The 43,168-nt window shown below is 68.8% G+C and carries 27 protein-coding genes and 1 pseudogene; 14 read left to right on the top strand and 14 right to left on the bottom strand.

Annotated elements, in window-relative coordinates; translation table 11 throughout:
* From HUW62_RS15135 to HUW62_RS15125, 3 genes are all read right to left on the bottom strand, one after another.
* A partial coding sequence (locus HUW62_RS15135; RefSeq protein WP_176434867.1) for a UvrD-helicase domain-containing protein occupies positions 1-3,520 on the bottom strand: 3,520 nt, incomplete at its 3' end.
* Positions 3,517-6,753 carry a PD-(D/E)XK nuclease family protein gene (locus tag HUW62_RS15130; protein ID WP_163868361.1) on the bottom strand — a complete coding sequence of 1,079 codons (3,237 nt, stop codon included), beginning with the start codon at positions 6,751-6,753 and terminating at the stop codon, positions 3,517-3,519. The genes HUW62_RS15135 and HUW62_RS15130, both read right to left, overlap by 4 nt.
* 177 nt (positions 6,754-6,930) lie before the next feature.
* Entirely contained in the window at positions 6,931-7,689 is a 759-nt protein-coding gene (locus HUW62_RS15125) for a hypothetical protein (protein WP_163868360.1), read from the bottom strand.
* 225 nt (positions 7,690-7,914) lie between these two features.
* On the opposite strand from HUW62_RS15125, the gene HUW62_RS15120 reads away from it, so the two are divergent.
* The 5 genes from HUW62_RS15120 to HUW62_RS15100 all read left to right on the top strand — a co-directional run bounded on the left by HUW62_RS15120 (position 7,915) and on the right by HUW62_RS15100 (position 13,088).
* On the top strand, positions 7,915-8,385 hold the full coding sequence (locus HUW62_RS15120; protein WP_163868359.1) for a DUF4150 domain-containing protein: 471 nt from the start codon (positions 7,915-7,917) through the stop codon (positions 8,383-8,385).
* Between the two features lie 9 nt (positions 8,386-8,394).
* The gene (locus HUW62_RS15115; RefSeq protein ID WP_176434866.1) at positions 8,395-10,851 is read left to right on the top strand and encodes a TIGR02270 family protein; all 2,457 of its coding nucleotides are present in this window, start codon (positions 8,395-8,397) and stop codon (positions 10,849-10,851) included.
* Positions 10,852-10,870: 19 nt separating this feature from the next.
* On the top strand, positions 10,871-11,695 hold the full coding sequence (locus HUW62_RS15110; protein WP_176434865.1) for an AHH domain-containing protein: 825 nt from the start codon (positions 10,871-10,873) through the stop codon (positions 11,693-11,695).
* Positions 11,602-12,309, top strand: a complete 708-nt coding sequence (locus HUW62_RS15105; RefSeq protein ID WP_338041951.1) for a DUF1629 domain-containing protein — start codon at positions 11,602-11,604, stop codon at positions 12,307-12,309. The genes HUW62_RS15110 and HUW62_RS15105 overlap by 94 nt, the downstream gene beginning before the upstream one ends.
* Positions 12,310-12,404: 95 nt before the next feature.
* A complete protein-coding gene (locus tag HUW62_RS15100) occupies positions 12,405-13,088 on the top strand; it encodes an immunity 49 family protein (protein WP_217911333.1) in 684 nt (227 codons plus the stop codon).
* A gap of 7 nt (positions 13,089-13,095) precedes the next feature.
* On the opposite strand, the gene HUW62_RS15095 is transcribed toward HUW62_RS15100, so the two are convergent.
* From HUW62_RS15095 to HUW62_RS15085, 3 genes are all read right to left on the bottom strand, one after another.
* Complete coding sequence (locus HUW62_RS15095; RefSeq protein ID WP_176434863.1) at positions 13,096-13,914, bottom strand: GNAT family N-acetyltransferase; 819 nt, start codon at positions 13,912-13,914, stop codon at positions 13,096-13,098.
* 137 nt (positions 13,915-14,051) lie between these two features.
* Positions 14,052-15,365, bottom strand: a complete 1,314-nt coding sequence (locus HUW62_RS15090) for an FHA domain-containing protein (RefSeq protein ID WP_255203444.1) — start codon at positions 15,363-15,365, stop codon at positions 14,052-14,054.
* 3 nt (positions 15,366-15,368) lie between these two features.
* Positions 15,369-17,675: a thioredoxin domain-containing protein gene (locus HUW62_RS15085; protein ID WP_176434862.1), complete on the bottom strand. Its 2,307-nt coding sequence runs from the start codon at positions 17,673-17,675 to the stop codon at positions 15,369-15,371.
* Between the two features lie 122 nt (positions 17,676-17,797).
* Between HUW62_RS15085 and HUW62_RS15080 the strand changes: the two genes are divergently transcribed.
* On the top strand, positions 17,798-18,715 hold the full coding sequence (locus HUW62_RS15080; protein WP_176434861.1) for a phosphatase PAP2 family protein: 918 nt from the start codon (positions 17,798-17,800) through the stop codon (positions 18,713-18,715).
* Between the two features lie 44 nt (positions 18,716-18,759).
* The gene (locus HUW62_RS15075) at positions 18,760-19,992 is read left to right on the top strand and encodes a dienelactone hydrolase family protein (protein WP_176434860.1); all 1,233 of its coding nucleotides are present in this window, start codon (positions 18,760-18,762) and stop codon (positions 19,990-19,992) included.
* Between the two features lie 6 nt (positions 19,993-19,998).
* On the opposite strand, the gene HUW62_RS15070 is transcribed toward HUW62_RS15075, so the two are convergent.
* From HUW62_RS15070 to HUW62_RS15060, 3 genes are all read right to left on the bottom strand, one after another.
* A complete protein-coding gene (locus HUW62_RS15070; protein ID WP_163868499.1) occupies positions 19,999-20,916 on the bottom strand; it encodes a metallophosphoesterase in 918 nt (305 codons plus the stop codon).
* Between the two features lie 252 nt (positions 20,917-21,168).
* On the bottom strand, positions 21,169-24,114 hold the full coding sequence (locus HUW62_RS15065) for a choice-of-anchor D domain-containing protein (protein ID WP_176434859.1): 2,946 nt from the start codon (positions 24,112-24,114) through the stop codon (positions 21,169-21,171).
* A gap of 261 nt (positions 24,115-24,375) precedes the next feature.
* Entirely contained in the window at positions 24,376-25,020 is a 645-nt protein-coding gene (locus HUW62_RS15060; RefSeq protein WP_176434858.1) for a DMT family transporter, read from the bottom strand.
* Between the two features lie 178 nt (positions 25,021-25,198).
* Between HUW62_RS15060 and uvrA the strand changes: the two genes are divergently transcribed.
* On the top strand, positions 25,199-28,099 hold the full coding sequence (gene uvrA / locus HUW62_RS15055) for an excinuclease ABC subunit UvrA (protein ID WP_176434857.1): 2,901 nt from the start codon (positions 25,199-25,201) through the stop codon (positions 28,097-28,099).
* 470 nt (positions 28,100-28,569) lie between these two features.
* Positions 28,570-30,015, top strand: a complete 1,446-nt coding sequence (locus HUW62_RS15050; protein ID WP_176434856.1) for a POT family MFS transporter — start codon at positions 28,570-28,572, stop codon at positions 30,013-30,015.
* Between the two features lie 108 nt (positions 30,016-30,123).
* On the opposite strand, the gene HUW62_RS15045 is transcribed toward HUW62_RS15050, so the two are convergent.
* The 4 genes from HUW62_RS15045 to HUW62_RS15030 form a co-directional block, all read right to left on the bottom strand.
* Entirely contained in the window at positions 30,124-31,515 is a 1,392-nt protein-coding gene (locus HUW62_RS15045; protein ID WP_163868347.1) for a peptide MFS transporter, read from the bottom strand.
* Positions 31,516-31,683: 168 nt separating this feature from the next.
* On the bottom strand, positions 31,684-34,617 hold the full coding sequence (locus tag HUW62_RS15040) for an ATP-binding protein (protein WP_176434855.1): 2,934 nt from the start codon (positions 34,615-34,617) through the stop codon (positions 31,684-31,686).
* Entirely contained in the window at positions 34,614-35,402 is a 789-nt protein-coding gene (locus HUW62_RS15035) for a methyltransferase domain-containing protein (protein WP_368670416.1), read from the bottom strand. The genes HUW62_RS15040 and HUW62_RS15035 overlap by 4 nt, the downstream gene beginning before the upstream one ends.
* Positions 35,399-37,828, bottom strand: coding sequence for a PilZ domain-containing protein (locus HUW62_RS15030; protein WP_176434854.1), 2,430 nt, complete (start codon positions 37,826-37,828; stop codon positions 35,399-35,401). The genes HUW62_RS15035 and HUW62_RS15030 overlap by 4 nt, the downstream gene beginning before the upstream one ends.
* Positions 37,829-38,200: 372 nt before the next feature.
* On the opposite strand from HUW62_RS15030, the gene nadA reads away from it, so the two are divergent.
* The 3 genes from nadA to HUW62_RS15015 all read left to right on the top strand — a co-directional run bounded on the left by nadA (position 38,201) and on the right by HUW62_RS15015 (position 40,661).
* Positions 38,201-39,133 carry a quinolinate synthase NadA gene (nadA, locus tag HUW62_RS15025; RefSeq protein ID WP_163868345.1) on the top strand — a complete coding sequence of 311 codons (933 nt, stop codon included), beginning with the start codon at positions 38,201-38,203 and terminating at the stop codon, positions 39,131-39,133.
* 82 nt (positions 39,134-39,215) lie between these two features.
* Positions 39,216-39,818: a hypothetical protein gene (locus HUW62_RS15020; protein WP_176434853.1), complete on the top strand. Its 603-nt coding sequence runs from the start codon at positions 39,216-39,218 to the stop codon at positions 39,816-39,818.
* 30 nt (positions 39,819-39,848) lie between these two features.
* Positions 39,849-40,661, top strand: coding sequence for a class I SAM-dependent methyltransferase (locus tag HUW62_RS15015; RefSeq protein WP_176434852.1), 813 nt, complete (start codon positions 39,849-39,851; stop codon positions 40,659-40,661).
* Position 40,662: 1 nt separating this feature from the next.
* On the opposite strand, the gene HUW62_RS15010 is transcribed toward HUW62_RS15015, so the two are convergent.
* Positions 40,663-41,076, bottom strand: a complete 414-nt coding sequence (locus HUW62_RS15010; RefSeq protein WP_176434851.1) for a metallothionein — start codon at positions 41,074-41,076, stop codon at positions 40,663-40,665.
* 179 nt (positions 41,077-41,255) lie between these two features.
* Here HUW62_RS15010 and HUW62_RS15005 point away from each other — a divergent pair, with 179 nt between their 5' ends.
* Together HUW62_RS15005 and HUW62_RS15000 are read left to right on the top strand one after the other, a co-directional pair.
* Positions 41,256-42,821 carry a hypothetical protein gene (locus HUW62_RS15005; protein WP_176434850.1) on the top strand — a complete coding sequence of 522 codons (1,566 nt, stop codon included), beginning with the start codon at positions 41,256-41,258 and terminating at the stop codon, positions 42,819-42,821.
* 84 nt (positions 42,822-42,905) lie between these two features.
* Positions 42,906-43,168 (top strand): annotated as a pseudogene (locus HUW62_RS15000) (hypothetical protein); the annotation flags it as partial.

Here is a 43,168-nt window from a genome sequence, read left to right as displayed (position 1 = left end):
CCCCTGCCCCACCCATGCTCCACTCGGGCTCCGGACGGGCCTCGCCCAGGAAGACGACGCCCACACGGACGGGGACACCCCCCCGCACCATCCGTCGAGCCGCCAACGCCAGCGCCGCCAGCTCATGCGTGTACGCCGCGGCCCCCAGCGGATGTCGCCCACCTGACTTGTAGGCCAACACCACGGCCTCGCCCCGTGGCGACTCCCACAGGACATCCACCACGCCCTCCAGGCAGACGCCGTCCTCCAGCACCAACGAGAAGGCCAGGTTCCGGTGCACCGCGCGCGACGGCGACTCCGCGAGCAAGCGAGCGAAGTCCGTGACGAGGAAGCGCTCCACAGTGCCCAGGACGTCTTCCATGCCCTCCTCGTCCGGCAGCGCGCCCGCCTCGCGAAGCAGGGTCTCCAGATGGGCCCGGCGCTCGCTCGCATCCACGTCACGCGCCGACGCGAGCCGCAGGTCCACTCCGCGCAGCAACTCGCGCACCAACTCCGTGGGACTCTTCGCTGGCAGCCAACCTTCCGGGTCGACGAGGAGCGGCTCCTCTCGCACGGGCACCTCCCACGGCCAGGGCGCGCCGCGAAGACCCAGCCGGTGCAGGTAGTGGAAGCGGCGCGGACAGGCGAGGAAGTCCTGCACCGCGCTCACCGGAGCGGAGACTCCCGCGGGCGACTCACCCAGCTCAAGCAGTCCACCCCGCACGCGCAAGAGCGCGGCCTCCACGCGGGACTTCGCGAGCACGAGCGCCTCCGGCCCGGGAGGCGCCGGGTCGGGAGGAGGCGGCAGCTCATCCACGTCCACGTCGTCCACCAACTCGCGCGTGGCGACATCCTCCAGCCGGGCATCGACGAGATGCCACCACGATTCCTTGCTCGACCGAGGCTCAGCACCGCCGGAGAGGACCAGCAGGTCGCGCGCGCGTGTGAGGGCCACGTAGAGCAGGCGGCGATACTCGGCGTCCTCACGCGCCTTGATTTCCTGACGCACCGCCTCGAAGCGGTTGGAGGTGTATTCCTCCACCGAGTCGGGGACCCACGGCTTGAGGGCGATGCCGTGCGAGCGCTCGAAGTGCACGCGCGCCGAGGTGCCCCGACGCTTGCTGCCCATGGCCGGCACCACGACGATGGGCCACTCCAGCCCCTTGGCGCGATGGATGGTGAGCAACTGCACCGCGCGAGGGTCTCCCGCGTCCAGCAGGTCCGCCTGCGCCTCGTTGGGTTTGGACTCGGCCAGCATGCGCAGCTCGCGCGCGAAGGCCACGCAGCCGCCCGTGCCACGCTCGTCCCGCCGCGACGCCAGCGACAACAGCTTCTCCACGTTGGCGCTCGCCTGCTCCGCGTAGGGAGAGCCCGCCAGCGCCTCGCGATACCCCGTCATGTCCAGCGCCGCGAGCAGCAGCTCCCTCACGCCCAGCCGGTCCCGCTCGCGACGCAACACCGGCAACGCCGCCAGGAACCCCGCCAGGCGCACCCGCTCGCGCTCCGACAGCTCCGTCAGCACCGTCTCATCCGTCAAGCGCGCGGACGCGAGTGACAGCGGCTGCTCTCCGGCGAGATGGAACAGCGACGCGTCGGTCAATCCCACCAGTGGTGAGCGCAGCACGGCCGCGAAGGCGAGCGCGTCCTCCGAGTCCGCGAGCAGCGCCAACAGCGAGGCCAGGTCCAGCACCTCCTGCGCGCCGTAGAAGCCGCGCCCGCGCAGCACCCGGTGCGGCACGTGGTGCCGGATGAGCGCCTGGCGATAGATGTCCAGGTGCGTGAAGGTCCGGAACAGCATGGCCACGTCACCACCGCGCGCGGGCCGTGCTCCTTCGCCATCCTCGCGTTCCACGGTGGGCGCCGCGCCCGGCGCGAGCAGGATGCGCAGTCGTCGCGCCACGCAGTCCGCATCCAACCAGCGCAAGTCGCCCGCGGTCTCCTGCTCCTCCAGGTGGAGCCGCTCCACCGCGGGTGACTCGGAGAGCGAGTCACGCTTCGGAGACAGGTCGTCCTCCTCGGGGACGTAGATGACCTCGAACGGACGCGGCGCCTGGGAGTCCGCCGCCACCATCACCCCGGCGAAGGCGTGATTGAAGAAGGACAGGAGCCCCGGCACCGAGCGGTAGTTGTCCTGGAGGAAGCCTCGCGTGCCACCCTCGTCGACAATCTTCCGCGCGAGCACGGTGAACACGGAGACATCCGCGCCACGGAACTCGTAGATGGACTGCTTGCGGTCTCCCACCGCGCAGAGGAACGCGGGCTCCAGCGGCAGCGCGGACACCAGGTCCACGTCCGGCGCCAGCGCGCGCGGGCCTTCCTCGCGCCGCTCCGCGAGCAACAACACCAGCTCCAACTGGAGGCGGTTGGTGTCCTGGAACTCGTCCACCATCAGCGCGCCCACGCGCTCCTGCGCCTGTCGGCGGAACTCGGGATGATCTCGCAGCAGGTCTCTGGCCTTCACCAGGAGCGATGTGAAGTCGAAGACGTTGCGACGGGAGAACTCCGCGTCGTGCCGGGTCTCCACGCGGCCCAGCAGGTCGCGGAACGTGGCCTCGAAGGGTGCGGTATGCCACGCGGCCCAGGCATCCACCAGCATGCGCACCGGCTCGCTGCCCTTGCTCTTGCGCTTGTAGATGCGCCAGTAAAGCTCCCTCACGGGGGTGGCGGCGCCCTTGCTGAGCTTCGAGATGTTGCGGGTGTCCGTCGCGAAGCAGGCGCGCAGCCAGGGGTAACGGTCACCCTTCTGGAAGTTCTCCGCCGTCAGCCCATGGAGTGCCTTCTCCAGCGCGCCCACCAACTGTCCCCACTCGCCCTTCGCATCCAGCGCGCGTGCGTCCGCGCACAGCCGCAGGCACTCGTTCACCGCGTCATCGAACTCCGCGTGAGCCTCGGCCGCGTCGCCGACAGGCGCGAAGGCCGCCTTCAGCCCCTCCTCACGCAGCTTGCCGTAGACGGACACCAACGCGGCCACCAAACCATCGGAGAAGCCCGAGTCGGAGAAGCCCAGCTCCTGACACAGCTCGCGCACCTGCGCGTCACCCGCCTCCAGCGCGTCCAGCACCACGCGCTCGACCACGTCCCGCACGAGACTGGAAGCCTCCAACTCGTCCAGCACGTCGAAGCTCGGGTCGATGCCCACCGCCGGAGGGGCCCGCCGAAGCAGCTGGCCGCAGAGCGAGTGGAACGTGCCCACCGTGGCCGAGCCCAGCTCCTCGCGCAGCTGCCGCCACGCCTCGGGCAACGGGAAGGGCCGGCCCAGCCGTTCGAGCGACGCGCGCAGATCCTTTTCCTCGTCCGATGGGACGTCGCCCTGGGCCAGCCCATCCAGACGCTGACGCACACGGGAGCGCATCTCCGCCGCGGCCTTGTCCGTGAAGGTCAACATGCACAGCCGCGCGGGACGAATCGGAGCGCTCGCCTCGCGCGCACCGGCCAACAGGTGCAGCGTCATCGTCACCAGGCTGTACGTCTTGCCCGCGCCAGCACCCGCCATCAACGCGAGGTTGCGCTCCAACGCGAGCAGGGTGGGCTCCGCGCTCATCCACCCTCCTCCGCCATCTGGCGATCCGTGATGCGGCACACTGCGCGGAAACCACACGAGCCGCAGTCCTGGGGCCGCGCGGCGAACTGGCCCGCGCGCAGCGTCTTCACCAGCGACTCCACCGCGTTGGGCAGGTTGCGCCCCTCCTTCGCCGCGACCATCGCCCGCACCTCTGGGTCCGTCGAGAGCAACTCCTCCAATTCCTGCGCGGGGACGACATCCGACAAGAGGATGGTGTTGCCGGTGCGCAGCGAGAACCACGCGGCCTGGCTCGCCGTCGCATGCCCGCTCTCCCGGGCCGCGAAGAGATACAGCGGCAACTGGAAGTCCGACGTGAGCAGCTTCTTCTTCAAGTCGCTCTTGTCCAGGCTCCCGGACTTGTAGTCGATGACGCCCACCTCGGAGCCCGAGACGTCGAGCCGGTCGATGGTCCCCTCGAAGACGATGGCGTCCCCTTCAATGGGGAGGATGACGCTGCGCCAGCGGTCATCCTGGGCAGCGGGACCGAACTTGAGTTCGAAGCCCTCCGGCACCATCCGCTCGAACGGGAGTCCCCGGCTCTCGTCCACCAGGATGCGACGGGCCATCGCCCGCGCCTTCTCGTGCGCCAGCTTCCACAGCGCGGGGTGCCCCACGTGGTGGAACCTCTCGAAGTGCGCCACCGCAGACTGGAGCGCCGTGTCGAGCACCTCGTCCGGCACATCCTCCGGGGCCTTGCCCAGGAGCTGGTGCTCCTTGAGTGCCTGGAACACCTCCTCGACCACGCGGTGCCAGAAGGTGCCACGCCCTCGCGCGTCGAACTCCTCGCCCGGGCGGTCCGGCTCGGGCACCTTCAGTCCGTACGTGAGGAAGCCCTGGAAGCCACAGTTGCCGAAGCGCGCGAGCGCGGACGCGGACAACGGCCGCGTGAGGTCGAAACGGAAGGCCTCGCGCAACGACGCGCGCAGCGTGTTCCTGTCCACCGAGCCCGTGTAGTTTCCCGGCTGCTTGTTCAGGTCGCCGAAGAAGTACAGCCGCTCCACCTCCACCAGCGACAACTCGCGGGCGCCCGAGTACCAGGCCTCCTTGTCGAAGTGATTCTTGAGCAGCGACGCCGCGGCGTCCGGCTCGGTGATGCGCAGCTTGGGAGGCGACAGGGCCTCCAGCGCGACACAGCGACGCAGCTCGGACTCGGACAACACCTCGTCGAGCGAAGGGATGGGCGGCAACGAGCGCGGCTGCCACGTCAGCGCGGTGAGCCGACGCACCTCCTCCAGGAACGAGGACGGCACCTGCTCCTGCCCCCCCGAGCCCTCCATCGAGAACGACAGGCTCAGCGTCTCCTCCGCCGCCGCGAGCGCGCTGGCGAACAGCAGCCGGTCCTCGGTGAGCCGCCACTGCGCGCGCTCCTCGAACTCGCCGCCCGTGAGCCGGAACACATCCCGCCCCAGGTGCTGGTTGAGCGCGGACCGCTCCGCGTCCCCGAGCAGCGGAGAGGGCGCGTTGCGTCCGGGGAAGCGTCCCTCGGTGAGCCCCGCGATGAAGAGGTGCCGGAACGAGCGCCCCGGGACTCCGGCGGCCTCCAGCACCTCCACCGCGGCGCCGCGAGGTCCCCGCGCGGGCAGGTGCGCGTCCGCCATCGCATCGCGCAGCCAGCGGCCGAAGGTGCGACGGCGCAGCACCGGACCGCCTCCCACCGCCTTCATCGTCCGCAGCAGCCCCTGGACGCGCTGCCGGAGCGCCTCGCGCGCGGCCTCGTCGCGGGCACGTGCATCCAGCGCGCGCGCCGCGAGCCCGCCTTCCTCACGAGCCTCCAGCACACCCTCGGAGTCCATCAACCCCAGCCGCTCCACTACGTACCACCACGTGGCCAGCAGCTCCGCGACGGTGCCCTTCTCGGGGATGCGTCGGCAGTAATCCACCAACAACTGGCAGCGCTCGCGCAGCAGGCGCACGGCGTGGATGCGCGCGGTTGCGTCCTTCTTCTGCGCGCTCTGCAACGCCTGGAGTCGACGCGCGAGTCCATCCAGGCGAACGTCGTAGGCACCGCGTCCGCGCAAGGCACCCAACCGGTCATCGCGCACGGCCGCGAGCGCGAAGAGGCTCGCGGGAGCCTCCGGGCCTCCGCGCGACAACGTCGGGGCGTAGCGACTGCCGACGAGCTCCGCGACGCGCTCGGCCGGGAAGCCATCCTCCACCAGGAGCGGCAGATCCAGCGCCAGTCGCACCGGCCCCGCCAGCGCGAGCGGCTCGCCCCAGGGCAGGCGCACCGGCACGCCCAGCTCTCCGAGCGACTCCGCGAGCCACCCGGCCTCCGGACCCAGCTCGCGGTAGGCGATGGCGATGTCCGCGGGTGACGCGCCATCGGCGATGAGCCTGCGCACGTCCCGCGCCACCAGCCGCGCCTCGTCCCGTGCCGTGGCCGCGCTCCACACGCGCGGATGGAGCTTCGCGTCCTTCAACACGTCACGCGGCGCGCGCGGCGAGAAGGCGAAGCGCCCCAGGTCGATGAAGGGCCGGGCCTCGAAGGTGACGTCCGCCTTGAAGAGGTCCACATGCGGCATCGTCTCGCCACGGTTCTCGAACGCCCGGAACAGCGAGGCCAGCGCCGCGTCCGCCACCGGCGAGCCACCCACCGGCGTCTCCACCCGCAGCGTCACGCGCCGCGACTCACACGCGGCGGCCAGCGCCAGCAACAGCTCCAGGCCCGAGGGCCGCACGTCGTAGACGCCGTGCAGGACGAGCGTGCCCACGCCATCCCAGCTCGCGGGCCACTCGCCGCGCCCCAGTGCCTCGCGTGAGCCTCGGAGCACGTCCTCGCGGTCCGCGAGCCCCAGCTCGGCGAGCTTCTGCTCATACAGGTGGTACAGCCGGGCGAGCACCCGCACGTGCTTCTGCCGTTCGGGCGGGAGGACCTCCACCGCGTCCTGCAGCTCGCGCGGAGACAGGCGCCCCGCCTTGAGGTCCAGCACCACCTCCAGCCCCGCGCGAGCGAAGGCCGGCTCCCGGACGTACTCCCCGAAGTGCGTGGGCCCCAGCAACGGGCCCAGCGAGGCCAGCACCGCACGCGCGCCCACCGCCGGGCAGGGACGGCGATTCAGCTCGCGAGCGCCGCCGAGGGCCCCCAGCAGCTCATCCCAGGTGAGCAGGTCCGTCCCCAACGCCAGGCCCCGAGCGTTCCGCTCCGCCCGCAAGGCGGCCTGACGCCGACCGGCATCGGGGAACACGTGGAGGGTGCGAACAGGGCGGGCCATGGATGCGCGGAGTGTAGAACGACCAGAGGGGTCGCTTTCATGCTCCATTCCGCGCTCGCCGCCCAGTGTGTTCGCGAGCCCGCCTGCCTGCCCACCTGATTCACCCGATTCGCGAGTGAATCGCACCTCCGTGCCGGGTTTATCCCGAAGCCCCGGAGCATCCGGGCGCAGTGCGCGTCACTCGGGACGTACCCGGAAGACGTCCTGACCCGAGGCCAGGGCCTCCATCGCGGGGGCCAGGCGCGGCCGACTCTCCGCCAGGAACTCGGGGAGGATGGCTTCCTCAAGCTTCCGGCGCTGCTCCTTGGGGAGGTCGCCCAGGGACGCATGCGACTGGGCCACGACGCTCCCCGCCCAGCAGCAGGCGTGGTCCGCTTCGTGGATGACCCGTGCGCTCACGTCGCCCAGCACGATGAGCATGTTGTCGTTGCCCTGCCCCTCGATGAGGGGAATGTCCACGTCGCCCAGCAACTGCATGTCGCCCGAGGTGACGAGTCCCGGAGCGGTGACGCGTCCGACGATGGTGACAGACGAGTCGGGACCACAATCGTAGAGGGGCCGCGTGGACTGGACGCTCCCCAGGAACACGAGCGGTGCACGCCACCGCACCGGGCCCGTGAGGACGACGTTCGCGGCGATGACCCGGGGTTCGTTCCAGGCCTGTTCCTCGTCGAGCGTCAGCGTGGGCAGCTCCGCCGGATGGAGCTCTCTCAGGGCGAGCGCCCACACCGCCTGCAGGGTGGGATTGCCCCCTTCGGCCTTCCACTGCGCGGGGCCCTCGCCGGCGACGTTCGCGAACTCCGCGGGAGTGGGGAGCAGCGAAGTCGCCGCGAGCATCTCCCGCTGGGACTCGTTGAGCCGGGAGAGCGCTGTCGTCCAAGCGCGCTCCCAGTCCCGCGGTGTGAAATCAGGCTGATGATCGAGCGACTGCTGCATGACGTGGGGCTTCCTTGCGGTTGAAGGCGCACGGGGACCTACCAGGACTCCCTCGCATCGTCACCCCGACTCGAACGACGTTCGAAACAGCGCGTGGGGAGCGAGGGTCGTTCGGTAGCCGACGAAGACCCGCCTCGCCCCGCGCTGGACCTCCCCGCACCGACCTACCCTGACGCCTCCAATGCGCCGCGCGCCTCACGGGGGGACGCCGCAAGGGAGGATGCAATGACCACCACCGTGGGCGTCAACAAGATGTCTGTCGTGACCAAGGACAGCGACGGCGTCAGCGTCGCCATGCCAGACCTCTGCAAGACGCCGAGTCCCGGCGGGCCGATTCCCATTCCCTATCCCAATGTCGCGGAGTCCCGAGACACCGGGAAGGGAAGCAAGCAAGTCATTGTCGAAGGCAACCCCATGTGCTTGAAGGACTCGCACTTCAGCACGAGCACCGGCGACGAGGCGGGCACGGCTGGCGGGGGCGTGGCGTCCGGCAAGACGAAGGGGAAGGCCGAGTTCATCAACTTCTCCTTCGACGTGAAGGTGGAGGGCCAGAATGTCGCGCGCGCCTTCGACCTGATGCTGCACAACGACAAGAACACGCCACCCGTGCCGCTCATCCAGCCACCCGTCGTTGCCCGGGGAGGCACCGAGGAAGAGCCCAGGTGTCTGTGCTGCCAGAATCCCGTCGACGAGTGATGGCCTCCCATGCCTTCCAGGCTCCAATGGGAAGTATTCGAGGACCATCTCCACGAGGCGGGCTTCCTGTTCACCCAGTGGGAGCGGACGCTTCACTCGCCCAGGTTCACCCTGGAGGAAGTGGCGGAAGGAATCGAGCGTCGCCTGCTCGCGCACCTCGACGCCCTCGTGCTGGGTGGACCCGAAGTCGCAAGAAGGCTGCTCCACCCCGCACTCGAACAAGAGGACGCGGAGACGCGCACCGCCTCCGCCCTGGTGCTGTTGGCCACGGGCGCCGAGAGCGACAGGCACTGCGTCCTGGAGCACTTCGAACACGCGGAGAATGAAGAGCGGGCGTGCTTCCAACGGGCGCTCGAGCTGCGTCCCCTTCCAATCTGCGTTCCTCGCCTTCACGCCTTGCTCGAGTCGCGCGAACCGCGACTCCAGGCCGCCGCGATGGAGGTCCTCGTAGCCTGGCAAGCCGAGCCTGGGCCGCTGTTGAAGTCACTCCTGGTCCATTCCTCGCCCGAGGTGCGTTGCGCCGCCCTGAAAGCCGCGCGCTTCACGAAGGGGCCCATTGAATCCAGGGCCGTGAATGAGGCCCTGGCTGGGGACAATGGCCTCCTGCGGGACAACGCCCTTGTCACCGCGCTCATACTTGGCGTCGACGCTGCCTGGGCACACTGTCGGAGGCTCGCCGCCTCTACCCAGGGGCAAGGTGCGTTGCCGCGACTCCTGATGGGACTCGGAGGTGACGATTCGGACCTGCGCTTCCTGCTGGAGCGCGCCACGTCCCCGGACATTGGACCGTCGTGCTTGTGGGCGCTGGGTTTCAGCGGTCGCATGGAAGCGGCCGAGAAATGCCTGGAGCTGCTCCCGCACGAGACACTCGGGAGTCGGGCGGCGGAGTCCTTCTGCGCCATCACCGGACTCCGGCTCGAGCAGCATTTCCTGTCCCCAACTCCCGGGCGGGAACTCGACGACAGCGAAGTCGAGGTGAGCAGTCCTGAAGACGAGCTTCCTTTCGCAGTCCCCGAGGCTGTTCGTCATTGGTGGGAGACCCACCGCTCGCGATTCCAGAAGAACACTCGCTACCTCCTGGGGTTTCCGCTGACTCCCGCCGGGATCTTCGAGTCCTATCCCTTGGTGCCCATGCGGAGATGTCCTGTCCTCGCCCAGGAAATTCACTTGCGAAGCCGAGGCCGGATTCAGGTCCCCTCTCGGGCCTTCTCCGACAGACAGCGCTCGGCGCTTCGGGATGCGCAAGCACTCGACAAAAGGCTGAACCTGAATCGCCCGATCAAGGAGCTCAGCGACACCGCACGCCCCGCGCTCGAGATGCCCACGCCGCGACGCGTCCCGGAGGCCCACACGCCGACTCGACGGCTCACCGGAAAGCTCGGTATCACCGCGCTGGGAATGGTGTCGCCGATTGGGGATGGCGTCGTCGCCAGTTGCGCGGCCAGTCGGGCGGGCGTCGTCCGCATCAGCGCCCTGGAGGACGTCCAGCTCTGGGACTCGGAGCACCATGAACTCGAGCCCGCCAGAGGGCATGCCATCCCCTGGGTCACCGAGGGGTTCTCCGGCCTCGCGCGCCTGACCGCACTGGCCTCGCAAGCCTTGCTCGATCTTCTTCCGCACACGGGACTTCACGCGAAGTCTCGCTGCGCGCTGTTTCTCGCGGCGCCCAGTGACTTCTACTGGCAGCGGTTCGAGGAACGGGAAGAGCTTCCCTCACGACACACCTCACGCCGAGAACAACTCCAGCACGGTCTGCTTCAGAGAATCTTCGCGACCACTCCTCTTCCGGTTCCTCTTCGGGAACAGGCGCTCTTCTTCGGGGAGGCTGGATTCGTACAAGGGCTCCAGCTTGCCGCACGCCAGCTCGAGTCGGGAGCGGTGGACAGCTGCATCGTCGGAGGGGTCGACAGTCTGGTGGAAGCACGGCACGCAGAGGCGCTCGATGCGCTCGGGCTGCTGAAGGGACCGGACAATCCGGTGGGCTTCCTTCCAGGAGAAGCCGCGGGCTTCATCCTCCTGGAACGAGCAGAGGTCGCTCTTCGTCGCGGAGCCAGGATTCTGGCCATCCTCGACTCTCTCCAAGGGCATGCCGAACCCTTTCACCGCCTGTCACGAACTCCCAGCCTGGGACGGAGTCTGGCGAAGTGCATCCGCGATACGCTGGAGCCATTGCCGGACCATGGTGAAGCTCCTCGGCTCGTCATCGCGACGCTCAATGGCGATGCCTACCGCGCCAACGATTGGGGACACGCGCTCGTACAACTCCGTGCCAACAAGGTCCTGAATCACTCCCGCGAGTGGTACCCCGCAGCCACATTCGGGGAGCTCGGCGCGGCGAGCGGCGCGGCGGGAATCTGCATGGGCGTACGCGGCCTGGAGCGCGGCTATGTCCCCGAGGAAAAAGTCCTGCTCTGGGTCAGCGGCGACGATGGCAGCAGAGGTGCGCTCCATCTCAGTCGTCCGTGAATCGAATCGAGGTGTACCAATGACGTCCAGCAAGCACTGGCGGGAACTCGACCCCGCGGAGAAGCACCCCAAGAAGGACTCTTCCACGGGCTGTCTCTACAAGCACAAGAATGACCACAAACCCAGCAAGCAATACCCGGCCTGCGCCTTCAAGGCCAATGGCTATGACGAAACCAAGGGACTCAGCGTCAAGAGAAACCTCTACGAACTGGATACCAGCGACCCCAGGAAGGGCGCCTGGAAGGTGGGGCCTGGGACCTTCCGAACCGCCGCGGAGCGCTTGAAGGGGCTCACATTCGAACTCCAGGTGGCGGAGGGGCGAATGCCCAAGAGCGGAAAGCGGGATGAGCACCAGCCCGTGAACCCCACGGACAAAAAGGGCGCATGGGACTTCGAGGGTCAGAACTACAAACAGGCCATCCGTCCGTTCTTCAACGAGTACCACCACATCCTTCCCGCCGAGACCGTCTTCGAATGCCTGGACCACGATGAGCTCGTCATTCTCCAGGACGAGATCAAATACAATCTGAACTCCAGAAAGAACATCATCATCCTGCCCTGCATCAAAGCCATCGCCGAAGTGCTTGGGTTGCCGGTGCATCAAGGCCGCCACGGGAAGGATACCCAGTACGCCAAGCGGTGCACAGCCAAGCTCAATGACTTCAAGGACCTGTTTGCCGCCATCAAGAGCCAGGGCTGTCGAGCCACCAAGGCGAAAATAGCCACCGAGACGAAGGCCGAACTCGAGAAATGGCAACAAAAGGAATACTGGCTCATTGTCAGATATGGCCGGACACATCTCGGAGCGCACATCAACGATCTGCCTGCTGCTTTCAAACGGTGACATCTTCCACGAGCGAGACCGACATGAAGTGGTTCATCCTCCAAGACGAAAGTACGAATGAGGCCTTCTGCCAGATCTGGAAGTATCCCAAAGCACTGCTCCAGTTTCATCGACCACGCAGAGGCATCGCCATGGGTTCGGAGTATCCGGCCGGCTTGCGATTCCAGATGGCCCCCGAGGTGAAAGGGAATCTCATCGCCGATGTGGTGCCCAACGCCCTGGGCTACTTCATGGTGTCGAAGCGGATGAAGGAGTTGCTCTCCCAGCACGCCACCGCGGACATCGAGTACCTCCCCTTCTCCCTGCTCAACACCAAGGGCCGCGTCGTGGCCGACGACCTCCATATCGTCAACGTCCTGGGGGCTCGGGATTGGGCGGATATCGACCGGAGCTTCGGCGCCCGGAGGACCAGCCTCGAGGGAGAACGCGAGTTCGGGCGCATCCGGCGCCTCTATCTTCGGGATGATGCGGTGGACCCTTCCACCAACCTCTTCCGACTCGGGGCCATGCCCAAGCTCATCCTCATGCGCGAGGACTTGCGAGAGCATTTCGAGCGCGCCGGGATGACGGGCGCCGTGTTCCACGGCATGGGCGTCAAGGTCGACATCCAATGAGGCACGACCCGCTCGAGCTGGCGCAGACCAACGCCCTGTTTCAGCTCCGACGTGCCCTCGCCACGACAACACAGGGCAAGGAAACCGGAGCCACGTTGGCGTCCATCTCCGTGGCCTATCGCGTCCTCGCCCTCTGCGCGTTGTTGCGCGAGGCCGATTCGAATCGATTCGGGGAGCTGTTGTGCAAGGCAGGGCAGGCCCGACTGCATCTCCTGGAGCGCGCGACCACCGGATTGCAGGTCAGCCCCAGGGCCATGGCCGCCAGCAACGATGTGGGATTCCTCGCCTCGCTCGCGGCGGGCGACCTGCCAACAGCCCGGCGCATCGCCGCGCTGTCCCCAAACACCCCTACCCCTGGCTGGGAGGACGAAGAGGACTTCATCTTTTTTCACTGCCTTCACAGGATGGTCCACCCCACATCCGAAGAAGCAGGACTCCGCCCGATTCTGACGCGCTGGCGGCAGCTCGAAGCAGACAACCCTTCGCCCTTCTTCCAGGTGTGCGCGTCGCTGATGGAGAACGAGTCCTCCCGATTTCAGGCCGCGTTCACGCAGATGCTCGATGCACGCCAGACCCTCATGCGCGAGTACCGGAAGCAACTCAACTTCGACCGCGAGCTGTACGCCACGGAGGGCAAGGTCTACATCAACGGACTCGCGCTCCTTCGGCTCGCGGAATCGCGGGGATTGCCAGGCCGGGAGCACGACGTCCTCATCCCGCGACTCGCGCTCCTGTCGAGCTTCAAGCCGCTCCCAGAGCACGCCTGGCGCGAACCCTGAGGCGCACTCACCTCGCGTCTGTGGAGACGTCGAGCACCAGCTCCAACTGCGACAGCGCGGGATGCGTGAAGCCCGCCCCGAGGAAGAAGCGCTCGCACAGCCCCTCTGGAACGATGGCACCCACCGACACCGTCTTCCCCGGATGCGCGGCGGCCAGGGCTCGCAGCAACCTCCGTCCCGCCCCCTGACCTCGTGACTCGGGCTCCACCACGAGCGACCGCAGTCCCAGCGCCGGTGCGGACACATCCGCCACCACCGCGCAGGCCGGCCCCAACCTGAACGCCTTCACCGGAGACGACAACCCCTGCACCGTCGCCGCATCGAGCTGCCACGGCAACCCGTCCGGCAGCAGCCTGGCGCACTCACCCAAGGCCACCTCTTCCAGTGCCCCCGCCTCCGGTGTCGGCCGCCCCACGAACCCGACGAGCCTCCTCACGCGACGGAAGCCCAGCTTCTCGTAGAGCTTCACCGCGGGCGCATTCTGCTCGATGACCTCCAGCACCATCCGCGAATCCCCTCGCGCCCGCGCCGCCTCCATCAACGGCCTCAACATCGCCCCGCCCAGGCCCTGCCCGCGTCGGCTGGGAATGATGCCCATGCCCGCGACGCGACTGACCTGCCCTCGCCTCGCCATCAACACCAGTCCCGCGAGTTCGCCATCCACTCGGGCAACCCGACTCTCCATGAGCGAGATGTGCTCACTCCGCACCCGCGCATCGAACGCCAGCGGTGCGTCGGGAATCGGGACGAAGTAGCCCTCGAACGAACGAGCGAACAACGTGGACAAGGCCAGGAACGAAAACTCCGCGGCGGGAATGAGGTCCATGCAATGTCGCTCGAACTCCAGGAGGCGCGGTCCATTCCGCGCCACGGCGATGACGCCTGATGTCACTGCCTCGCTGAAGCCCACGACCGCCTCCACCGTCCCGAAGGACCGTGGAGGCGGAGGGCCCTGCTCGCCGCTCAGGTGGTCAGCGAGAAGGTGATGCGGATGCCACCCAACAGATACTCCTCACCATCCGCCACCTGCCGACGGCTGATGCGGGTGTTGTCGAACCACGTGCCGTTCGAGGACTTGAGGTCCTCGATGAAGACGTCGTCACCGTCACGCAGAATCGCCGCGTGCTCTCGGGACACCCTCGCGGACTTCACCATCAGGTCCGCGCTCGGCCCACGGCCGATGATGAACCGCTCTCGCGCGACGAGCACGGGCTCTCCCTCGTCCAGTTTGACGGTCACCTTCAGCTCGGGCGGCGCCTGGACGATGATGGTCTTGTCCGGCCTGACGCCGGAACCTGACTTCCGCTCGTCCTTCGCCTGGGTCACCAACTCGGAGGAATCCTCGTCCGCCAACGCAGGAGGAGCAGGGGCCACCGCGGCGACCTCGCCGGTGTCCTCGTCCTCCTCGTCGTCGCCCGACGCATCTCCATCGGAGTCGGCCGACGACGCATCCTCGTCCTCGTCATCGGAGTCCGCGCCCGAAGCCTCCGCGTCCTTCTCATCCGAGTCGGCGGAGTCCTCGCCCGAATCATCCTCGTCCGCGTCGTCGGAGTCTCCGTCCGAATCCTCCGCGTCGCCCGAGTTCTCGTCGTCGGAGTCAGCGTCATCCGAGTCGTCGGAATCCGAGTCCTCGTCCTCATCACCCGAGTCCTCGTCCGAATCCTCCTCGTCCGAGTCGGCCTCCGGCTTCGCGTCCACGGGTTCGACCCACTGGTCCGCGTCACGCACGAGGTCCCGGACACGCTCGGCGACAGCCGCTCTCAGCGCCTCCACATCGACCGGGGCCTCCGCGACGACAGCGGCCTTCGACTCCTCGGGCGCCGCGTCACTGGCAGAGGCCTCATCCACCACCGGGGCGCCTTCATGCTCGCCGGTCTTGGACTCATCCTCCTCCGCATCAGCCATCTGGACGGCCGCGGGCGCCGGCTTCGGCTCCACGTTCTGCTCGACGTCGCGGACAATCTCCCGGACGCGTTCGACGACCTCGACGCTTGGAGGAGTGCCCTCGCTGGAGGCGGGCTTCGTCTCGACCGGTACTGGCACCGCCTGCACGGGGGCGACGACGGGCGCCGGCCGAGCCACTGGCGCGGGCGCGGCGACAGCCACCGCATCCGTGAGGCTGATCTGCGTCGGCTGGATGAACCCGAACTGACGCGCGAGCGAGAAGACAGCCTGGTTGACGAGGACGTCGCGGTCCACGCCCATCTCCCGGCTCATCGTCTCCAGCGCGGTCCAGAGCGGATCCGCGATTTCGACCTTTCGAGGAGTCCTGTTCATGACTCAGCTCCCCCTCAGGTTGTCCTGCCAGGGAGACACATTGTCGCTGTCAGCCATCCAGTAGAACATCGCCTGCACCTCGCCGTATTGCTGCTCGACGATACCCACCAGATTGGGGTGGACCTCGTCGATGTCGATGCCCTCGAACTTGAAGCTGGCGGCACCCGAAGCCTGCGCGCCCCGGCCGCCCGTCACGCGGCGATCCCTCGCGCGCCACAGTCGCTGACTGGCCATGCCCGCCGCATGTCCGAAGTCCTTCGGCGGCGACAACTTCCGGGGCATCGCGAGCTGCGTCTCACCGCACGCCCACAACAGCCACGTCAGCGCGGCCCAGTCCGCGCGAGCCGTGCGCACCAGGTCCGGCAGGCCCAGCGTCGCCACGGCGAGCGTCTCGTCCACGGAGACCGAGTCCTCGCCAATCTCCACTTCATCCTCCGCCAGCTCCACGGGCCCATCCGGCAGCAGCGCGGACACGTCCGGCGGCATCCAGGGCATGGACGCGCCCGGCTTGAACCGCTTGAGCAGCTCCGCGCGGACCTGCTGCAGCCGCGTCGCGTACTTCTGGACGACGCGCTGGATGGCCTTGAGCTGCTGCGCGGGCTTCTCCGGCAGGTCGTTGTAAGTCGAGTGCGGCGTCTCGTTCGCCGGCCAGAAGTCGAACCGGGGGAAGAGGCAGCGCGCATAGGCCCGCAGGAAGTCCGCCGTGCGAGGCTCCGCCTTCGCCAGCCCGTCGGCGTCCAGCAGCGCATGCTCGTCCATCCCCATGTTCAGCAGGATGAGGCCGCGCGTGAACAGGAACGCCGTCTGCGTCGGGTCGAACAGCAGCGCCGCGTTGACGAAGTCCAGCGCCGCCCGAGGCCGGTCCGTCTGGTCCAACAGCACCGCGTACCCACGCAGCAACATGCCCACGTCGCCACCGTGGATCAGCGTCTCCGACATGGGCGCCCACGAGTCCGCGGCCTTCTCCAGCACCTGACCCGCCGTCGCCTGAGCGTTCTCCGGCGTGCGCGGCAGCGCCACGCGCGCCACCCACTCCTTCAGCGGCCCCACCTGCTGGTCGCTCGAGGCCGCGCGGGCCAGCGCCAGGAGGGCCTCACGGTACTTGCGCGCCGCGATGCACGTGCCCGCGTACTCGTGCCACGCCTCGGCCGACCGGGGCAGATTCGAGAAGACCGGCGACGCCTTCATCTCCTCTTCGCCCTGGGCGACGCCCAGGTCGCGCGTCAGCACCACCTGACGGTCCTTGTCGAACAGCGTCCAGGTGCCGCAGGCGTCGTCGCCCTCGAACCGCCCTTCGTCGAACATCACCCGAGCGTCCAGGTACTCGTCCTTCGCCAGCGAGCGGTAGACGCCATGGCGATTGCCATCGACGAACTCGCCCTCCCAGAGCAGCTCACCGTCAGGCGTCCAGAACCGCGCCAGCCCGTGGCGCTCGCCCGCGGCGTTCAGGTGCACGTGGGACCACTGATTCAGGTCCTCGCGCAGCTCCGCCTCCACCGGAACTCCGGCGGGACGGTCCGGGTACAACTCCCCCGTCGAAGGCACCACGCGGCGGTCCTCGCCGTCGAAGTGCTTCACTCCGACCACGCGGCCGTGGTCATACGTCATGACCGTCTTGCGAACCCTCTCCGAGACGCCGTTCTCATGCATGCGCTCGGTGGTGAACTTGTCCGAGGCGAACCACGTGCGAGGGCCGTGCAGCTCCCCCTTCACGAACTCGCCGTCCTGGGACACCTCGCCGCTCTCGTGGAAGCGCTTGAAGGGACCGTGCGGCTTGCCGTGTTCGAGCGTGCACTCGTTGCAGAGCGTGCCGTCCGCGCGCCAGTACCGATAGGGCCCGTGGTTGCGACCCTTGGCGTCCTTGCCTCCGTGGACCCACTCGCTGTCGCCGTCATCCCATTCCGCGTCGGGATGGACGCCGGGAGGGACGATGCCCTGCTCGGTGAGCTTCTTGTTCTCCTCGGCCTGACGGGCCACGGCGGCGTCCAGCGTCTTCAGCGACTTGACCAGCATGTCCAGCCGCGCCGGCGACATCGCGCCACTGGAGCGGTGGACCACGGCGCCGTCCTTGAACGCCATGAGCGTGGGAATCGACTGAATCTCGAACCGGCCCGACAGCTCCTGCTCCGCTTCGGTGTCGACCTTGCCGAACACGACGTCCGGATGCTTCGCCGAGGTGGCCGCGTAGGTGGGGGCGAAGGCGCGGCAGGGACCGCACCACTCCGCCCAGAAGTCCACCAGGACCAGACCCGGCTTGCCAGTCGTCTGCTCGAAGGTCTCGGCCGTCAAATCGACGGGGTGCTCACTCACGATGGTGCCTCGGATTGCGAATGGAAGTCGGCTGCTTGTAGTCAAACCCATCGCCTTGCGCCAGCAGCGGCTGCCCCTCCCACGCACTCATCCGGTTCTTCGAAAACGAGACGAAGCCCCTTATGCTGCGAACCGTGCACCCGTCCTTTTCCAGTCTCGCGCTGGCGGTCCTCCTCGCGCTCGCCCCCTCGACGCACGCCCTGGCCCAGGCCGCCGAGGATGCGCCCCGTCTGAATGAGCTGCGGTTCGACTGGGCTCGAGATGGCGTCATCACCGGCTCGGCCGCGGTGCTCTGGATTTCGAGCGAGGCCTTCTTCAAGAGCGACCTGGCGCCGGCGACGTGCCGCTGGTGCGACCGGGCACCGGATGGGACGGACACCCTCAACCGCGTGGACCGTTGGGGCCGGGGGCTCGCTGGGAACACGGAGGCCTCGCGACACCGGGCGGGGACGTGGAGCAACATCCTGGGCTTCGGTGTCCTGCCTGTCGGAGTGATGGGCCTCCAGTTCGCGATGGGACGCGCCTCGGACAGCCCGGACCGGTTCTTCGCCCAGGACGCGACCATCATCCTGGAGAGCGCCATGCTGGCGACGCTGGCCAACCAGACGGTGAAGTTCCTCGTCGGGCGCGAGCGCCCCTTCGTCCACGTGCTGCCGGAAGACCAGAAGGGCCTCACCGAACAGCCGAGCGACAACAACCTGTCGTTCTATAGCGGACACACCAACCTCGCCTTCGCACTCGTGGTGTCCGCCGGCACGGTGGCCGCGCTGCGCGGCTACGAGAATCAGGCGTGGATCTGGGCAGTAGGGCTGCCGCTGGCGACCTCCGTGGGCCTGCTGCGCATGGGCGCGGACAAGCACTATCTCACCGACGTGGCCACCGGGGCCGTGCTGGGCGCGGCCTTCGGCGTGGCGGTCCCCCTCCTGCTGCACGGGCGCACTGGCACCGTGGAAGCCGGCGCCTCTCGCAAGCCTTCGTCCGCCGCCCGGTTGATGCCCGTCGCCGGCGCGCGCATGGCTGGCATCTCGGGCATCTTCTGAGCCCCGTCGCCCAGGGGGGAAGGCCCCTCGCGGCGTCGCCTCTCATGCGCGCCGCAAGTCCCCTCGCGCGAGCAGCTCGCCTCGCGTGGCTCGGAGGAATCGCCGCGCTGCTGCTCGTGACGGGCTGTCAGTCCGCGCGACAGTTCGCGCCCACCTATCTGCTGGTCCCTCCAGAGCCGGTGGCGGTGACGCCGCCCCTGTGGGGCACGCTCGAAGTGGGACCGTGGAACGTGGGGCTGCGCGTGCGACCCATCCCTCCGGACACGGCGGACGCGTCCGCGCTCCAGCTCACCCTCTGGTATCCCGCGCGCGGCGGAGACCCGACGCTCCGCGTGCATTACAGGGACTATGTGGGGCTCAGCAGCACCGAGGAACATCCCGAGGCCACGGGCGACGCGCGGCTCGCGAACGACGCGGTGACGCAGTACGAGCAACGCCTCATCGACCATGGAGTCCCCGAGGAGAGCACCAGCGCCTGGCTCGACTCACCCATGGCCGCCGTGCCCGATGCGCCACCCGCGCCGGGCCGATTCCCACTGGTGCTGATGGCCCAGGGGCGCGACCAGTCCGCCCATCATCAGGCCGTGCTGGCCGAGTACCTGGCGAGCCATGGCTACGTCGTGGCGACCATCCCGTCGACGACACGTCGCGAGCCTCCGGGGTCGGACCTGGACGTGCTCGCCACCGCGCGGACCCAGGCGCACTCGCTCGAGCGCGTGCTGCGCTTCCTCCAGTCGGACAGCCGCATCGATGCGTCGCGCGTGGCGGTGGTGGGACACAGCCTGGGGGCTCGCGCCGCGTTCCTCTTCGTGCTCGCGCATCCCGAGTCCGCCGCCCTGGTGAGCCTGGACGGAGGCCTCGCGAATCAGGCGGGCAAGGACTGGCTGACGGGCCTGCCGGACTTCCGCGCGGACAGCTACCGCGTCCCGCTGCTCCACGTGTACCAGGAAGGAGATGCGGCGATGGTGCCCGACTTCGGGTTGCTGGAGTCACTGCGTGGCGCGGAGCGGTGGCGGCTTCGAATCACGGGGATGCGTCACCTGGACTTCACGAGCGTGGGCGCGGCCTCGCTGCTGGCCCCCGGCCTCGCACCCGTGGGGTCCTCCGAGGACATCGCCCGGGGCTGGGCCACGATGGCGAGCGCCACCCGTGGGTTCCTCGATGCGAACGTGCGACGCAGGCCCATCATCCCCGGAGCGCCGCCACCTCCGCCGAGCGCGCTCGCGACGCCGGACGCGCAGTGGTCGCTCACACACTGGGCCGTGGGACAGCCCTGAGCGGCGCTACATCACTCCGGCCGGAGCGTCATCGCCGTTGGACTCGCTCTCCACGGGGAGGGGCGGCAGTGCCGACATGTCCCAGCGCTGGCCTGCCTCCCACGCGACGTGGCCGGAGGTGCCCCACCCCACGCGCTGGACGGTGGTGCCCTCGTACTCCAGCCAGAAGACCGACTCTTCCGAGCGGGTGGCCTGGTCCAGACAAGCGATGCGCGTCGCCGGCCGCCCGACGCCCTCCAGCGTCACCGCGAAGGACTTGTGCGAGTGGCCACACAGCAGCCACTTCGGCTGCACCGTGTCCACCAGGCGCCGCGTCACCGCGTTCCCAATCCAGTACGAAGGCAGGGGCCTGGGCGGCGAGGGGTTCTCCTCCCGGGCGCGCTGGACGATGCCTCGGGGCCACTCGTGGACGAGCATCAGGTCCACGTCCCGCAGCGACATCACCCGGTCCACCTCCGCCGTGCGGAAGTACCCCGCCTGCTTCATGAGGTCCTGGGTGATGGGGCGCTTCAGGGGCTGGTCGATGAAGCGCGGCGCGTGGATGCCGGAGAGGTACGCCACGCGGAGCCCGCACAGCTCCCGCACGCCGGCGCGGCCCAGATAGGAGACGCCCGGCGCCAGCTCGCCTCCGTCCAGGAAGTCGTGCAGCGCCTCGAAGTCCTCGTTGTTGCCGCCGATGAAGTACAGCGGTCGCTTCACGCGGCGGAGGCCGTCGGCGTACTCGGCGAACTCCGCGGGCATGGTCCGCTTGGCGGCCTTGCGGCGATGGTCATCCGCGCGGCGGAACGCCTCCACGTCCCCCACCGCCAGCACCATTCCCACGCGCCGCCCACGCGACTCCTCCAGCGCGTCCATCCACGTCTCCACGCGGTGGAAGCGACCGTGGACGTCACCCAGGGCAGCAACCAAGAGGGTCTCCGGCATCGCGCCCGAAAGGGTGCACCCGCGCATCCACCCTGTCGAGTCATCCGTGCCCCAGGGGACCTACCGCTGACTGAAAACCCACACTTCGGAGGGCGGGGCCCGGCCTCCGGCCTCGGGCTTAATCACAGACATCATCGACCCGGTCCGCACCTCCCTCGCCGCGCGATGAGTCGGACAGGCCCCCGGGAACGCGAAACGCCGCGCCCCACCCGAAGGTGAAGCGCGGCGCCGTCACCGCCTCGCGAGCAATCGTTAGTTGCAGCCCAGCGGGTACGTCACCTCCACCAGCGAGCCCGGCGCGGGTGCCGCGTCACGGTCGAAGATGATGGTGTTGGTGCGAGCGTCGTAGTGCCAGCCGGACGTCACCTGCACGCCGTCCACCTCGACGACGATGCGCGTGGAGTCGGCGGGAATCTCCGACAGCGGGAAGTTGCGGTTGGGACCGAAGGCGCTGTTCGACAGCTTCTCCAGCGACGAGGCCCAGTTCGGCGTGCAGATGCTCTCCACCACGCCGCCCGTCGCGTTCGCCAGTTGGATGTAGCGGCTGCCGGAGCTGCTCGACGTCGGGCAGGTGGCCAGGTCCATGGGGCCGACAATCGCGTTGATGCTGAGCTTGGACTTGTCGTTGCCCTTCAGCGCCAGGAAGTACGTCTCGTAGAAGGACACCGGCTGCGAGCTGAAGTCCTCCTCGTCCGAGAGGAAGATGATGGCCAGCTTCGCCTCCTCGCGAAGGAAGCCACCGTTGCCGTCGTTGGGCAGCGGGGTGCGGCCGTCGTCCTGGTTGTAGAGCAGCGGGTCAGACAGGGCGCGGTGCGCCGCGTCCAGGCCCTGCTCGTTCCAGTGACACACGCCCACCTGCGTGTTGGCGGCGAAGACCCCCGCCGCGTCCGGCGTGTCCGGGGTGATGATGCGAGCCCGCGAGCCGTCCACCGGGAACAGGCGCCCGTTCTCTCCGCCCTGCGCGCCACCCGGGCACTCGGACCAGCCGCCCGGGGACGAGTCCAGGCCCGTCGTGGTGACGCCGATGCGGTAGTCCACCGCCGCCGCGCTCGCCGCGCTCAGGAAGGCCGCGAAGTTCTGACCCAGGCTCTGCTGCTCCTCCATCATCGAGCCGGAGTTATCCACCACGAAGAGCACGTCCACCTTCGCCTTCGACTCCTGGAAGAAGCGGTCCGTCTGCTCCGCCTTCGTCACGCCCCGGCCCACCAGGCCCGCCGTGTACTCACCGCCATCCTCCAGCCGGAAGCGCACCGCCGCCGCGTCATCCCCGTCGTCAATCGGCGTGTAGCGCGCCGTCAGCTTCACCCGAGCGCCCGGCGCAATCGTCGCCGGGAAGGAGTTGGCCGGCGTCACCCCGAACTCGCTGCCCGTCTGCTCCAGCTCCATGCCCGCGACCTTCACGGGACCGATGCACTCGTTGATGGCCACGAGCTCCCGCGAGCGCGGGCCGCACGACAGCTTGGTGATGCCGAAGTCCACCGTGGTGGGCTGCACCGCGAAGCAGCCCTTCACTCCTTCACCCACGAGCGTCACCAGCGGGTGTCCCAGCGACGGGTGGTTCACCCACGCCTCCGCGAGGCCCTCGAAGGCGCCCTCCGCCTCCGGCTTGAAGCGCACCACGAGCGTGGCCTTCTGGTTGGGCAGCAGCACCCCGTTGGGCACCGCCGTGGCCACGAAGGACGGGTCCGAACCCGCCACCAGTTGCATCGACGCCAGGTAGCACGCCTCCGTGCCGGTGTTGCGCAGCGACACGCCGAGCGACACCTCCGCGCCCACCGGCACCTTGCCGAAGCGAAGCTGCGTCGGCAGCGCGTACTGGCACGGCTTGAAGGCGCGCCCCTCGCCCTTCAGCGACACCGCCTCCGTGGACGTCATGCTCCCCGCCCGCACCGTGACGGCGAGCTGGCCTTCACTGACTCCCGCCGAGCCCACGCGAGGGCTGAACGTCACGCCCACGAAGGCCGACTGGCCGGACGGCACCGTCACGCTGGCCGGCGCCTGCGCCAGGGTGAAGTAGCCGCCCTGCGCCGTGTCCAGCCGCAGGTTGTTGACGAGCACGCTGTCACGGCAGCGGTTGATGACCTCCACCGAGCGCGTCGCCGTCATCCCTTCCGCCACCACGCCGAAGTCCACCTTGCGCGGCAGCACCGCCACGCACGACGTGCCACCCTCGCCCGTCAGCGACACCTTGGGGCCCGGCGCGGTGGAGCCCTGCTCCCGAACACCCACCTCCACCCGGCCCTCACCCGCGCGCCCCAGCACCACGGGCGTGAAGGCCACTCGAATCTCCACGCTGGCGCTCGGCGCCAGCATGCCGCCGCTCAGCACCGGCTCACTCACCACGCGGTAGACACCACCGGGGTTCGCCTGAAGCTCGACGCCGGACCAGCGCAGCGGCTCCGTGCCCTGGTTGCGCACGGTGATGGACTGCTCCGCGCTGGCACCCAGCGCCACGCGCCCGAAGTCCAGCCGCAGCGGCGTCACCTCCAGTTTGGAGGCCACGCCCGTGCCCTTGAGCGGCACCACCGCCGGCTCGCACCCGTCGCACACGACAACGCGCAGCTCCGCCGTCGCCGAGCCCAGCCGCCGCGGCGCGAAGGCCACCGACAGCACGCGCTGCTCACCCGGGGCCAGCATCTCCGGCTCGCCGCGCTCCGCGGTGAACTGGTCCGCGTCCGCGCCCTGGACGGACACCCCCAGCGGCGTGTCCACGTCCGACGTGTTGCGCACCGTCACCTGCCGCATCTCCACGAAGCCCATGGACACGTTGCCGAAGTCCAGCTCCGTTTCGGGCACCTCCAGGAAGGCCTTCACGCCCCGCCCGGACACCGGCACCTCGCCCCGCGAGTCCGCGTCGGTGATGAGCTCCAGCGAGCCCTGCACCGTGCCCTCGACGTCGGGCTTGAAGTGCACCTCGATTTCGCGCTCCGCGCCCGCGCCCAGGGTGAAGGCCTCGAACGGCGGCACCGACACATTGGGAATGCTGGAGAGGGCGCCTTCCACGCGGTACGCCGCGCGGCCACCGTTGGTCAGCTTCAGCTTGAAGCTCTTCGTCCGCCCCAACGCCGAGGCGCCGAAGTCGATGGTCTCGGGACGCACCAGGAAGGCGCTCTTCGCGCGCTGCGACGACGGACGATCACAGCCCATCCCCAGGACCAACGCCGCCGCCACCCACGCCACCCAAAACACACGTCGCATACCAGCCTCCCCACGACTTCCCCGAGCCCGGCCCCGCGCGATCTCGTACCGCGCGATTCCGGCGGAGGGGGCGCTCTGCAACCCGAGTGCCCGGTTGCGGAGGGGCGACGAAGTCCACCGGCCAACGTGGCAAGCCTTGGGCCTGCCTGGGAAACGCGTTTCTCCACCGTGGGAACGACATTTCCCACGTGCGGGGTGGGACTGGAATTCCTTCAGGAACGGCGGGTAGCAACCAGGAGAAACCGGTGCCCTGCCCGCGGCTCACGGCGCGGTGCGGGCCGGCGTCGCGCGCCAGCGCTCCAGCATTCCCGTGCCCCAGAGCACACCCACCATGCACACCAGGGCACCCGTCACGGCCAGCGGCGAGACGGCCTCGCCCAACAGCACCGCGCCCAGCACCCACGAGAAGACGGGCGTGAGCTGCGTGGCGACCCCGCCGGCTACCGCGGTGACGTAGCCGAACGCATACGTGAAGGTCATCTGCGCCACCACGGAGGTCAAACCCACGCCCAGCAGAGGAAGCGCGACATCCCAGCCGAGCGGCCTCCAGTCGTGCAGCGCGAAGGGAAGGCTGAACAAGAGGCCGAAGAGACAGAAGGAGAGGAAGACGGTGGCCGCATCCGTCTCGTGGCGAAGCGCGCGCACCACGACGACGGCCGCGCCGCCGAAGACGCCCCGGAGCACCCAGAGCGGCAGGCGACCGAAGCGCGGCCTGCGCCCCATCGCCGGATAGTAGGCGGCGAGGAAGAGCAGGCCGATGAGGAAGCGGCCGGACGCCACCTGCCCTGGCGACAGACGGCCGGAGAGCAGGCGGGTGCACAGCGCCATCACCGCGAACAGCACGCTCGAGAAGACGAGCAGCGGCGCGCCGCGATAACGCACGGGGAGGACCCAGCGGGGTGTCATGGAGGGCGCCCCCTCTATCGGATTCCCCGCCCTTCCTCCAGTGCGCCACAGCCGGCCGTCCGGTGTCCTGCCCAGGGGGGAGTGTGGGCGCAACGCCGCGCGTTGAGGACCATCCACCCACCGTGACGAGTTTTCCCACTACCGGAACACCCATTCAGTGGTAGATCGCCCGCCCATCATGTCCGAGCCCGACGTCATTTCCCTGAGAGGCGCCAAGGAGCACAACCTCAAGAACGTCTCCCTGGATATCCCAAAGAAGAAGCTGGTCGTCTTCACGGGAGTCTCGGGGTCCGGCAAGAGCTCGCTCGCCTTCGACACGCTCTACGCGGAAGGTCAGCGGCGCTATGTCGAGAGCCTCTCCGCCTATGCCCGCCAGTTCCTCGGGCAGATGGAGAAGCCCAAGTACGACACCATCCGGGGCCTGTCGCCCACCATCTCCATCGAGCAGAAGGCGGCGAGCAACAACCCGCGCTCGACGGTGGGCACCGTCACCGAGGTGCACGACTACCTGCGCGTGCTCTATGCCTCCATCGGCGTGCAGCACTGCCCCAACTGCGGGCGCAAGGTGGGCAAGCAGAGCGCCCAGCAGATCGTCGACGAAATCCTGAAGATGCCCGCGGGCAGCAAGGTGCAGGTGCTGGCGCCGCTCGTGACGAACCGCAAGGGCGAGCACAAGGATTTGCTCACCGAGGCGCAGAAGCGCGGCTTCTCCCGCGCGCGCATCGACGGGAAGCTCAAGAGCCTGGAGGAGCGCGTCGAGTTGGACAAGAAGTCCAAGCACGACATCGAGCTGGTCATCGACCGGCTGGTGCTCAAGGCGGACATCAAGACGCGCCTCACCGACTCGGTGGAGACGGCGCTGCGCGAGGGCAAGGGCACCCTCATCATCACCGACGAGACGGGCGCGTCCACGTCGGACCGGGTGATGAGCGAGCTCAATGCGTGCCCCGCCTGCGGCATCTCCTTCGGCGATTTGACGCCCGCGTCGTTCTCCTTCAACAACCCGCTGGGCATGTGCACGGACTGCAACGGCCTGGGCACGCGGCCGGAGATGGACCCGGACCTCATCGTCCCGGACCCGTCTCGCAGCGTCCGTGACGGCGCGATTGAGCCCTGGGCCAGCGGCATGAATCGCGGCGAGGGCTGGACGGCGGACTTCGTGGAGAGCCTGGCCAAGGCGTTCAAGATTGACCTCGACGTGCCCTACGGGAAGCTGTCCAAGCGCGAGCGCGACACGCTGATGAACGGCGGCAAGGGCAAGAGCTTCACCGTCGAGTGGGGCGAGGGCGGCCAGTACAAGATGGAGTGGGAGGGCCTGGTCGAGCGCTTGATGCGCAACTTCAAGACCACGACGTCCGAGGCCCGGCGCACCGAGCTGCAGAAGTACTTCAGCAACAAGCCCTGCCCCACCTGCGCGGGCGAGCGCCTCAAGCCGGAGAGCCGCGCGGTGAAGGTGCACGGGCACTCGATTGTCGCCCTGAGCCGGCTGACCATCTCCGACGCGCTCGGGTTCCTGGGCGAGCTGGGGTTGACGGCGCAGGAGCGGAAGATCGCCACGGAGCTCTTGAAGGAGATTCGCAGCCGCCTGTCCTTCCTGGTCGACGTGGGCCTGGGCTACCTCATGCTGGACCGCACCGCGTCCACGCTGTCGGGTGGTGAGAGCCAGCGCATCCGGCTGGCGTCGCAGATGGGCAGCGAGCTGACGGGCGTCATCTACATCCTGGACGAGCCCTCCATCGGCCTGCACCAGCGCGACAACGGCAAGCTGTTGACGACGCTCAAGCGCCTGCGCGATTTGGGCAACTCCGTCATCGTCGTGGAGCACGACGAGGAGACGATGGAGGAGGCGGACTGGCTGGTGGACTTCGGCCCGGGCGCCGGCGAGCTGGGGGGCGAAGTGGTGTCCCAGGGCACGCCGAAGCAGGTGATGGCGGACGAGAACAGCACCACGGGCGGCTACCTGTCCGGACGGCTGGAGATTGAAATCCCCGAGCAGCGCCGCGCACTCAATCCCAAACACCAGCTGGTGATTCAGGGGGCGAAGGAGAACAATCTGCGCGACGTGGACGCGGTGATTCCGCTGGGCGTCTTCACCGCCGTCACCGGCGTGTCGGGCGCCGGCAAGTCCACGCTCATCAACGAGATTCTCTACCCCGCGCTGGCCAAGCATCTCTACGACAGCCGCGAGTCCCCCGGGAAGCACAAGGCCGTGCTGGGCTTCGAGCACCTGGACAAGGTCATCGACATCGACCAGCGGCCCATCGGCCGCACCCCGCGAAGCAACCCCGCCACGTACACCAAGCTGTTCGACGCCATCCGCGACGTGTTCGCGATGACGCCGGAGGCGCGCACGTTCGGCTACGGCCCGGGCCGCTTCAGCTTCAACGTCAAGGGCGGCCGCTGCGAGTCGTGCGAGGGCGACGGCGTCAAGCTGGTGGAGATGCACTTCCTGGCGGACGTGTACGTGCCCTGCGAGGTCTGCGCCGGCAAGCGCTTCAACGAGGCGACGCTGCGCGTGCGCTACAAGGGGAAGAACATCGCGGAGACGCTCGACATGAGCGTGCGCGAGGCCATGGAGCACTTCTCCGCGCACAAGGACATCAAGCGCGTGCTCCAGACGCTGGGTGACGTGGGCCTGGGCTACATCCGCCTGGGACAGCCCTCCCCCACCCTGTCAGGCGGCGAGGCCCAGCGAATCAAGCTGGCCCGGGAGCTGGCGCGCGTGGCCACCGGCCGCACGCTCTACATCCTCGACGAGCCCACCACGGGCCTGCACTTCGAGGACATCCGCAAGCTGCTCTCCGTGCTCAACCGACTGGTGGAGGCAGGCAACAGCGTGCTCGTCATCGAGCACAACCTGGATGTCATCAAGAGCGCGGACTGGCTCATCGACATGGGCCCCGAGGGCGGCGCGGGCGGCGGACAGGTGCTCGCCGTAGGGACGCCGGAGAGCGTCGCCAAAGTCCAGGGAAGCCACACCGGCCGCTACCTGGCGCACGTGCTGGGCAAGTCACGGCGCGCGCGCGTCGGCAAGCGCGTGGACGGCTCCACGCCCTTGAAACACGGCGCACTGGGCTGACCACTCCGGCCGCTCTTCCGAAACATGGAGCGGGGGGCTGGGGTGCCTTCATTCACCCCAACCCCCCGTCCACCTTGGAGGAAGCCTTCACAGGAGGGGTCTGAGACGCGAAATCAGTTTCAACCGTGTGTCTCATTCTAGGCCCCCATCAATTCCTGTCAAACCAGCGCAGGCCGCTTAAGGTGTATCAATAAACACGCACCGCCACCGGAACGCGGCGTTGGGCAGACAAGAGATTTCCGGTGCGGTTGCGCGGTGGCGAGCAGGCTGGGAGCCCGCACCGGGTGAAGGCAGGCGGACCGCGAGGCCGTCCGGAGGCCGCCCCTGTCGCGGGGGAGCGGGCCGCCGGCCGTCGACGTGAGGGTGCGTCATGAGGGGCTTCGGTGGAGTCCGGGCTCCGCGTTGGGTAGGGTTGGGCCCCTTGTCATCTTGGAGCCCCCACCTTTCTCCACCAGGGAGCACCCCGTCTCATGGCTGAGAGTCCCGCCACGCAGAACAACAAGTTCCCGCCGCAGATACCGTTCATCATCGGCAACGAGGCGTGTGAGCGCTTCAGCTTCTACGGGATGCGGAACATCCTCACGGTGTTCCTCATCGACTACCTGCTGAAGAACGCGGTGCCCGACTCAGGGCTGCGCGAGGCGCAGGGCAAGAGCCTGATGCACACCTTCATGGCGGGGGTGTACTTCTTCCCGCTCATCGGTGGCTATCTCGCGGACCGCTTCTTCGGGAAGTACCGCACCATCCTCTGGCTGAGCATCGTGTACTGCGTGGGCCACGCGTTCCTGGCCTTCTTCGAGAACAACGCCACGGGCTTCTTCGCGGGCCTGACGCTCATTGCGGTGGGCAGCGGCGGAATCAAGCCGTGTGTCGCGGCCATGGCCGGAGACCAGTTCAACGAGTCCAACAGCCACCTGGTGAAGAAGCTCTTCGCCATCTTCTACTGGACCATCAACTTCGGCTCGTTCTTCGCGTCGTTGTTCATCCCGCTGTTGCTCAAGAACTTCGGGCCGGCCGTCGCGTTCGGCATCCCCGGCGTGTTGATGTTCATCGCGACCATCATCTTCTGGTTGGGCCGGCGCCACTACGTCATCGTCCCGCCGACGGGGGCCAACCCGCACTCGTTCTTCAAGGTGGTGGGCAGCGCGCTGAAGAACCGGGGCCAGGGCGGCCACTGGCTGGACGGCGCCAAGACGGCGCACCCCTCGGAGTCGGTGGAGGGCGTCAAGGCGGTGTTCCGGGTGAGCGGGCTGATGCTGCCCTTCGTCCCCTTCTTCTGGATGCTGTTCGACCAGAAGGCGTCCACGTGGGTGGTGCAGGCGCGCTCCATGGACCTGAACATCCTGGGGTTTGCCTTCCAGCCGAGCCAGATGCAGTTCGTCAACCCGCTGCTGGTGATGCTGCTCATCCCCCTGCTGACGGCGGTGGTCTACCCGCTGTTCCAGCGCTCCGGGTGGGAGCTGACGCCGCTCAGGCGCATGCCGCTGGGCCTCGTCTTCGGCGCGGTGTCGTTCATCATCGCCGGCTTCTTCCAGGTGGCGATGGAGAGCGGCACGGTGCTGAACATCTCCTGGCAGATCCTCCCGTACATCGTGCTGACGCTGGGCGAAATCCTGATGTCCACCACGGGCCTGGAGTTCGCGTACACGCAGGCGCCCCGGGAGATGAAGGGCACCATCCAGAGCGTGTGGCTGGTGACGAACACGCTGGCCAACGTGGCGGTGGCCATCTCCGCGGCGCTCAACATCTTCTCCGGCTCCGGGCAGTTCTTCTTCTACGCCGGCATGGCGCTCATCGCCGCCGTGGGGATGATGCTGGTCGCCCGCCGCTACGTGGTGCGCGACTACTTCCAGACGTCCGCGCCCCTCCCCACCGAGGAGCGCAACGCCGCGGGAATCACCGCCCGGTCGGCCTGAGAAACGAGCAACGCCGGAGCCCTCGAATCCTGGAGGAGCTCCGGCGTCAGGTGCTTCATCCGAAGAGGCGCGCTGCCCGTGGAGGAGCGCGCCTCTCGTCGTTTCGACTCAGGCCGCGGCCACCGACGAGCCGCCCGAGGTCTGCTCACCTGGAGGCGCGGCGGGCTTCACCTCGTCGGTGCCGTGCATCATCCGCTTCAGGATGGGCGCGACGACGAGGAGGATGGCGCCGGAGATGCCGGTGCCGATGGTGATGTAGAGGAACACGTCGAACTCGCCCAGCTTCTCCGAGTAGCCACCGATGACGCCGGAGAGCTTGTTGGCCGCCGCGTTCGCCAGGAACCACACGCCCATCATCGCGGAGACGATGCGCTGGGGCGCCACCTTCGTCACCATGGACAGGCCCACCGGCGACAAGCACAGCTCGCCCATGGTGTGGAACAGGTACGCCAGGATGACCCAGTACGCCGCCGCCTTGCCCGCCGCCGCGCTCTCGTTGGACGCGCCCAGCATGAAGAGGAAGCCGGTGGACAGGAAGACGAGCCCCATGCCCATCTTCACCGGGATGCTCGGGTCCTTGCCGCGCGCGGACAGCCAGCCCCACAGCCCCGCGAACACCGGCGCCAGCAGCACGATGAACGCCGAGTTGAAGTTCTGGAACCACGTCGTGGGCACCTCGAAGCCCAGCATGTTCCGGTCGACCTTCTCGTTCGTGTAGAGGTTCATCAGGCCGCCGGCCTGCTCGAAGCCCGTCCAGAACGCGACGACGAAGATGGCGATGATGAAGATGACGACGATGCGGTCGATTTCGTCGCGGCTGAAGCCCTTCTTCTCCGCCGTGCCACTGGCGCGCTCCTCCAACGACGGCTTCACCGGCGCCAGGCCCACCGGGCCCAGGAGCTTCTTCTGGAAGAAGAGGAACGCGAGGAGGCCCAGGAACATGCCCACGCCCGCGGAGCCGAAGCCCCAGTGCCAGCCAATCTTCTCGCCCAGGGTGCCGCAGATGAAGTTGCCCAGCACGGCGCCCAGGTTGATGCCCATGTAGAAGATGGTGAAGGCACCATCCCGGCGACCGTCACCCGGCGCGTACAGCCCACCCACCATGGTGGAGATGTTCGGCTTGAAGAAGCCGTTGCCGACAATCAGGAAGCCCAGGCCCACGTAGAACATCGTCACGTTGGGTAGCGCGAGGACGAGGTGGCCGATCATCATCAGCGTGCCGCCGAGCACCACCGCCTTTCGCTGGCCGATGAACTTGTCCGCGATGAAGCCGCCGACGATGGGCGTCAGGTACACCAGGCCGGTGTACGTGCCGTAGAGGCTGAGCGCCTCGCCCGTGGTCCACCCGAAACCACCGTTGACCTTGCTCGTGAGGAAGAGGACGAGCAGGCCTCGCATGCCGTAATACGACATGCGCTCCCACATCTCGGTGAAGAACAGGAGATACAACCCTCGCGGGTGCCCCTGGCGGGCAGCGCCCGCGGCTACGGTTCCTTGCATGCCGTGGTTTCCTTCGCTTCTGTGGTCGGGTGTGACGGAAAGAGCACTTGACTGTAGCAGACAGCGCTAGAGCCGTGCGCAAGTGGACAACAGAGGCGGCCGAGAATTCCCCAGCCCCCTGGGTTGCCCTGCTCACGTCAGGGCGCGTCGTGAGGTGAAGCCCGCACTTCAGCCGAGCCGGCCCACGCGCGACTCGCCCTGCCCGTCCGCGCCGTTGCCGGACGAGGAGCGGCCCGGGGGCCGAAGAGGCAGGTGCACCTCCACCTGAGTGCCCTTGCCCGGCGTGCTGTGGACCTGAATCCGTCCGCCGTGACGCAGGATGATGCGGCGGCTCAAGGCCAGCCCCAGCCCCGTGCCCTCGCCGGCGGCGCGGGTGGAGAAGAAGGGCTGGAACAGCCGCTCCATGTCCTCCGAGCGGATGCCCACGCCGTCGTCGCTGATGGTGACGACGGCCTCATCGCCCTGGCAGGCCGTGGCGACGCGCACGCGGCCATGCTCGCCCACCGCGCGCAAGGCGTTGTCCAAGAGGTTGAGCCACACCTGGTTGAGCGAGCCCGGGTCTCCCTGCACCGGCACGGTGCACTCGTAGGCCCGCTCGACGACGACGCCCGAGGGCACCTTCCACGTCAGCACTCCGAGCGTGGAGTCCAGGAGCGAGTCCAGCGACAGCATCATCGGCGTGTCGGAGGTGCGGGTGAAGGACAGGAGCGACTCGGCGAGGTGGCGGATGCGCTGGCCACACTCCTCCATCACCTCCACCATGGCGCGGCTCATCTCCGCGTCCGGCGTGTTCGCGTTGTCCACGAGCACCTCCTTCAGCGGCGCCAGCGCGTTCATCAGCCCGTTGAGCGGGTTGCGCACCTCGTGCGCGAAGCCCGACGTCAACAGGCCGATGGCCGCCAGCCGCTCGTTCTCCGCGGAGCGCACCGCCGCCTCGCGCAGGCGCAGCTGCGTCTCGATTCGCGCCAGCAGCTCGCGCGGGCTGAAGGGCTTGCCCAGGTAGTCGTTGGCGCCCGTGCCAAGCGCCTCCACCTTCGCGGAGACCTCCTGCCGCGCGGTGAGCAGGATGACGGGGATGTCCACCGTCGCCGTCTGCTCCCGCAGGGCCACCAGCATCTGGAGGCCGGACAGCACCGGCATCATCACGTCGGAGACGATGAGGTCCGGGCGCTCGGCAATCGCGCGCTGGCGGCCCTCCTCGCCGTTGACGGCCTCCAGCACCCGGTAGTGCTGCTTGAGCAGGCCGGCGATGAAGCCGCGAATCTCCACGTCGTCCTCCACCACGAGGATGCGGGGCGCTTCCGGACCCGGCCCCGCGTGGTCCCTGGCCGGCGCCACCACGGAGGCTCGGCCGTTGTCCGGCACGCCCGTGTCCAGCGAAGGGAACGAGCCGGAGATGCGGCGATCCCGGCGCACCGGCATCTCCGCGCGGCGCCGCTCGCGCAGGTCCTCGCGGATGTGCGCGCGGCCCTTGGGCAGCCGCACCCGGAAGATGGAGCCCTTGCCCAGCTCGCTCGTCACGGCGATGCCGCCCGAGTGCAGCTCCAGCGTCTCCTTCACCAGCGCCAGACCGATGCCCGTGCCGCCGAAGCGCCGCGTGCCGCTGTTGTCCGCCTGCGCGAAGCGGTCGAAGATGACCTGCGTGTCCTGCTGGGAGATGCCCTGGCCGGTGTCCTCCACGTCCACCAGCACGTCCTTCTCGTCCTCGAGCACGCGCACTGTCACCCCGCCCGTCTGGGTGAACTTCAACGCGTTGGACAGCAGGTTCTGGAAGACGATGTCCATGCGCTCGTGGTCCACCTCCACGGGCGTCACCTCGCGCCCCTCCAGGCGCAGGAACACGCCCTGCCTGTCGGCCATGGCGTGGAACGGCGGCAGCACGGTGCTCAGGAAGCCGTTGAGCTCCAGCGGCTGGTAGCGCAGGCGCGCCTTGCCCGACTCGAGCTGCGCCAGGTCCAGCAGGTTGTTGATGAGGCGCAAGAGGCGCTGGGCGCTGCGCTCCATGGTGGTCACATGCTGCATGACCACCTCCGGGTTGTTCTCCTCGCCCCGGCGCTCCAGCGACTCCAGCGTCAGCAGGATGAGGGTGAGCGGCGTGCGCAGCTCGTGGCTGACGTTGTCGAAGAACTCGCTCTTGAGGCGGTCCAACTCCTGCTGGCGCACCAGCGCGTCCCCCAGCTTGCCGTTGGCCTCCTTGAGGGCCTGGGTGCGCTCCGTGACGCGGTCCTCGAGGGCCACGTTGGCGCGGAAGATTTCATCGTAGCGCTGCTGCAGCTCCACCAGCGAGCCCATGATGGCCTGGTTCTGCGAGCGCAGCGCCTCGTCCTTGCGCTTCAGCTCGCGCCGGCCATCCAGCCAGCCGCCCATGGAGAAGCCCGCGGCGGCCAGGGAGGCCACGCTGAAGAGCGGGTGCGCCCAGCCCAGCGCGCCCACGACAAGCCCGCTCACCGTGCCCAGCAAGAGGCCCAGGTGGTGTCCCCACTGCGACATCGGGTCCGCCCACGCCAGGTGATAGCGGCAGGTGGGCGCGCCCAGCACCTGGCACTCCGACTCACGCACCTCCGCGGGCAAGAGGCCCCAGATGGTGGGGATGGAGGCGAACTGCCCCATGCGCAGCTCGCAGATGTTCCGGCTCGTCTCCGGAGTCTTGCTGGAGTACGTGAGGACGAGCTGCTTCTGCTCCAGGAACTCCACGTGGAAGCTGCCCACGCGGTTGTAGCTGGGCGCCAGCTCGATGGTCTTCAGGTAGCACATGCGCGGCGAGCCGAATGCCCGCAGCAGGTAGTACGCGAAGCCCATCGCCTCCGGAGTGGCCAGGAAGAGCCCGGCGTTGCGCATGAAGTGCGCGTCACCGGACTCCTTCATCAGCAGCGTGGAGAACCGCTCCAGGAAGCGCAGCGAGATGTAGTTGGCGTGGGTGCGCAGGTACTCGAGCGACAGTGGGATGTCGTTCCGGGCCCAGAGCGCCTGCAGGCGCTCCACGCCATAGGTGCGCTCGAAGTACAGCAGCAACGTGGACGTCGTGCGCACGCTGACTTCGGGGGCATTGTCGGGCGCCTCCTGCCCCCCGCCCGCCACGACTTCCCCTATCCCTTCGCTCAAGCACGCACTCCCTCGGTGACGACGAGCACCGAATACTTGAGCGTATCCGGATCCCGCAGCATCCGCAGGTACGCCTGGCAGAACTCACCATAGGCGGCCTCGGAGCCGAAGGCCGGCGTCACCACGGGCGCCAGCGCCGCGAAGCGCGTCTCCCAGTCCGCCAGGAAGCGGTCGTCCGCCGTGCCGGCGATGACATACTGCGGCGTCACGTGCACCCGCACGTCGCGCAGTCCGGCCTGACGGAACGACTGGAACAGCTTGCGCCCGACGAACAGGTCGAAGCCCTGGGAGGCGAGGCCCCGCTCGAAGCACCGCGCGCCTTCCTCCAGCCCCTCGGGGAGCGGCCAGTTGTTGAGCCCCTGCCCGTCGATTTCGGACACCACGACGCGGCCTCCCGGCCGGGTGACGCGGATGAGCTCGGCGAGCGCCGCGTCCCGGTCCGACAGGTACTCCAGCACGTACTGACTCCAGCAGTAATCGAACGAGGCGTCGGGCAGCCCCGTGCGGCGGATGTCGCCCTTCATGAAGCGGGCCTGGGGCAGCCCGGCGCAGCGCTGGACGGCCTCGGCCAGCCGCACCTCGCTCATGTCCACGCCGACGACGCTGCCCGACGCGCCGACGATGCGGGCCATGGTCCGCGAGATTCCGCCCGGTCCACAGCCCGCGTCCAGCGCCCGCGCCCCCGGCGTCAGCCCGGTGGCCAGAAGCAACGCGCGGGCGTCGTCGACCTCCTCCTGGAGGAGCAGCCGACGTGTCTCCCCCTCCGACTCCATGATGTAGCTCACGCCTTCACCCGCGCCGCGCGACCCCGCGCTCGCGCCTCTCCCCCGGTGCGCTGGACGCGCTCGAAGATGGAGCGGAACAGCTCCACCCACCGGCGCACCATGGAGCGGTGGAAGAACCACTCGGAGAAACGGCCGTGGGACTTGAAGCCCGCCGCCTCCAACGCCACCAGGTCTTCATCGGTCGCGAGCGCCACCACGGCTGCGCGCCCGTGCTCGCGGGCGTGGTCCACACAACGCTGGATGAGCGAGCGCACCGCGGCGCCCTCTCCCGGATTTCCCGGCTCCAGGACGACGAACCAGAAGGAGTTGGTCTTCTCGATGAGGTTGATGCCGGGGCTGCCCTCCTCCTGGAGGGCCATGGCCAGCGGGCCGTTCTCCCCGTCCACGACGAAGACGCGGCGCAGCCGGTGCAGTCCGTGGGCCGCGTAGCGCGACGACAGCGCCTCCAGCCGCATCTGGTCCGCCTGCAAGTCCTCCGCGAGCACGCGAACGACTTCGCCCTTCTCCCGCAGGAAGAACTCCAGGCGCGCGCAGTCCACGTCCGAGGCCTCGCGCACCGCGGGCAGCGCTTCCGTCGGAGCCGGCGGCTCGGTGCCGTCCAGCTCCAGGCGCATGTACTGGAAGTGGCGCAGCCAGCTCAGCCCGTGGCTGTCCATGACGCGCAGCAGCCAGGTGCCGAGCCGGCTCGGCCACCGGTTGTCCTCGCGCCAGGAGAAGCGGATGAAGTCGATGTCCTCGTGGGCCTCGCCCAGCTCGATGGCCAGCGCGGACAGCTCGTGGGCAATCTGGTCCTGCCGGTGGAAGCCCGGCCGCACCGCCAGGTGCTGCACCAGCCACGTGCGCGAGTGGATGCGCAGACCCGCGACGTGCCCCTGCACGCCATCGGCGTCGTTGTAGACGAGCGAGCTGCCCAGCTCCCCCGACGCGCACAGGTGATGGTGCGTCCGCTCCAGCGCGTCGAGGTACTTCGCCTCGCCGCCGAACGGATAGTCCGGATGGAACCCGTAGTGGGCCGCCTCCATCATCCGCCAGATGTCGCGGAAGGCGAACAGCCCGCCGTCCGCCACCGTCTGGTTGCGCGCGGAGATGAAGGCGGAGTGGACCGCGCTCCTGACCGTGGCGGGGACCTCCAGGAAGCGGACGCCGCAGCGGTAGGGCCGCAGCGGGTTCTCCGCGCCCTCGCCGGAGGAGACCCCATCCACCGAGCGGACCTCGGCGCGGCAGGGCACCTCGCTGCCGTCGGGCAGCAGCAGCGACATGTCCAGCTGGGAGCCCGCGGGCAGCACCTCGCAGGAGGCGTCGAACGCGAAGGACAGGCCGCGGCTGCTCAGGTCCAGCACGGAGCGCGTCATCGGCTTGCCGCTGAAGGGCGCGCTGAAGGACACGAGGAAGCGGTGGTCGGGCCCGGGACGGAAGCGCTGCAGGCCGCGCCGGTTCTGCACGCCCAACGTGCGCGGAACGCTCAGGGTGACGTCGCCCCTCGCGCAGTGCAGGACGCTGGTGACGCCCAGATAGCTCTGCCCGCTCACCTCGAAGGAGAGGTTGAGCACGTCGCCACCGGAGACCGGACAGTCGCCGACGTTGGCGCCGCGCAGCACCGAGCGGCCGTCGACCAGGTCCACCTGGGGCGAATCCAGGATGAACTGCACCGAAGGGGTGTCGGGGTAGTGCACCCACAGGGCCGAGCCGCGGCGCACCGCCTTGCGCAGCGCGGCCAGCACGCTCACGGGGTCCCTCACCACGGCGAGGGGGGCGGCGGAGGTCTCCTCCAGGGCGCCGGTCCAGGACAGTCCCAGCCGCAGTGCGTGCTCCGCGCCGTTGCGCACCGGGCTGACGTGACGCACCAGGGCCCGGCGGGACTGGAGCACCCAGCGGCCCTCGCGTTCGATGTGCAGGTCATCCAGCACGGCGCCGGGGAGGAAGGCCCCCACCGACGCGTCCATGGGTACCTGCAACGCGGCGCCGAAGTTGCCGACGTCCAGACAGCGCGCGGTGTAGCCCCGACCCTGGAGCCGGAAGCCCGCCTCCATGCGCGAGTTGGGCGTCACCCGCGCGGAGGCGCGCAGTTGGAGGATGTTGGTGATGCGCCGGCCCAGCTCGGTGGTGCTCAGCCCGTCATCCAGCGTGTTGAAGACGTGGCCTTCCGCGGCCGTCTCCACGAGTTCCTCCAGTCCTTGACGGTCCGACTGCGCGCACACGAAGACGCGCACGGCCTCCGGGGCCGCCCTGTCGACATGTCTCAGGAAACGTCTCGCGTTCTCCGGTGGGGCGATAATGAGGGTGGGCGCGGTGGCTTCCATCCTCCGCGTGGCTTCCACCTGGGACTCCACCGCCACGACACGGTGGACTCCCAGGACCTCGGCCAGCGCGGCGCGCCGGCCCTCGTTCGGATGCACAATCAGGACGTCCTGAGTGGGGACACTCATGCTCTCTCCTCGACGGGAAAGGCGTTCAAATGGAAAAGGGGCAGCTTCAACTGCCTGCCCAAGGCCACAGGTCCGGTGCCGCCCCCTCTCCACCAGCCGATCGCGTGTTCTCGACCCCGAATGTGTGGCTTGTCCAAGCTTGACAGCAAGGCGACTGCCTCCCTCCGGGCCGACCCGGAGGATTGCGCGGAGTCTACCCTCTCCGCGCCGTCAGGTGATGCGGGCATGCATCGCACTTGCACGAAGGGGGACGGTGGCAGAGTCGACCCAGGGCCCGCCAGCGACAGCCGTCCGTTCGCCCGGCAGCCGACTTCCGACGATGTGGCCTGGCCCCGGCGGCCGAGTTAAGTGTCGACCAGGCAAGGAGGTGCCATGGGCACCGAGGTGGATTACGCGCAGGAAATCCAGGAGCTCAAGCGTTCCATGAACGCTGTGATTCTTGCGCACTACTACCAGGAGAGCGAAGTCCAGGATGTCGCGGACTTCGTCGGGGACAGCCTCGCGTTGGCGCAGGCGGCGGAGCGCACGGAAGCGGACGTCATCGTCTTCTGCGGTGTGCACTTCATGGCGGAGACGGCGAAAATCCTGAATCCGACGCGGCAGGTGCTGCTCCCGGATTTGAAGGCGGGCTGTTCGTTGTCGGACCGGTGTCCTCCGGCGGCCTTCAAGGTCTTCAAGGAGAAGCACCCGGGCGCCTTCGTGGTGAGCTACGTGAACAGCTCCGCGGCGGTGAAGGCGATGAGCGACGTCATCTGCACGTCCTCCAACGCGGTGCGTATCGTCAACCAGGTGCCCAAGGAGCGGCAGATCCTCTTCGCCCCGGACCAGCACCTGGGGCGCCACGTGATGAAGGAGACGGGCCGGGACATGGTGCTGTGGCCGGGCAGCTGCATCGTCCACGAAATCTTCAGCGAGAAGAAGCTGGTGGGGCTCAAGGTCGAGCACCCTGACGCGGAAGTCGTGGCCCATCCCGAATGCGAACAGTCGGTGCTGCGGCACGCGGACTTCATCGGCTCCACCAAGGCGCTCCTGGAGTACGTCATCAAGAGCCCGAAGCAGAAGTTCATCATCGTGACGGAGGCGGGCATCCTCCATCAGATGAAGAAGGGCGCGCCCCAGAAGACCTTCATCCCCGCGCCGCCCGACAACGGCTGCGCGTGCAACGAGTGCCCGTACATGCGGCTCAACACGATGGAGAAGCTCTGGAAGTGCATGAAGGACCGGACGCCGGAGCTGACCATGCCGGAGGGTCTGCGCGAGGCCGCCCGGGCGCCTTTGCAGCGCATGCTGGAGTGGTCCAGATAGAGCGGAATCTATCTGTCGTCGCAGCGGACATTTGCCAACTCGCGTCTTGCGCCGGAAAGGCCGGGGTGCAATGGAGCCATCCGTGGCCTTCCGATTTCTCGCAGTTCCGTCGCACCGGCTGGTGGAACACCCCCAGTCGCTGCCGGTAGATGAGCGCCTCGAGCCGGACCTGCCGCCGGTCCACGAGGCGGTGGAGCGCGCCCTGGCGGGCGCCGAGTTCCGCGATGTCCGCGCCAAGGACCGCATGCGCTCCCTGCTTCAGGGGGACAAGCCTCCCAAGCTGGGAGCTCCTGAAACGGGGTTCGGTCCTTCCGCGGTCTTCGCCCAGCCTCCGCAGGACTTGCCCGCGCTCTTGAGGTTGGCGGACGAGCTGGAGAGCCTGGCCCGGCGCGAGGCGGGTGAGCGCGCGCTGGTGTGGAAGTGCGGCGACTGCGGCGCCCGGTACGCGGTACCCGTGGCCCTGGTGCGTCAGGTGTCCATCCGCTGTGAGCGGTGCGGGACACCGGTGGAGCTCAACGCCACCCGCAGCCTGGGTGAGGAAGCCCTCATCGACCCCTTCCAGGGCGCGGTGAACCACAGCCGCAAGGAGCTGGCGTCGTTCTTCCGCGAGGCCATGGCCCGAGGCTGGCCCGTCCTGGTCGCCGAGGACCGTCGCGTGTTGGCGGACCCGGGCCCCTCGGCCTGAGTCGCCGCCGGGGACCGCCGCGGACAAATCATGCGGCACGCGCTCGTCCAGCTCCTCCGGTGTCCTCGCTGCCGCCGTGGCGCCCTCCGTCCGGAGGCGCCCGCGCCGGTGCTGATGTTCGGGCCCCTTCGCTGCCCGGAGTGTCGCGCCAGCTATCCGGTGGCCGAGGGCGTCGCTGACCTCGTCCTGGAGCACGCTTCCTCCGGAGGACTCCAGCGCGGCCTGGAGAGTCGCTGGGTGGCGCGCTCCTACGAGCGCTATGTGCGCCCCGCGCTCCAGCGCGCGCTCTTGCGCCGACCGCTCGACACGGACAGCGAGTACCTCCTCTATCGCAGCCTCTTGGGCGCGCCCGAGGGGCCGGTGCTCGACTTGGGCTGTGGCACGGGCCTGGTGGCGCGGCGGCTGGCGAGGGAGCCGGCCTTTCCCCTCGTCGTGGGCCAGGACGTGTCACCCGCCATGCTGGAGGAAGGCGTGGCCCAGGCGCGCGAGGCGGGCGCGACGGTGGACTTCCTGCGCGCGCAGGCGCCCGCGCTCCCCTTCCAGGACGGCACGCTCGGCGCGGTGCTGATGGCCGACTCGCTCCACTACCTGGAGGACCTGGGCCGGCTGATGCTGGAGGTGGCGCGGGTGCTGCGTCCGGGGGGCCGCTGGGTGGCGAGCACGTACGCGCCCCCGGGCTCCGCCTCCGGGGTGCTGCACCGCCGCGTGGGGCTTCACCCCCGGGCCGAAGCGACACTGCGCGCGGCGGCCAGCGCGGCGGGACTGGTGCGCTTCGAGCGCGTGGCCCTGCCGCCACTCCTGGTCCTCAAGGCGGAGAAGGGCTCCGCCGAGGTGCCCCGCTGAATCAGATGAAGATGCCGGCGGAGGCGTCGTAGCGGCGCGCCTCGTCCAGCTTCAGCTCGGCGGGACGGCCACGCAGCGCGTCCATCACCTGCCGCTTGGGCTTCTGGCACTTGGAGCACTCGCACGAGCCCTTCTTGCAGGTGCAGTCCGCCTTGCTGCCACACTGACACTTGGCGGCCATCAGCGAGTCGAGCGCGTCCAGCGGACGGTCCACCTCGCCACCCGTGGGCCGCGCCTTCTCGGGGGCGGGAGCCGCCTCGGGAGCAGCGGTGTCGGGGGCGGGCTTCGCGGCCTCCTCGGACTTCGCCCGTGCCGCCTGGGCGTGGGCCTCACAGGCGCTCGCCGCCCGGGGGGCGAGCAGCAGCAGACCGCTGGCCAGCAGACCCGCGGCCACCATCGTCGCGTTGCGTGTCATGTGTGCTCTCCTTCGGGAGACTCTCGGCCTCGGCTCCCGTTCATCGGCGCCTATAGCGCAGCCCCCGTCGACTGCCAAGGTCGACGGCCATACCTTTGTCTACCCGGCGCGATGGGCCCGAGCCCTCGCGTGGGTTGCTCGCCGGGCAAGGATGCGGCGCATACAGTCCGGCACCTCTCGTGACGAACCCCAACGCCCGCTTTATTCAACTCGCCGCCCTGGTGCTGGGAGCGCTGCCCCTCTGGGTGTCGAGCCACCTGCCCATGGTGGACCTGCCGCAGCACCTGTACCTCATCTCCGTGCTGCATCGGCTGGATGACCCGAGCACGCTGTATCCCCAGCTCTTCGAGGCGCGACACGCGCTGACGCCCTACCTCGGCTACTACTACCTGGTCAGCGCGCTGAACTGGCTGCTCCCGCTGGACCTGGCCAACCGCGTCTTCCTCACCGCGTACGTGGTGGGCCTGCCGCTGAGCCTGGGCTTCCTGCTGCGTTCGCTCAAGCGGCCGACGTGGCCCTCGCTCCTCGCCCTGCCCTTCGCGTACGGAGACAGCTTCGGCTGGGGCTTCATCAACTACTGCGCGGCCCTGCCGCTGACGTTTCTGTGCTGCGGCTTCTTCGTGCGAGCGCTGGAGGACGTGCCCCGGAGGCGCACCTGGGCGTGGGCGCTGGCGGGCTGTCTCGTCGCGGTGCTGCTGTTCCATGTGCAGGCGTTCGGGTTCCTCGCCTTCGGGCTGCCGTGGTTGCTGCTCACCACGGCGGTGCCGGAGGACTCCACCGCGCGGGGGCTCATGGCGCGGCTGCGGCCCCGGCTGCCGGCCCTGCTGGGCGTGGTGCCCGGCGTGGCGCTGTTCCTCGGCTGGGTCGTGCTGCGCTTCGGCGAGCCGCCGGACATCCAGCCCGGCGCGCCCTGGAAGGCGTGGGGCCCCACGTTCTCCCCGCAGAACCTGGGGTGGAAGGGCTTCGCGCAGAACCGCGCGGAGCTGTTCGACGTGCTCGCCAACACGCTGCGCGACGGCTCGGACCGGTGGGCGATGTACGCGGTGGGCGCGGTGGCGCTCGCGGGCTGGGTGGCGGCGCGCGTGCGTCCAGGGCCCGTGGGCACTCAAGGTCCGGTGGCGCGCGCGCGGCTGCTGGGGCTCGGGGTGCTGGCGCTCGCGCTCTACTTCCTGCTGCCATTCGACATCCGCGGCTACGTCTACTACCTCAACACGCGCTACGCGCACCTGGCCGCCGCGCTGCTGGTGGCCACCGCGCCCGCGACGATTCCGGAGTGGCGGGTGCCCCTGAGGTGGGCCGCCGGGGCGTGCGCGCTGGTGCTGGCCTTCACGCTGGGCCGGGGCTTCCGGGCGTTCTCCCGCGAGGCGGCGGAGTGGGACGGCCTGGTCGCCGCCACCGGGCAGAAGCCCCGCGTCATGGGCCTCATCTATGACCCGGGCTCGCGCGTGGTGCGCTTCCCGGTGTTCATCCACTCGGCGGCGGTGCTGGCGCGCGAGCGCGGCGGCGTGCCGAACTTCACCTTCGCCTCCACGCCGCACTCGCCCCTGCGCTATCGGGGAGAGGTGCCTCCCACCTTCCCGTCCGAGTGGCGCCCCCAGGACGTGAATCTCGACACGCAGGGCGCCTGGTACGACACCTTCGTGGTGCGCGGCGTCCACCCCTCGCAGGTGTTCGGCGCGCGCCTCCAGTCCGAGCTGTCGGTGGTGGGACAGTCGGGCCGGAGCTGGCTGGTGCGACGGCGCTGAAGTCGCGAGCGAGTGTGGCCTGGTGGGCGGGGCACCCGTGCGGGTGATGACTGGGGGCCTTCATCACGGAGTAGAAGTCCCCGGATGAAATCCTCCGCCTTGGACCCTCGCTCCCTGCTGGATGCGCTGCGCGCAGGCACCTCGCTGTCGGACTTCCCAGCCGACGCGGTGGAGTCCGCGCGGGCCCTCGCGAAGGACCTGGGCTCCGCCACACCCGCCCGCGTCGAGGCCCTCCCCGAGCCGCTCGCCGCCGCCCTCCTGGAGGCCGCGGTGCTGGACGGACAAGCCGCGCTGCCCGAGGCGCTGTCCACCTCCGCCGTGAAGCCCCTGGCCAAGCTCGCCAAGAA

The sequence above is a fragment of the Myxococcus sp. AM011 genome (assembly GCF_013372595.1).
Lineage (GTDB): Bacteria > Myxococcota > Myxococcia > Myxococcales > Myxococcaceae > Myxococcus > Myxococcus eversor.
Note: the sequence above shows the minus strand (reverse complement) of the source record. Positions and strands in the feature narration are given on the sequence as shown.

Excerpts from the sequence above, each read along its gene's own strand:
- HUW62_RS15130 (WP_163868361.1), bottom strand. The coding sequence starts at position 6,753 with ATGGCCCGCCCTGTTCGCACCCTCCACGTGTTCCCCGATGCCGGTCGG.
- HUW62_RS15125 (WP_163868360.1), bottom strand. The coding sequence starts at position 7,689 with ATGCAGCAGTCGCTCGATCATCAGCCTGATTTCACACCGCGGGACTGG.
- HUW62_RS15120 (WP_163868359.1), top strand. The coding sequence starts at position 7,915 with ATGACCACCACCGTGGGCGTCAACAAGATGTCTGTCGTGACCAAGGAC.
- HUW62_RS15115 (WP_176434866.1), top strand. The coding sequence starts at position 8,395 with ATGCCTTCCAGGCTCCAATGGGAAGTATTCGAGGACCATCTCCACGAG.
- HUW62_RS15110 (WP_176434865.1), top strand. The coding sequence starts at position 10,871 with ATGACGTCCAGCAAGCACTGGCGGGAACTCGACCCCGCGGAGAAGCAC.
- HUW62_RS15105 (WP_338041951.1), top strand. The coding sequence starts at position 11,602 with ATGGCAACAAAAGGAATACTGGCTCATTGTCAGATATGGCCGGACACA.
- HUW62_RS15095 (WP_176434863.1), bottom strand. The coding sequence starts at position 13,914 with ATGGACCTCATTCCCGCCGCGGAGTTTTCGTTCCTGGCCTTGTCCACG.
- HUW62_RS15090 (WP_255203444.1), bottom strand. The coding sequence starts at position 15,365 with ATGAACAGGACTCCTCGAAAGGTCGAAATCGCGGATCCGCTCTGGACC.
- HUW62_RS15080 (WP_176434861.1), top strand. The coding sequence starts at position 17,798 with ATGCTGCGAACCGTGCACCCGTCCTTTTCCAGTCTCGCGCTGGCGGTC.
- HUW62_RS15075 (WP_176434860.1), top strand. The coding sequence starts at position 18,760 with ATGCGCGCCGCAAGTCCCCTCGCGCGAGCAGCTCGCCTCGCGTGGCTC.
- HUW62_RS15070 (WP_163868499.1), bottom strand. The coding sequence starts at position 20,916 with ATGCCGGAGACCCTCTTGGTTGCTGCCCTGGGTGACGTCCACGGTCGC.
- HUW62_RS15065 (WP_176434859.1), bottom strand. The coding sequence starts at position 24,114 with ATGCGACGTGTGTTTTGGGTGGCGTGGGTGGCGGCGGCGTTGGTCCTG.
- HUW62_RS15060 (WP_176434858.1), bottom strand. The coding sequence starts at position 25,020 with ATGACACCCCGCTGGGTCCTCCCCGTGCGTTATCGCGGCGCGCCGCTG.
- uvrA (WP_176434857.1), top strand. The coding sequence starts at position 25,199 with ATGTCCGAGCCCGACGTCATTTCCCTGAGAGGCGCCAAGGAGCACAAC.
- HUW62_RS15050 (WP_176434856.1), top strand. The coding sequence starts at position 28,570 with ATGGCTGAGAGTCCCGCCACGCAGAACAACAAGTTCCCGCCGCAGATA.
- HUW62_RS15045 (WP_163868347.1), bottom strand. The coding sequence starts at position 31,515 with ATGCAAGGAACCGTAGCCGCGGGCGCTGCCCGCCAGGGGCACCCGCGA.
- HUW62_RS15030 (WP_176434854.1), bottom strand. The coding sequence starts at position 37,828 with ATGAGTGTCCCCACTCAGGACGTCCTGATTGTGCATCCGAACGAGGGC.
- nadA (WP_163868345.1), top strand. The coding sequence starts at position 38,201 with ATGGGCACCGAGGTGGATTACGCGCAGGAAATCCAGGAGCTCAAGCGT.
- HUW62_RS15015 (WP_176434852.1), top strand. The coding sequence starts at position 39,849 with ATGCGGCACGCGCTCGTCCAGCTCCTCCGGTGTCCTCGCTGCCGCCGT.
- HUW62_RS15010 (WP_176434851.1), bottom strand. The coding sequence starts at position 41,076 with ATGACACGCAACGCGACGATGGTGGCCGCGGGTCTGCTGGCCAGCGGT.